The 57,671-nt window shown below is 38.4% G+C and carries 46 protein-coding genes and 1 pseudogene (1 of these 47 running past the window's edge); 44 read left to right on the top strand and 3 right to left on the bottom strand.

Translation table 11 applies throughout. The features are described 5' to 3' along the window. Positions 1-462, bottom strand: a pseudogene (locus BM086_RS15120) (transposase); the annotation flags it as partial. Positions 463-623: 161 nt separating this feature from the next. Here BM086_RS15120 and BM086_RS15125 point away from each other — a divergent pair. From BM086_RS15125 to BM086_RS15290, 34 genes are all read left to right on the top strand, one after another. Beyond that, positions 624-3,236, top strand: a complete 2,613-nt coding sequence (locus tag BM086_RS15125) for an O-antigen ligase family protein (protein WP_092328490.1) — start codon at positions 624-626, stop codon at positions 3,234-3,236. After that, positions 3,229-5,178, top strand: a complete 1,950-nt coding sequence (locus BM086_RS15130; RefSeq protein ID WP_092328494.1) for a polysaccharide biosynthesis protein — start codon at positions 3,229-3,231, stop codon at positions 5,176-5,178. The genes BM086_RS15125 and BM086_RS15130 overlap by 8 nt, the downstream gene beginning before the upstream one ends. Before the next feature lie 23 nt (positions 5,179-5,201). Further along, positions 5,202-6,473 carry a DegT/DnrJ/EryC1/StrS family aminotransferase gene (locus BM086_RS15135; protein WP_175560306.1) on the top strand — a complete coding sequence of 424 codons (1,272 nt, stop codon included), beginning with the start codon at positions 5,202-5,204 and terminating at the stop codon, positions 6,471-6,473. A 41-nt stretch (positions 6,474-6,514) separates the two neighbouring features. Beyond that, positions 6,515-7,162: a sugar transferase gene (locus BM086_RS15140; RefSeq protein WP_092328498.1), complete on the top strand. Its 648-nt coding sequence runs from the start codon at positions 6,515-6,517 to the stop codon at positions 7,160-7,162. A gap of 32 nt (positions 7,163-7,194) precedes the next feature. Then, positions 7,195-8,181, top strand: coding sequence for an ATP-grasp domain-containing protein (locus BM086_RS15145; protein WP_092328503.1), 987 nt, complete (start codon positions 7,195-7,197; stop codon positions 8,179-8,181). A 130-nt stretch (positions 8,182-8,311) separates the two neighbouring features. After that, positions 8,312-9,415 carry a glycosyltransferase family 4 protein gene (locus BM086_RS15150; protein WP_092328506.1) on the top strand — a complete coding sequence of 368 codons (1,104 nt, stop codon included), beginning with the start codon at positions 8,312-8,314 and terminating at the stop codon, positions 9,413-9,415. Between the two features lie 169 nt (positions 9,416-9,584). After that, a complete protein-coding gene (locus tag BM086_RS15155) occupies positions 9,585-10,901 on the top strand; it encodes a nucleotide sugar dehydrogenase (RefSeq protein WP_092328510.1) in 1,317 nt (438 codons plus the stop codon). 29 nt (positions 10,902-10,930) lie between these two features. After that, positions 10,931-11,905 (top strand): SDR family oxidoreductase, encoded by a 975-nt coding sequence (locus BM086_RS15160; protein WP_092328515.1) that lies wholly within the window; start codon positions 10,931-10,933, stop codon positions 11,903-11,905. Between the two features lie 46 nt (positions 11,906-11,951). Continuing rightward, a complete protein-coding gene (locus BM086_RS15165; protein ID WP_092328520.1) occupies positions 11,952-12,701 on the top strand; it encodes a DUF2334 domain-containing protein in 750 nt (249 codons plus the stop codon). Positions 12,702-12,704: 3 nt separating this feature from the next. Beyond that, positions 12,705-14,153, top strand: a complete 1,449-nt coding sequence (locus tag BM086_RS15170; RefSeq protein ID WP_092328525.1) for a glycosyltransferase — start codon at positions 12,705-12,707, stop codon at positions 14,151-14,153. Continuing rightward, the gene (locus tag BM086_RS15175) at positions 14,153-15,355 is read left to right on the top strand and encodes a glycosyltransferase (protein ID WP_092328528.1); all 1,203 of its coding nucleotides are present in this window, start codon (positions 14,153-14,155) and stop codon (positions 15,353-15,355) included. The genes BM086_RS15170 and BM086_RS15175 overlap by 1 nt, the downstream gene beginning before the upstream one ends. 3 nt (positions 15,356-15,358) lie before the next feature. Continuing rightward, the gene (locus BM086_RS15180; protein ID WP_092328532.1) at positions 15,359-16,468 is read left to right on the top strand and encodes a glycosyltransferase; all 1,110 of its coding nucleotides are present in this window, start codon (positions 15,359-15,361) and stop codon (positions 16,466-16,468) included. A gap of 90 nt (positions 16,469-16,558) precedes the next feature. Then, positions 16,559-18,502, top strand: coding sequence for an asparagine synthase (glutamine-hydrolyzing) (asnB, locus tag BM086_RS15185; RefSeq protein WP_092328537.1), 1,944 nt, complete (start codon positions 16,559-16,561; stop codon positions 18,500-18,502). A gap of 11 nt (positions 18,503-18,513) precedes the next feature. Then, positions 18,514-19,740 carry a glycosyltransferase gene (locus BM086_RS15190; RefSeq protein ID WP_092328540.1) on the top strand — a complete coding sequence of 409 codons (1,227 nt, stop codon included), beginning with the start codon at positions 18,514-18,516 and terminating at the stop codon, positions 19,738-19,740. Between the two features lie 6 nt (positions 19,741-19,746). After that, positions 19,747-21,267: an MBOAT family O-acyltransferase gene (locus tag BM086_RS15195; protein WP_092328545.1), complete on the top strand. Its 1,521-nt coding sequence runs from the start codon at positions 19,747-19,749 to the stop codon at positions 21,265-21,267. 113 nt (positions 21,268-21,380) lie between these two features. After that, positions 21,381-22,514, top strand: coding sequence for a hypothetical protein (locus BM086_RS15200; protein ID WP_092328549.1), 1,134 nt, complete (start codon positions 21,381-21,383; stop codon positions 22,512-22,514). Between the two features lie 71 nt (positions 22,515-22,585). Continuing rightward, positions 22,586-22,804, top strand: a complete 219-nt coding sequence (locus BM086_RS15205) for a hypothetical protein (RefSeq protein ID WP_092328554.1) — start codon at positions 22,586-22,588, stop codon at positions 22,802-22,804. A 17-nt stretch (positions 22,805-22,821) separates the two neighbouring features. Beyond that, entirely contained in the window at positions 22,822-24,714 is a 1,893-nt protein-coding gene (gene asnB / locus BM086_RS15210; protein WP_092328558.1) for an asparagine synthase (glutamine-hydrolyzing), read from the top strand. A gap of 82 nt (positions 24,715-24,796) precedes the next feature. Next, positions 24,797-25,723 carry a UbiA family prenyltransferase gene (locus tag BM086_RS15215; protein WP_092328561.1) on the top strand — a complete coding sequence of 309 codons (927 nt, stop codon included), beginning with the start codon at positions 24,797-24,799 and terminating at the stop codon, positions 25,721-25,723. Positions 25,724-25,744: 21 nt separating this feature from the next. Continuing rightward, the gene (locus tag BM086_RS15220; protein WP_175560307.1) at positions 25,745-27,007 is read left to right on the top strand and encodes a glycosyltransferase family 87 protein; all 1,263 of its coding nucleotides are present in this window, start codon (positions 25,745-25,747) and stop codon (positions 27,005-27,007) included. A gap of 167 nt (positions 27,008-27,174) precedes the next feature. Further along, entirely contained in the window at positions 27,175-28,047 is an 873-nt protein-coding gene (locus BM086_RS15225) for an alpha-1,2-fucosyltransferase (RefSeq protein WP_092328576.1), read from the top strand. Positions 28,048-28,132: 85 nt separating this feature from the next. Then, on the top strand, positions 28,133-29,959 hold the full coding sequence (locus BM086_RS15230) for an ABC transporter ATP-binding protein (protein ID WP_092328581.1): 1,827 nt from the start codon (positions 28,133-28,135) through the stop codon (positions 29,957-29,959). A 122-nt stretch (positions 29,960-30,081) separates the two neighbouring features. Next, a complete protein-coding gene (locus BM086_RS15235; RefSeq protein WP_092328586.1) occupies positions 30,082-31,125 on the top strand; it encodes a glycosyl transferase in 1,044 nt (347 codons plus the stop codon). 95 nt (positions 31,126-31,220) lie between these two features. Further along, entirely contained in the window at positions 31,221-31,766 is a 546-nt protein-coding gene (locus BM086_RS15240; protein WP_092328591.1) for a helix-turn-helix domain-containing protein, read from the top strand. Positions 31,767-31,883: 117 nt separating this feature from the next. Further along, positions 31,884-32,651 carry a DUF5672 family protein gene (locus BM086_RS15245; RefSeq protein WP_242952234.1) on the top strand — a complete coding sequence of 256 codons (768 nt, stop codon included), beginning with the start codon at positions 31,884-31,886 and terminating at the stop codon, positions 32,649-32,651. Next, positions 32,648-33,712, top strand: a complete 1,065-nt coding sequence (locus BM086_RS15250; protein ID WP_092328596.1) for a glycosyltransferase family 2 protein — start codon at positions 32,648-32,650, stop codon at positions 33,710-33,712. Before BM086_RS15245 ends, BM086_RS15250 begins: the two co-directional genes overlap by 4 nt. A gap of 87 nt (positions 33,713-33,799) precedes the next feature. Then, positions 33,800-34,756 carry a glycosyl transferase GT17 family protein gene (locus BM086_RS15255; protein WP_092328600.1) on the top strand — a complete coding sequence of 319 codons (957 nt, stop codon included), beginning with the start codon at positions 33,800-33,802 and terminating at the stop codon, positions 34,754-34,756. Between the two features lie 23 nt (positions 34,757-34,779). Beyond that, complete coding sequence (locus tag BM086_RS15260; protein WP_092328605.1) at positions 34,780-35,979, top strand: hypothetical protein; 1,200 nt, start codon at positions 34,780-34,782, stop codon at positions 35,977-35,979. Then, positions 35,963-37,321, top strand: coding sequence for a DUF3329 domain-containing protein (locus tag BM086_RS15265; RefSeq protein WP_092328609.1), 1,359 nt, complete (start codon positions 35,963-35,965; stop codon positions 37,319-37,321). The genes BM086_RS15260 and BM086_RS15265 overlap by 17 nt, the downstream gene beginning before the upstream one ends. Then, a complete protein-coding gene (locus BM086_RS15270) occupies positions 37,306-38,286 on the top strand; it encodes a glycosyltransferase family 2 protein (protein WP_092328614.1) in 981 nt (326 codons plus the stop codon). Before BM086_RS15265 ends, BM086_RS15270 begins: the two co-directional genes overlap by 16 nt. Positions 38,287-38,317: 31 nt before the next feature. After that, positions 38,318-39,511, top strand: coding sequence for a polysaccharide pyruvyl transferase family protein (locus BM086_RS15275; protein ID WP_092328619.1), 1,194 nt, complete (start codon positions 38,318-38,320; stop codon positions 39,509-39,511). 45 nt (positions 39,512-39,556) lie between these two features. Further along, complete coding sequence (locus BM086_RS15280) at positions 39,557-40,486, top strand: alpha-1,2-fucosyltransferase (RefSeq protein ID WP_092328623.1); 930 nt, start codon at positions 39,557-39,559, stop codon at positions 40,484-40,486. Next, positions 40,486-42,018, top strand: coding sequence for a lipopolysaccharide biosynthesis protein (locus BM086_RS15285; protein WP_092328628.1), 1,533 nt, complete (start codon positions 40,486-40,488; stop codon positions 42,016-42,018). Before BM086_RS15280 ends, BM086_RS15285 begins: the two co-directional genes overlap by 1 nt. Positions 42,019-42,023: 5 nt before the next feature. Beyond that, positions 42,024-43,220, top strand: a complete 1,197-nt coding sequence (locus tag BM086_RS15290; protein ID WP_141107761.1) for a glycoside hydrolase family 88 protein — start codon at positions 42,024-42,026, stop codon at positions 43,218-43,220. 171 nt (positions 43,221-43,391) lie between these two features. On the opposite strand, the gene BM086_RS15295 is transcribed toward BM086_RS15290, so the two are convergent. Continuing rightward, entirely contained in the window at positions 43,392-43,649 is a 258-nt protein-coding gene (locus BM086_RS15295) for a hypothetical protein (RefSeq protein WP_092328636.1), read from the bottom strand. A gap of 174 nt (positions 43,650-43,823) precedes the next feature. Between BM086_RS15295 and BM086_RS15300 the strand changes: the two genes are divergently transcribed. From BM086_RS15300 to BM086_RS15315, 4 genes are all read left to right on the top strand, one after another. After that, positions 43,824-45,287 (top strand): sugar transferase, encoded by a 1,464-nt coding sequence (locus BM086_RS15300; RefSeq protein ID WP_092328641.1) that lies wholly within the window; start codon positions 43,824-43,826, stop codon positions 45,285-45,287. Continuing rightward, positions 45,287-46,843 (top strand): glycosyltransferase family 39 protein, encoded by a 1,557-nt coding sequence (locus BM086_RS15305; RefSeq protein WP_092328645.1) that lies wholly within the window; start codon positions 45,287-45,289, stop codon positions 46,841-46,843. The genes BM086_RS15300 and BM086_RS15305 overlap by 1 nt, the downstream gene beginning before the upstream one ends. Before the next feature lie 2 nt (positions 46,844-46,845). Then, positions 46,846-47,865 (top strand): radical SAM/SPASM domain-containing protein, encoded by a 1,020-nt coding sequence (locus BM086_RS15310; RefSeq protein WP_092328650.1) that lies wholly within the window; start codon positions 46,846-46,848, stop codon positions 47,863-47,865. Positions 47,866-47,950: 85 nt separating this feature from the next. Further along, positions 47,951-48,895, top strand: a complete 945-nt coding sequence (locus tag BM086_RS15315) for a glycosyltransferase family 2 protein (RefSeq protein ID WP_092328654.1) — start codon at positions 47,951-47,953, stop codon at positions 48,893-48,895. 59 nt (positions 48,896-48,954) lie between these two features. Here the strand turns inward: BM086_RS15315 and BM086_RS15320 are convergent, their stop codons facing one another. Then, positions 48,955-50,163, bottom strand: a complete 1,209-nt coding sequence (locus BM086_RS15320) for an SGNH/GDSL hydrolase family protein (RefSeq protein WP_092328658.1) — start codon at positions 50,161-50,163, stop codon at positions 48,955-48,957. A gap of 114 nt (positions 50,164-50,277) precedes the next feature. Here BM086_RS15320 and BM086_RS15325 point away from each other — a divergent pair, with 114 nt between their 5' ends. The 6 genes from BM086_RS15325 to BM086_RS15350 all read left to right on the top strand — a co-directional run. Further along, positions 50,278-51,867, top strand: coding sequence for an NAD(P)/FAD-dependent oxidoreductase (locus BM086_RS15325; protein WP_092328662.1), 1,590 nt, complete (start codon positions 50,278-50,280; stop codon positions 51,865-51,867). Positions 51,868-52,069: 202 nt separating this feature from the next. Further along, on the top strand, positions 52,070-53,563 hold the full coding sequence (locus tag BM086_RS15330) for an MBOAT family O-acyltransferase (RefSeq protein WP_092328666.1): 1,494 nt from the start codon (positions 52,070-52,072) through the stop codon (positions 53,561-53,563). A gap of 12 nt (positions 53,564-53,575) precedes the next feature. After that, positions 53,576-55,069: a hypothetical protein gene (locus tag BM086_RS15335; RefSeq protein ID WP_092328671.1), complete on the top strand. Its 1,494-nt coding sequence runs from the start codon at positions 53,576-53,578 to the stop codon at positions 55,067-55,069. A 29-nt stretch (positions 55,070-55,098) separates the two neighbouring features. Continuing rightward, the gene (gene udk / locus BM086_RS15340; protein ID WP_092328676.1) at positions 55,099-55,728 is read left to right on the top strand and encodes a uridine kinase; all 630 of its coding nucleotides are present in this window, start codon (positions 55,099-55,101) and stop codon (positions 55,726-55,728) included. A gap of 1 nt (position 55,729) precedes the next feature. Next, on the top strand, positions 55,730-56,935 hold the full coding sequence (locus BM086_RS15345; RefSeq protein ID WP_092328680.1) for a DUF6077 domain-containing protein: 1,206 nt from the start codon (positions 55,730-55,732) through the stop codon (positions 56,933-56,935). Between the two features lie 12 nt (positions 56,936-56,947). Continuing rightward, positions 56,948-57,671 carry the 5' portion of a hypothetical protein gene (locus BM086_RS15350; protein ID WP_092328685.1) on the top strand. It continues 59 nt past the right edge of the window, so 724 of the gene's 783 nt are visible here — the first part of the coding sequence; the start codon lies at positions 56,948-56,950; the stop codon falls past the right edge of the window.

Genomic DNA, 57,671 nt, shown 5'->3' on the forward strand with positions numbered 1-57,671 from the left:
CTTACGGTCTTTCTTACGAACGAGGGTATGCTGGCAGTGAGGGCACTTTAGAGACATCTGATTATCAAAGCGGTTATCTCCGGGAGTGAAAGCAGTCTGGCAGATCTTACACATGAGCTGTCCTGCCTTACCATTGTTCTTGTAAAGATAAGGCTGTGGGGCATGGCATGAAGGACAGGTACAGTCCTCTGGAATATCGCATTCAGTGCGACGCTTGATCGGTTTGATGGCCTTACCATAGCGCTGGGCATAGTAGTTATTGAGATCTTTCCAGTTCCAATCCTGATGGTAATAGACAATCTTAGGGAGTTCATCGACTTTGAACTTTTGATATTTGGGAGAATGAGAATCATCGAAAGCCCACTGCTTTAGAGGTATATATCTGCAGATGAAATTAATCAGCCAGCAGTTTTGCTGATAGAGTTGTTGAATGATTTGAAGTAAATAAAGTATAATGTTCACGAGCATTGTCTCCTGGTTATTTTGTGAGTTTGGTCGCTGACATTATACCAAAAAGGGAGGTCAATGCTCTTTTTATTTTGAACTCCCGATAAATCAAGGTTTTAGAACTAAAAAACGGGTAGTTAATTTGACACTACCGCTTAAAATTGGGAATATTATAAATGAGAAGAGTAATAAATAAATTAGCAGCAATAAGGATAATAGTACTGCTTCTTACTCTTGTGGCTGTTCTTAGTATATGGCCATTCAGAGTTTGGACAGCCGTTAGTAAGTTTCATACAGGTGGGGCACCTGCAGAGAATTCTGAGCTTATTAGAAGCGATGACAGGCTTCTTCAGAAATTTGTAATTCAGTATGACAAACTAAGCAGTATCGATCTTTATGTGTCTGAAATGAGTAAGGGAAGATATATTACAGTTTCAATTCTTGACGAAAATGCATCGGAACTGTTTAGAACATATGTGGATACTGCAGGCTTTGAGATTCCCGGATATGTTAATGTACCTGTTGAGTTAACTACTACAGTGGGAAAAGAGTACTATTTATCAGTATCGGCTTGTCGTTCACAGTTCACCGTGGGATATGAGGATATTCCTTATGCTTCCGGATATGTTGGAAGCCTTTACTTAAACTATGTTGAAATACCTGCAAGGCATCTTAATGCGATTTATTCCTATAGATTGCCTGTATCAAAGAGCATATCGCTTATCGCAATAATGGGATTTGTGGTATTTGCTATCACATTTTTGATAGTTGCAGATATATACTACAAGAAAAGACCTGAGAAAAATACCATTTCGACAGTTGAAAGAGCATGCAGATTTGTTGCAAATCCGCTCGCAGCAGTTTTCTTCACAGCACTGATGATAATGGTATTTCCTTTGCGGTTGTTTGACTTAAGAGTTGGGGATATAGTTTTTTATGAAATAGGGCTTTTGATAGCTGCAGCCATTGTTTTTTACGGAATCAATCACCGTGTTGTGAAATATAGTTTTGGAATATCATTTTGGAACGGTGTTTTAGCAAAAGAGAGAAAGACTTATATTTTTATGATGGCTTCCATAGCTATGGCTATATGGTATGCCAGCGCATATATGAATGACCTTTATGACATATATCATACCATTTCAGAGAGAAGGATGATCATATGTCTTCTTGTGCTAATAATACTTACTTTTTCAGTTAAGCAGGCTTTAAGCCTTATTAATTTATTCTGGGTAATTCTTTCAATTATAGTTGGCGTTAACTACTACAAATTACATGCGCTTGCCATCACTGAAAAAGAATATGATCTCCATAACATCGCGCTTAAGCTTGCTATAGCCATCTGTATTCTCTCAGGACTGGTGGTGATAAATCTCATTAGTGAGATTTATGCCAGAATTCGCGATATAAAGAAAAATGATAATAAACTTAAGCTTTCTCTTAGTCGTTTTGGTGCTGTGTTAATATTGTTTTTTGCTTCAATAATAGTATTTCGCAATACCAGAGTATGGGGAATATCCCTTGTACTCACTTTCTCGGCATTATATTTAAGGCTCTATTTCTGGAAGGGAACCAAGAACTGGTATAAGATTCTGTCCGGTGGACTTATGCTTAATTTCATGATTTCACTGCTGTTTTCTTTGTGCCACAGATATTTTGCCGGTTTTGTGAGCGGAAGATTTGCTTTTATATTTCATACAGTTACGGTTACTGCAGAGTATCTTACTTTTATGGCAGCGGCAGCCACAGTTATGCTGACGATTAAAATTGTTGCATTTCCTGGAACAATAAAAGTTGTGGAATTGTTTAAATCAGCCTGGAAAGAGATGGTGCTTTTTGGCTTTATCATGGCATACGCTATATTTACGGTGTCAAGAACAGCTTATCTTGCAATTGCAGTCAGCGTTATTGCGGTTATGGCCGTTGCAGTTTCAGGTCAGGCTAAAAAGATACTTAGAATTATAGCAGCAATGGCACTTTCAGTTATCATTTGCTTCCCTGCAGCATTTACCATGCAGAGAATAGTTCCGGTTATTGCTGCGAATCCGGTATTTTATGCAATTGATGACACGGATCCAAGCATAAGAGGCGGCGCTTCTTGGGATAGCACGAACTTTATGTGTGTTGAGAGATTCATTTCTCTTTTCTCTTCAAAGATATTCGGGCTTGATACAGGCAGTTATGAATATCCTATTGACGTAAATAATTATAATGATGACGGAACACCGATTTATGATGAAAATGGTGATATAATAGCTGATTATGAGGATAGTGGCAGACTTCCGTTTGAGACTGAACCCGTGTCTTCTGATTTGCTTCTTGCAGCAAACGGATTTACAAGAGCTGAGTACCATATGCTTCTTAGCGAGATGAATGGGTACGTGGATGAGAACAATAAGCTTGATGTTGTTTCAAATGGTAGAATAACTATATTCAGGTCTTATTTAAAGGAGTTAAATCTTACAGGACATGAGACAATGGGCGCACTTCTTCCCAATGGAGAGATTGCAGTTCATGCCCATAATACATATATTCAGGTCGCTTACGATAATGGGCTTATTTCGGGAGGTTTATTTGTACTTCTTCTTGTGAGCGCATTGATAGGCGGAATCAGACTTTATAAAAAGAATGAAAAGAAGGAACCCCTTACACTTATTGCCTTTGCTATGACAATAGGCTTTATGGTTGCGGGAATGACCGAATGGGTATTCCACTTCTGTAATCCTATGACTGTGGCGCTTTTGTTGTCTTTTGCAGGAATGGTGTACAGGGAAAGAAAATATGAGTAAAAACAATAAAAAAGAGCCGTTTAATTTTCAAAAATTGTATAGAAGAACAGGTCTTATCATTTATGATGTGATATCTGTTATATTTGCAAGCTATTTTGCAATTTTGATAAGGTACGAATTCAGTGTTGGGAGCATACCTGACCATTTCATGACACCTGTCAGTGAATTCTTGGTAATAGACATCATTTTGACATTAGCTGTTTTTTATATTTTCAAGCTGTATGACAGCTTGTGGGCATATGCGGGAGAGAGAGAACTTCAGAATCTTGTTATGGCATGTGTCTTTTCAGGTGTAATTGACGCGATTGGACTTCAGTTCTTTAAAATTGAGTCAAGACCTGTACCTCAGAGTTATTATTTTCTGTATACATTTTTGCTTATAACTTTGATATTTATAAGCAGATTTTCATATAGGTTTTTTAGAAGTCAGAAGCACCGCGTTGAGAATCGTAATAACAGCAAGGCAGTCATGGTCATTGGCGCAGGAGAAGCCGGTAATATCATTATAAAAGAGATAATTACCAGCAACTATTCCACAATGTCAATCAAATGTATTATTGACGATGATCCTAACAAATGGGGCAAATACATACAGGGAATCCGTGTTGTGGGAGGAAGAGACAGGATTGTTGAGTGCGCAGATCTTTATGATGTTGACGAGATAATTGTTGCCATCCCTTCAGTTTCAAGAACAGAGCTTAAAAAGATACTTGAAATATGTAAAAACACCAACTGTAAACTCCGTTCACTGCCGGGAATGTATCAGCTTGTTAATGGTGAGGTCAATGTATCTAGACTTCGCGATGTAGAAGTTGAAGACCTTCTTGGAAGAGAACCTATCGCTGTCGATATGGATCAGATAGCAGGATATGTCAGCGGTAAGACAGTAATGGTGACAGGTGGTGGCGGTTCAATCGGTTCTGAGCTTTGCAGACAGATTGCAGGCCATAAGCCAAAACGACTTATCATAGTTGATATTTATGAGAATAATGCCTACGACATTCAGCAGGAGCTTAAGAGTAAGCACCCGGAACTTGATCTGGTCGTTCTTATAGCTTCAGTTAGAAATACGCTTAGGATCAATTCTATCTTTGAAGAGTATAAGCCTGATATTGTATATCATGCTGCGGCTCATAAGCATGTTCCGCTTATGGAAGACAGCCCCGGCGAAGCAATCAAGAATAATGTTTTTGGTACATGGAAGACTGCTATGGCAGCCGCAATGAACGGAACAAAGAAGTTTGTAATGATATCCACAGATAAGGCAGTTAATCCAACTAACGTTATGGGAGCAAGTAAACGAATCTGTGAGATGATTGTTCAGACCTTTAACAAGCACTATGACACTGAGTTTGTTGCTGTAAGATTTGGAAATGTACTTGGTTCAAACGGCTCAGTAATACCACTTTTTAAGAAGCAGATTGCTGCAGGTGGTCCTGTTACGGTAACAGATCCTGAGATCATCAGATATTTTATGACCATTACAGAGGCAGTTTCCCTTGTGCTTCAGGCAGGCGCATATGCCAAGGGGGGAGAAATCTTTGTCCTTGATATGGGAGAGCCGGTAAAGATCCTGGATCTTGCGGAGAATCTTATCAAGCTCTCAGGCTATAAAGTCGGAGAGGATATCAGAATCGAGTTTACAGGACTTCGTCCCGGTGAAAAGCTCTACGAAGAGATGCTCATGGATGAAGAGGGACTTCAGGATACCTCTAACAGGATGATCCATATCGGAAAGCCTATTGAACTTGATGAGATGCGTTTCTTTGGGCAGCTTGAGAGACTTAAGATTGCGGCTAACGAAGAATCTGCTGAAGTAAAGAGCCTTGTGCAGGAAATAGTTACAACCTATCATCCTACAGACAATGAGGCTGATCACACCAGGGAACATAAAGAAGCACTCAAAAAAGTTGCTGAAAAGATAAACGAAGAGAATTTTTAAGAGCAGTTAAAAGAGGAAAAATTATGGAAATTAAGCCATTTGAAAAGAAAATCTATCTTGCTTCGCCTACAATGCACGGAGAAGAACTTAAATTTATGCAGGAAGCATATGAGACAAACTGGATGTCTACTGTTGGAGCAAATATAAATGAGTCAGAGAAGCTTATAGCAGAAAAGATAGGTTGTAAAGACGCTGTGGCATTATCTTCCGGAACTGCTGCTCTTCATCTTGCTATCAAGCTTGCGGGTGAGAGATTATACGGTCAGCCAAAGGTGGGACATGGATCTCTTGAAGGCAAAAAAGTTTTCTGCTCCGATATGACTTTTGATGCTACTGTAAATCCGGTGGCTTATGAGGGCGGAGAGGCTGTATTTATCGATACAGAGTATGACACCTGGAATATGGATCCTAACGCTCTTAGGAAGGCTTTTGATATATATCCTGAGGTTAAGCTTGTAGTAGTTGCTCATCTTTATGGAACACCCGGTAAAATTGATGAGATACGAGCAATCTGTGATGAAAACGGGGCGCTTATAGTTGAGGATGCTGCGGAATCTTTCGGTGCCTCATATAAGGGGAAACAGACAGGTATTTTTGGAGATTACGGAATTATTTCTTTTAACGGAAATAAGATAATAACAGGTTCTTCAGGTGGAATGTTTATTACTGATTCAGTTGAGGATGCTCACAAGGTAAGAAAGTGGTCAACACAGGCCAGAGAAGATGCGCCATGGTATCAGCATGAAGAATTGGGATATAATTATCGTATGAGCAACGTGATAGCAGGAGTCGTCAGAGGACAGATTCCTCATCTTGAAGAGCATATTGATCAGAAAAAAGCTATCTATGAACGCTACAAGGAAGGATTTAAGAATCTTCCAGTAAGCATGAATCCTTATGACAGCGCAAATTCAGAACCAAACTTCTGGCTCTCTTGCCTGATTATTGACAGGGAAGCTATGTGCAAACAGGTCAGAGGGGAAAAAGACGTATTGTATGTTTCTGAGTCCGGAAAGAGCTGCCCAACAGAAATACTGGAAAAAATAGCGAGCATAAATGCGGAAGGAAGACCAATCTGGAAGCCTATGCATATGCAGCCTATTTATAGAATGAATCCGTTTGTTACAGCTACAGGAAACGGCAGAGGCAGAAGTAATGCCTATATCGCAGAGACAGGATTTGTAGATGTTGGAAGCGATATTTTCGAAAGAGGCCTTTGTCTTCCAAGCGATAATAAAATGACAAAAGAACAGCAGGATGTGATCATTGAAGTGGTTAAGGAATGCTTTGCATAAGCTATTACTGCTTTGAGCTGCGGGGATGTTGAGGAAAAATAATGTATAAAAGATACATAAAAAGGCTATTGGACATAGTAATTTCGCTTCTTGTTATAGTTCTTTTTTGCTGGTTGTTCCTGATTTTGGCGCTGTTTGTAAGAGTAAAACTTGGAAGCCCTATTCTTTTTAAGCAGGCACGTCCCGGTAAAGATGAAAAGATATTCAATCTCTATAAATTCAGGACTATGACGGATAAGAAGGATGCAAATGGAAAACTTCTTCCGGATAAAGACAGACTTACTTCATTTGGTAATTTCCTCAGAAAAACAAGTCTCGACGAGCTTCCGGAGTTTTTCAACATCTTAAAGGGTGATATGAGCTTTATTGGTCCCAGACCGCTTTTGGTCGAATATCTTCCCTACTACACAGAGAGAGAAAAGCTAAGACACACTGTAAGACCGGGACTTACGGGACTTGCACAGGTAAGTGGAAGAAATACAGTTGACTGGGATAAGAGATTTGAAATAGATGCTACCTATGTTGAGAATTTAAACTTCATGATGGATCTTAAGGTGATAGGACTTACCTTTAATACAGTATTTGGGCATTCCGAGCAGGTGGCAGAAGATACTAATGCGGTGGAAGGAAATTTTGCCCAGATCAGAAAAGAACGACTTGAAAGAACCGGCAAATTAACTTTGGAATGATGATTCTACAGGTTGACTTATGGAGGCAGATAATGGAAATCAATATTCTTATTTTGAGCGCAGGAACAAGAAATAAAGTTGTGCAGGCTTTTAAAAAAGAAATTGCGAATAATGGCAAAGTATTTGCAACTGACTGTTCAAATATTGGCCCAGCAATATACGATGCTGACAAGGCTTTTATAGTGCCGCCGATTACCGATCCTTTTTATATTGATACAATCCTTGGAATCTGCAGAAAAGAAAAGATAAACGGAATTTTCAGTCTTATAGATCCTGAACTGTCACTACTTGCCAAGAATGCAGACAGATTTAACGAGATTGGGACTGTTCCCATTGTTTCATCTTATGAGCTTTGTGAGACAAGTCTGGATAAATACATGATGTATGAGATGCTGATAAAGCTGGGAATCCCTACTGCAAGATGCTATCTCTCTGTTGAGGATTTTGAAAATGCAAGACAGGAAGGCATCATTGATTTTCCTGTTTTTGTAAAGCCGAGAAAGGGAAGCGCATCTATCAATATCAATTCAGTAAAATCCATGGAAATGCTCACAGCTCTTTTCCATGATTATGATGATCTGATGATACAGGAATATATGTCCGGACAGGAATATGGTGCAGATGTATATGTTGACCTTGTTTCGGGCAAATGCACATCTATTTTCCTTAAGAAAAAGATAAAGATGAGAGCAGGTGAGACGGATAAGTCAGTTTCTGTGATAGATGAGAATATCTTTAAGCAGATTATTTACTTTGTCGAGACAATTGGTTACAGGGGAATGATTGATATTGACCTTTTCCATGATGAAAAGAATGATATCTGGTATCTCTCGGAAGTTAACCCTCGATTTGGTGGAGGTTACCCCCATGCCTACGAGTGCGGAGTCAATATCCCAAGACAGGTCATCCGAAACCTTAAAGGCGATGAAAATCCAATAAGAATCGGAGATTATAAGGAAGGCGTATACATGATGAAATACAATGAACTCTGTATAAAGCCTGAGGATATGCTGGTTTAATATAGGATTGTGGGAGCGTATTGCGCAGAGCAATCTGTGACATCATTTTTGATATTTACATCATATTATATTTAAGGAATAAAAGGCTGTTGTTGAAACATTGGCAGCAGCCTTTATTAGGTGAAAAGAAATGGCAAAGGCACTAATTTTGGCGAATTCATCCAGCGGCTTGTATGATTTTAGAAATGAGCTGCTTTTAGGGCTTATGGATAAAGGGTTTGACGTTGTTATCAGTCTTCCGGATGAATTAAAGGTAAAAGAACTTAAAGATGAAGGCTGTAAAGTAATCCATACAGATATTAACAGGCGAGGAGTCAATCCGATTCAGGATATGGCTCTTTTTGGCGCTTATAAGAAACTATTAAACGAAGAGAAACCAGATATTGTAATTACATATACGATAAAGCCAAATATCTACGGCGGTTTTGCCTGCAGCTTGCTGAAAATCCCATATATTTCCACAATAACAGGACTTGGAAGCACTTTTGAGCGAGGTGGAGTGCTTTTGAAAATGATAGTTGCAATGTACAGGATTTCACTAAAGAAATGCAGATGTCTTTTCTTCCAGAATGATACAAACCGTAAAGTTTTTGAGCGGAATGGCATTTTTGCCAGGAAACATGTTACCGTAAGCGGTTCAGGCGTCAATCTCTCAAAACATAAATTTGAAGAATATCCCGGTCACAAGGATGATGTTACGAGATTTCTTTATATAGGGCGACTTATGAAGGAGAAAGGCACAGATGAGTATCTTTATGCTGCCAGAAAACTTCATGATAAGTATGGAGATAAGATATCTTTTTCCGCAATAGGATATTCTGATGATGATTACGACGATAAGGTAAAAGAAGCTGTTGAAAAAGGGTATTTCAAGAGTATTCCTTATAGTAAAGATATTCATCCGTACATCAGAGAAGCCGATGCTATAGTTCACCCTTCCTATCATGAGGGAATGTCCAATGTTTTAATGGAGGCAGCGGCAACAGGAAGACCTGTGATAGCATCAGACATAAGCGGCTGCAAGGAAATTGTTGATAATAACGTATCCGGGCTTTTATTTAAGCCGAGGGATGAAGAAAGCCTTACCGAGGCAATTGACAGATTTATGCAGCTCTCCATGGAAGAGAGAAAGACCATGGGTAAAATGGGCCGCAAATGGGTGGAGGAGCACTTTGACAGACACAAAGTAATTGGAGCGTACCTGAATGCCATTGGCGATATTGTTGGTTCATGACGGTAGCTGATTAGTGGATACTGTTCACTTAAGTGCATCTTTGCTGGCGGAACTGTAACGTATCAACACTATATTTGACATACGTAGTATAATAGTGTAGTGTGCAAAATAATAAAATTTAGTAAAATAAGTATGAAAAAAGTGAATACTTTATTTCGGAGGAAATATTATGAGTTTATATGAGAAGCTTCTTTCAGGAGAAGAAAAGCTTTCTTTAGTAGGTCTTGGCTATGTTGGAATGCCTATTGCTGTTGCCTATGCAAAGAAAATCAAGGTAGTTGGTTATGATTTTAACGCAGCAAAGGTTGAACTATATAAAAAAGGAATTGATCCAACAAGAGAAGTTGGTAATGATGCAATAAAAGAAACCTCAGTAGAGTTTACAGCAGATCCGGAAAAGCTCCGTGAATGCAAGTTCCATATTGTTGCTGTTCCCACACCTGTAAATGATGATCATACACCTGACCTTTCACCGGTTGAGGGCGCAAGCCATACCCTTGGAAAATATCTTACCAAGGGAAGTATTGTAGTTTATGAGTCTACAGTATATCCGGGAGTTACAGAGGATATCTGTGTTCCTATCCTTGAAAAGGAATCTGGTCTTAAGTGCGGTGTTGATTTTAAGGTTGGATATTCTCCTGAGCGTATCAACCCAGGTGACAAAGTTCACAGACTTGATACCATTACCAAGATCGTTTCCGGTATGGATGAAGAGACCTTGGAGGAAGTGGCAAATGTTTACAGCCTTGTTGCTCTTGCAGGTGTGTATAGAGCTCAGTCAATAAAGGTTGCAGAAGCTGCAAAGGTTATCGAAAATTCACAGCGTGATATCAATATTGCGTTCATGAATGAATTATCAATGATCTTCCACAGAATGGGAATCGACACAAAGAGCGTTCTTGAGGCAGCAGGCACAAAGTGGAACTTCCTTAAATTCTTCCCTGGACTTGTTGGTGGACACTGTATTGGTGTTGACCCTTACTATCTTACATATAAGGCAGAGGAACTTGGATATCATTCACAGATCATTCTTTCAGGAAGACGTATCAATGACGACATGGGCAAATACATTGCTGAGTCCTGCGTAAAGAGACTTATTGCAAATGACGTTCCTGTTAAGAATGCCAAGGTTGCTATCTTGGGATTTACATTTAAGGAAAACTGTCCTGATACACGTAATACAAAGGTAATTGATATATATAACGAACTTGGCGAATACGGGATTACACCTGTAGTTGTAGATCCACAGGCAGATTCTGATGAAGCTAAGAGACTTTATGGAATTGAATTTGACAAGCTTTCTTCTGTAAAAGATATGGATGCTGTTATCGTTGCAGTTGCACATGAAGACTTCAAGGAATACAAGCCTTCAGATATAGCTGCCTTCTTTAATGCAGCTCATAAGACTAAGATATTTATGGATCTTAAGGGAATCTACAACATGGATGATTATAAGGCTCCTGAATTTGATTACTGGAGACTGTAATAAGTTTTGTATAAAGAAAGAGAAAAGATATGGGTTTTAAAGAATTAAAGTTTGACAAGGATTCAGTTTTTTTGGTAACAGGCGGAGCAGGCTTTATCGGGTCTAATATCTGTGAAGCACTCCTTGATATGGGATATACAGTAAGATGCATGGATAATCTTTCCACCGGTCATATTGAAAATATACAGCCATTTATGGCAAATCCAAAGTTTACTTTTTTACAGGAAGATATCAGAGATCTTGATGCCTGCATGAAGGCAACTGAAGGTGTTACCTATGTTCTTAATGAAGCAGCATGGGGAAGTGTGCCAAGAAGTATCGAGATGCCTCTTTTGTATGAGGAGATCAACATCAGAGGAACACTTAACATGATGGAAGCTTCAAGACAGAACGGAGTTAAGAAGTTTGTTTATGCTTCAAGTTCTTCTGTTTACGGAGATTCAACAGTGCTTCCCAAGAAAGAAGGACAGGAAGGAAATGTCCTTTCACCTTATGCGCTCACCAAGAAGACTGATGAAGAGTACGGAAAGCTCTACAAAAAGCTTTATAATCTCGATACATATGGTCTTAGATACTTTAACGTTTTTGGAAGACGCCAGGATCCAAACGGCGCGTATGCAGCTGTTATTCCTAAGTTCTTAAGACAGCTTATGAACGGTGAGACACCTACTATTAATGGTGATGGCAAACAATCCAGAGACTTTACTTACGTGGACAACGTAATCGAGGGAAATTTAAGAGCATGTCTTGCTTCTTCTGATGTTGCGGGCGAAGCTTATAATATCGGCGCAGGAGGAAGAGAATTCCTTATTGATGTTTATCATCATCTCACAGATGCGCTTGGACTTGATGTTGAACCTATTTTCGGACCACCAAGAGCAGGAGATATCCGCGATTCAAATGCTGATATTTCCAAGGCAAGAAAGAATCTTGGCTATGATCCTTCATATGACTTTAAAGCAGGAATTGAGCTTGCTATTGAATGGTATAAAGCAAACCTGTAATAGAATATTTTAGGAAACACAATTTAGATTATCGAGGATACATTTTATGCATATAACGATCAGGATGGATGATATCACTCCGGATATGGATTTTGACAAGTTTGAACGTTTCAAAGCTATTCTGGATAAAAATGGTATAAGACCGCTAATAGGTATTGTTCCTGATAATAAAGATTCAAAGCTTGGCATACAGACTCCGAGAGAAGATTTTTGGGAATATGTCAGAAATCTGCAGCAAAATGGATGGGTTATCGCAATGCATGGATTTAATCATGTATACAAAACTGATGATCCGGGAGTGTTTCCTATCGGCAATAAATCCGAATTTGCAGGATTATCCTATGAAAAGCAGGATGAAATGATCAGGGAAGGCAAGAGATTATTAAAGCAAAGAGGAATTGCGACTGATATATTTATGGCTCCTTCCCATTCATACGATAAAAACACACTAAAAGCCTTGAAAAAGAATGGCTTTTACAGAATTACAGATGGCTTTGGAGTAAGACCTTATGAACTCGATGGAATGGTTTTTTATCCTATTTCAATCAGCAGGTCAAGGTCTATAGCCAGCAAAAAAGAGGGGATTGTATCTTTTGTTTATCACATAAACACTATGACAGACAGTGATTTCAAGGCATTTGAGAAGCTGTTTGATAAAGCGGATGTGGTATCCTATGAAGAATTTCTTCATTATGGTTCTGAAGTGAGAGGTATCAGGGATGAGGCATATGAATATATAGTTGCCAAATCCAAGTATCTTGCGGTGAAACTAAAGAGTAACTTGTCAAAGAGGTAAAGTATGGAAGAAAGTAATGGACAAATTCGAGTTCTTCATGTGTTGGGGGTATTAGGACTTGGCGGAGCTGAATGCCGCATTATGGATCTTTATCGCAATATGGATAGGGATAAGATTCAGTTTGACTTTTTGGTCCATTGCTCTCCGGAGAAAACAGGTAAAAAATGTCCGACTTCTGATGAACTGATGGCAGTAAGGGAGCCGGATTATTTTGATGCCACGGTAAAAAAACTGGGAGGTAGAATATACTGTCTCCCTCGTTTTGTTGGAACCAATACTGTGGATTACAAAGCGGCACTCAGACGCTTTTTTAACGAACATTTAGGAGAGTGGAAAGTAGTACAGGGACATATGACCAGTACTGCAGCCATTTATCTTCCAATCGCCAGAAAATATGGTGTTCCTATATGTATCGCACATGCCAGAAGCGCTGGGGTTGATAACGGAGTGAAGGGACTTGCTACCAAGTTTTTGAGAGCGCCGCTTCATAAGGAAGGCGTGACTAATTATAATTTTGCCTGCTCAAAGGAGGCTGCTGTAGCGGTCTTTGGCGAAGATATGTTTAATGCAGGAAATGTCAAGATCATACCTAATGCCATTGATCTGAAGAAATTTGCATACAATGAAGAAGTAAGAAACAGAATAAGGGAAGAACTTGGTGTCAGCAATGCACTCGTAATAGGCCATGTTGGGAGCTTTAGATATGCCAAGAATCATGAATTTCTTTTAAATGTTTTTGCTAATGTGTGCAGGATGCTTGATAATGATGACCTCAACCAGTACAGCATGCTTCACGGGATGAGGGTCAGACTTCTGATGCTTGGAAAAGGCCCTCTTATGGATGAGATGAAAAATCTTGCGGAGAAGCTTCATGTTTATGACAGATGCATCTTTGCGGGAAATAAGAGTAATGCGTGCGAGTATTATCAGGCAATGGATTATTTCTGCTTCCCTTCAAGATATGAGGGACTTCCGGGAAGCGTTGTGGAGGCGCAGGCAGCAGGACTTCAGTGCCTTGTTTCTGATTCTGTTACCAGTGAAGTTAACGTGACGGAACTGGTATCCATGCGAAGTATTAATTCAGAACCCAGAGACTGGGCAAGAAAAATATTGGATGATCTTATGCTTCGTGAGGATTATCATGCAGAGGATACTCTTGATGAAGAACTTAAGCTCAACGAGACCTTTGATGCCATAACAGGCGGAAGGAACGAGCGAATATTCGGAGCAGGACAGGTTCCTAACATGGATCTTATAGATAAGGCTACAGAACAAGATCTTGGTCAGATATCCGAGCAATACAAAAAGCAACTTCGCAGATCTATTGAATATTCTATAGGAGACAGACAGCAGTCTTCAGAGTATATTCTGGCTAAATTAAAGGCGGCAGGCTTTGATGTTAAATCGCAGGCTAAGCTTATGGGCTATTTCTACGAACGAGGACATTTTTAATGAACAATAACAAAAAGAATCTGATGCTGATAGTTCCAATGCTGCATCAGGGAGGCTTTGAGAGGGTATGCGTAGCTACCGCAAAGCTTATGCAGGAATATTATAATGTTTATGTCCTTATTTTTAGTTCTAAGGATATCAATTATGATATTACAGGACTTAATATTGTAGATATCGATATTCCGGCTAAATCCGGAATTGTCAACAAGGTAATAAATGTATTTAAGCGGGTTTCCACAGTCAGGAAGAAAAAGAAAGAACTGGGAATTCATATTTCTTACAGCTTTGGAAGCTCAGCTAATTATGTAAATGTCTTATCAAAGGGCAAAGAAAAAGTTCTGACTGGAATAAGATGTCAGACAGATTTAGAGAATCAGAATGAAGTGAAGCTGTTTTGCAAACGTTCTGATCAGGTGCTATCCTGCTCTAAAGAAATTGTAAGGCAATTGTCCAATGATTTTGATTATCACAAGAATACTTATATCTATAATCCATTAGATGTTAATGATGTCCGGAAAATGGGAGCAGAAGAGATATCAGATTATCCTTTTGACAAAGATGATATAGTGATTTCATGCATGGGAAGGAATGACTATATTAAAGGTATCTGGCATCTGGTAAAGGCTTTTTCCATTGTCTGTAAGAAACATCCAAAGGCAAGGCTTGTAGTAGTGGGTGCAGGGGACTTCAGCGGATACGAGGAACTTGCGGATAAACTTGGAGTTGGTGATAAAGTATTTTTCCCCGGAGTTAGAAAAAATCCTTTTGCCTATGTGTCAAAATCAGATATTTATGTCTGCAGTTCTAACCATGAGGGATTTCCAAATGCAGTTCTTGAGGCAATGGCGCTTAAAAAGCCTGTTATTTCAGCTGACTGTAAAACCGGACCAAGAGAGATTCTTTTATCAGAGGATGAATACGAAAACCTGATAAAAGAAAAGCCTGATGGAAGAAGCGTAGATACAAAGATCATGGGAACGTACGGAATTCTTGTACCTGATATGGGGCAGGAAGTAAATATGGAACCGGAAACAATTACAGATGGTGAGAAGATGCTTGCAGATGCAATCTGTAATATGATCGAAGGTGAAGACTTAAGAGCGCATTATGGTGAAAAGTCGCTTGAAAGAGCCTTTATGTACACTCCGGACAGATACAAAGAAAGCATTCATGAAATATTCAAAGGGTATGAACAAAACTAATATATGAAGAAAATCGCATTTCATTTAAATTGTCTTTGCCAGGGCGGCGCAGAGCGCGTGGTCTCAAATCTTGCAAATCGCTTTGCACAGGAAGATGTAAAGGTATATGTTGCAACTGAGTGGTACGATGAAAATGAGTTTGAACTTGACGAGCGTGTCACCAGAGTTCATGTGGGTCTAAGAGATGAAGACCAAAACAAATCACGTGTTACTAAATTTTTGCTCAGGGTAAAGTATTTAAAAGAATTTGTAAAAGAATATAAGCCGGATGTCCTGGTTGCATTTGCTCACAGAGCCAACTACAGAGCACTTATGGCAGCAGGTAACAGCAATATCCCTGTTGTTATTTCAGTCAGGATCAATCCAATCGGATATTATGACGCATTTTCTGACAAAATCCAGATAAAGTGGTTGTTTCCAAAGGCTGCAGGCTGTGTTTTTCAGACACAGGAGCAAAAAGATTTTTTTAAGCCATATCTTCAGGATAATTCAGAGATAATAATGAATCCGATAAATTCCAAGTATTTTGAGGTACAAAGAAGCTCTGAACCTGAGAAATGCGTGGTAAATCATGCAAGATTAGTTGATTTCAAAAATCATCCAATGCTTGTCAGGGCATTCTTAAAAGTTCATGCAAAGCACCCTGATTATCAGCTAAAAATATACGGTCCTGATTCTTTTGACGGGACCAAAGAAATACTAGAGAAGCTCATTAGTGATAATAAGGCAGAAGCTTATATTCATCTTATGGGCGGATGTGACAAACTTGAGGTAGAGATACCAAAAGCAGAGGTATACGCATACTCTTCGGACTACGAGGGTATGCCTAATTCGCTTCTTGAAGCCATGGCTATGGGTATGCCTGTAGTAGCTACAGATTGTCCATGTGGCGGCCCCAAGGCTGTAATAAGAGATGGTGAGAATGGATTTCTCATTCCGGTTAGAGATGAGGAAGCTCTTGCAGATAGGATATGCAGACTGATAGAGGATAAGCACCTTGCATCCAGGATGGGAAGAGAAGCTTCCAAGATAAAAGAACTTGCAAGCACCGAAGCTATTTTTATTAAATGGCGTGATTATCTTGAGAAGATTACAGATAAAAACAATAGATGACAGAGACACGCATTTACTGCGGGAATTTGTAAGAATATAGAACATTGCAACTGTTGTAAACACAAATGAATTTGGAGTAATTATTGCTTAATGTGCGGAATCTGCGGATACATATCTAGAAAAACAATTACAGAAGAAGAACTTAGGATCATGAATGATACAATGTATCATCGTGGTCCTAATGACAGTGGAGTCGCAATATACGAGGGAGCTGACGGATATAGCATAGGACTTGCACAGAGAAGACTTTCCATATTGGATCTTTCGCCTCTTGGGCATCAGCCGATGCATTCAGCAAACGGCCGTATTACAATTGTTTTTAATGGAGAAATCTACAATTTTCTTGAACTCAAGGAAGAACTCAAGGATTATCCCTACAAATCAACCTGTGATACAGAGGTTATAATTGCTGCATATCTGCGATGGGGCATCAACATGGTAGACCATATTCATGGAATGTTTGCAATTGCACTCTATGACAGAGAAACTGAGGATGTTTATCTTATAAGGGACAGAATCGGTAAGAAACCGCTGTTTTACTGGCTTGATGGGGACAATATAATCTTTGCTTCCGAACTTAAACCAATCATGAAATGTCCGGGATTCAGAGGAAGAATAAGAAAGCAGATCATTCCGAGATATCTTTTCCAGCAGTATATAACAGCGCCGGATACGGTTTTTGAAGATGTATATAAACTTGAACCGGGAACTATACTGAAATTCAGAAATGGCAACATAAAGAAGTGGAAATACTGGGATATTAAAGAGGTTTATAAGAGAGAGAGTCAGAATCCGGTTACAGACTATGAGGAGGCTAAGGAAGGCTTAAAGCAGCGCCTTAGACATTCTGTTGCAGGAAGAATGATTGCAGATGTGCCGCTTGGAACATTTTTGTCAGGTGGCTACGATTCTTCACTTGTAACTGCCATCGCGCAGGAATTGTCAGATAAGCCTGTTAAGACTTTCTGTATAGGCTTTGATGTTCCTGAATACAATGAAGCCAGGTACGCTAAGGAAGTTGCAAAGCATCTTGGAACTGAGCACACAGAGCTCTATATTTCTGAAAAAGAGATGTTTGATCTTGTGAGCAGCATTCCTCAATACTATGACGAACCATTTGCAGATAATTCTGAAATTCCATCAATGCTTGTAAGTAAGCTGGCCAGAAAAGATGTTACTGTGGCACTTTCAGGTGATGGCGGAGATGAATTTTTCTGCGGATACAATATATATGATAATGTAAGACAGGCACAGCTTTTGGATATTCCCGGAGCAATTGCCCATGGACTTGGGCAGATTCCTTTAAGTGGCGGAAAATTGTTTGACAAATATCCTTTCAGAGTTAAGGTTGTTGCCAATAACAGAGATCCTGAGACTAAGACACAGCTTGTTTCTGAGAGTTATGTGAGAGCGGCTAATGCTTTTTTGTCAGGCGAAGAGCGGCTTGATCATAAAATGACTGCAGAAGAGTATTTTGCCACGGATTATAAAAATAGCGGAAATATCGCGCCTGTACTTTATCCGATTGAGAGCAGCTATGATGTAAATGATTTTCAGATAAGACGAATGCTCCTTGATATGGATACTTATCTTCCTGAAGATATTCTGGTTAAGATGGACAGAGCTTCAATGAAGTATTCGATGGAAGCAAGATGTCCCATCATGGATACTGATGTTATGGAGTATTCATTCAGGCTTCCGCACAAATTTAAGTATTATAAAGGCGATAAAAAGCATATCCTTAAAGATATCGCATATGATTATATACCAAAAGAACTGCTTGACCGTCCTAAGACCGGTTTTGGCGTTCCCATGGATCAGTGGCTGCGCGGACCTTTAAGAGAGCAGCTTATGGAATACAGCAGCACGGCATTCCTTAAAAAACAGGATATCTTTGATGCTGCATATGTCTCAAAGTTTATCAATGACTATATAGTTAAAGGCGATGGTGGTCCTGCAACAGGAGCAAACTATAGTAAGATTGCCTGGTCGTTTTATATTTTCCAGCAGTGGTATAACTACTATTGCTGCTAAAGTCAAAGCATATGAATGTAGATAAAAACAATAAGAAAATGCATATAGCGATGTATATTGGCTCTCTTCAAAAAGGCGGCGCCGAGAGAGTCATGGTCAATCTTGCCCAGTTTTTTCACAGTCAGGGGCATAAAATAACGCTTGTTACTACATATCTTGCCTCTGAAGAGTATCAGGTGGAACACGCAGCATGGAAGGTTGTCCCCGCAGGAAAAGAAGGTGGAATCCTTGCCTGTGATACAGATGAGAATCCTGTATGGGTTGACCCAAACGGTGGTGAAAAAGGTGGAATTGACAGAGTCTTTTCTGCGCTTCTTAAGGAAGAACAAAAGTCCAGAGCTCAGAATTTAAAGCTTCGAAGTGACAAGCTTAAGAAAATCTGGAAAGATATAAATCCTGATATTATTCTTAGTTTCATTGGAAAAAATAATATCATGGCGCTTTCTACAGCCACCAAAGAAGGATATAAGGTGGTGGTGTCGGTGCGTGCAGACCCGCACATGGAATATGATACTGTTGCCTTAAAATCGGGAATGCTTGCTACTTTCGGGAAAGCAGCCGGAGTTGTTGTACAGACAACAGATGCGGCTAAGTTTTTTCCACCTTTTATCAGAAAGAAATGCTTTATATTGCCAAATTCCATAAATCCGTCTTTTATAAGGCCAAGATATGTCGGAGACAGGGAAAAGAGCATTGTTATGGTGGGGCGTCTTGATAGCAATAAAAATCAGGCACTTGTCATAAAAGCTTTTTCGGATATAATAAAGAGCGGAAAATTCAAAGATTACAAACTGAAATTATTCGGCGATGGTCCTGATAAAGCAATGCTCAGGGAGATTACAGTCACCGAGGGAATTGAGAAGTATGTTGAATTTGCCGGGACAGTAGAACATGTGGCAGAGCATATAGAGAAAACTTCGCTGTTTATTCTGGCTTCATATCAGGAGGGCATGCCCAATGCTCTTTTGGAAGCAATGAGTCTGGGACTTCCATGTATTTCGACTGATTGTCCCTGTGGAGGCCCTAAGGATATCATTAATAACAATGAGAATGGAATTCTTGTGCCCGTGGGAGATAGAACAGCGATGAAGAAAGCTATCCTCAAAGTTATTCAGGATAGTCAGTTTGCAGAGCGTATCGGAAGAAATGCTACTTATGTCCAGAATAAATTCAGTCCCGATGCTGTTAACAGGCAGTGGGAAAGATATTTTGAAAAAATAGTTAAAAACAACAGGTAAGGGTAGATGTTATTTAATTCTTATATTTTTATTTTGTTTTTTTTGCCAATAACCCTTATATTTTACTTTCTTTTTAATCATTTAGGAAAAGACAGGATTGCTAAGGCATACCTTTTAGGTATGTCTCTTTGGTTTTATGGCTACTTTAATCCATCATATCTGGCAATTATCTGTGTCAGTATTTGCGTCAACTATTGCTTTTCCAAGAAAATGGCTAAAGCCAAAGCAAATCTCAGGAAATGCTTATTGGTCCTTGGAATTGTTTTTAATGTAGGATTGATATTTTACTTTAAATACTATGATTTTTTCATAAGTAATATAAATACGGCTTTTGGAACTGATTTTGTGCTAAAAAATATAATGCTTCCTTTGGGAATCAGTTTCTTTACCTTTCAGCAGATTTCATTTATCGTGGATTCATATAAGGGTGAGACAAAGGATTATTCTTTTCTTGAATATGCATTGTTTGTAGCATTCTTTCCACAATTGGTAGCAGGTCCGATAGTTCTGCATTCTGAACTTATCCCACAGTTTAAGGATAAAAATAGATTAAAGCCCGATTATGACAATCTTTCAAAAGGGCTTATGATGTTTACAAGAGGACTTTCCAAGAAAATCCTTATAGCAGATACTTTTGGAAACGCAGTGGATTATGGCTTTTCAAGAGCAGCACTGTATGTTACCGGTGAAAATGCCCTTTCGCCGAGGGAAATCATGATTGTGATGCTTGCGTACACTTTTCAGATTTATTTCGACTTTAGTGGGTATAGTGACATGGCAACAGGAATAGGAGCTATGTTTAATTTAAAGATTCCGATGAACTTTAATTCGCCCTACAAAGCTCTTTCTGTTGCAGATTTCTGGAAACGCTGGCACATGACACTTACCAGGTTTTTGACAACTTATATTTATATACCTCTTGGAGGAAATAGAAAAGGTAAGCTTAGGACTTATATAAATATTATGATTGTCTTTCTTGTGAGCGGCTTGTGGCACGGAGCAAATTGGACTTTTATTCTATGGGGAATAATCCATGGATTGGGGCAGTGCTTTAATAAGCTTACACATAGCATTTATCTAAGAATTTATAATGGGCTTGAAAGGATGCGTCTTGGTAAAGCGTGGACTACTATTCTTAAAGTTGTACAATGGGGAGTGACTTTTATCTTTATAAATGTTACCTGGCTTTTATTCAGGGCAGACAGTGTCAAGCAGTTTACTGATCTTTTAAAAAGGCTGTTTGTTCCCTATTACTATGTTGGAACAGAAGTTTTGGAATATTTCAGGATACCTAAGATACGATATGTCTTTAATTTGATCGGAGTTGAAATGACTGATATGCAGACATTGGTGTTTTCAACCTTTGTGATAATGGCAGCTGCGCTTGGACTTGTTTTATGGGCTCCGAATAATTATGAATGTAAATACAAGAAAAACGTGTCAAACCTTATAGTTACAGCACTTTTGCTTGTGATTTGCATTGTTTCCATGGGAAAAGTATCAGCGTTTTTGTATTTCAACTTTTAGCATACGGACTCATTTATAATTAATCAGATTGTTTGTATATAAAATAATATCCTGCATTTTTTTGATAAAAGATTCTAGTTGGTTAATAAGATATTTAATTGGAAATTGTTTTTATGACTGGAAAGAAATTTTTTAAACTTAGTTTAATAGTGATTATTTGCTCTATTATTCTCATTTCGGGAATAGTTTATGGGACTGATCCGTTTTTTCACTACAGAGCACCGAGCAAGAGTTTTTTTTATCGAATATATGACCAGAGATCGCAAAATGATGGAATAACCCGCTTTTTTGATTATGATTCGATAATAACAGGAACTTCAATGGCTGAAAACTTCAGAACATCGCTTTTTGATGAACTTATGGGAACAAAATCAGTAAAGCTGCCATATTCAGGTGCTACTTATAAAGAGCTTAATGATAATCTAAAGGTATCTTATAAGTCAGGACATGAGCTGAAGTATGTGCTTAGACCACTGGATTATTCTCAGCTTGTGATGGATAAGGATATATTGAGAGAGGATATGGGTGAGTATCCTACCTGGCTTACTAACAATAATCCTTTTGATGATGTAAAATATCTTTTAAACAGAGATGTGCTTATAAACTATACTTTTCCTATGATTGCAAAGTTCTTTCTTGGAAAAGAGGGCGGATATACAGATTTTGACGACTACAGCTATACAGGAGACAGTAACTCATACAGTAAGGCAGCAGCGCTTAGCTTTTTGCAGGGCAGCAGTTCTTTTCCGGAAGCAGATATTGTCTATGGACCTTCAGATGAAGATGCTAAGAAGGTTACGGGAAATGTGGTACAGAATGTTGTTTCTCTTGCAAAAGAACATCCGGAGACTACATTCCTTTACTTTTTTCCACCATATTCAATGGCTTATTGGGGAAGTCTTAAAAGCGAAGGAACTTTGGATCAGATGCTTGCATACAAGAAGATTGCCATAGACCAGATGCTTGAGTGTGATAACATTCATATTTACAGCTTCAGTCTTTTTACAGATATTACAGAAAATCTTGATAATTACAGGGATGTAGCGCATTATAGTCCTAAGATAAATGAGTGGATTATGGTTAAGATTGCTGAGTGCGAGCATTCAGCAGGAATTGATAATGCTTTTACCAGTGATAATGCAGTAAATGAGCAGTATGGCCGTATTACCAAGGAAAATGCCTCAGAATATTTAAGGCTTGAAAAAGAATTGCTTGATAATTATGAGTATAATTCACTTTTAGAATAGCAATTGATGAATGTATCAATGAAAATATTCTCAGGGATTTTTTTAACGCCAACAGGCAGGAGGCAATTGATATGAGTACTTTAGAATGCACAGCAGAGGAACAATATCAGGTTATTGCAGAGGAAAATTTTGAAAAGGGAGTTTCACAAGGAATTGATTCAATTACAGCTTTAAATAGCTGGCTCTATGAGAATGGTAGGGATGATGATGTGAAAAAAGCAACATTGAATCCCAAATATCGGAATAAGTTATTTGAGGAATACAACCAAGCATTAAAGCAGAATAAGTGACTAAAGGGGATTGGCATATGTGCGGAATAGCAGGTCTTTTGGGCTATAAAAGAAACACAAAAGAGAATATACATAAAATGAATGAGCGAATGCTTCATCGCGGACCAGATGCTGGTGGGATTTATTTAAGTGATGATGGCAAAGTGGCTTTGGGACATAGAAGACTCTCTATTTTGGATCTTTCTGCTAATGGTGCACAGCCAATGACTTCTCATAGCGGACGACTTGTTATGGTTTATAACGGAGAAATCTATAACAATAGTTTATTGAAAAATCGTCTTTTGGAAGAAGGAAAGGTATCTGAGTTTAGAGGAAGCTCCGATACAGAGGTTTTACTTGAGGCTATAGAATTTTATGGCATTGAGGAAACACTTAAACTAAGCAAGGGGATGTTTAGTATAGCTGTTTATGATAAGGAGAAAAATACTGTCACGCTTGCCAGAGACAGAGTTGGGGAAAAACCGCTCTACTACGGCATAGTTGATGGAGCTTTTTCTTTTGCTTCAGATATTGGATGTCTTAGAGTTATAGATGGCTTTGATAATGAGATAAATACTGATGTACTAGATATTTATTTTACCGAAGGATATATTCCTGCTCCATATTCCATCTACAAGGGAATAAAAAAACTTGAAGCAGGCACAATAATGACAGTAGATGTCGACAGTTTTGAGACGAAAACTACTACCTACTGGTCAATGAAGGAAGTAGCAAGAAAAGGGCAGGATAATCTTTTCAAGGGCAGCAGGGCAGAGGCAGCAGACGAACTTGAGAGATTATTAAAAGAATCAATCAGTGAGCAGATGGTTGCGGATGTTCCTGTTGGAGCATTTCTATCTGCGGGCATCGACAGTAGCACGATAGTTTCCCTTATGCAGCAGATCGCGCCGGGAAAGGTCAAGACCTTTACAATCGGTATGGAGGATAAAGCCTTTAACGAAGCCGATATCGCGGCAGAGATTGCTAAGCACCTGGGAACGACACATACAGAGAAATACATTACTGAAGAGGATGCAAAAGCCGTTATTCCAAAGCTTTCTACAATGTTTGGTGAACCTTTTGCTGATTCTTCCCAGATTCCGACTTATCTTGTTAGCAAGATGACAAGAGAACATGTTACAGTTTCTCTTTCAGGTGATGCGGGAGATGAGCTTTTTTGCGGATATACCTCTTATGATTCCATTAGCAGGATTTGGGGCAAGATGAGAGGCATTCCATATTGGCTCAGGAAACCTGTAAGCTCAATTGTTCTTCACAGTCCTCTTGCCCAAAAAGAGATATACAGGATAAAAGGAACTTTACTCGGAGCAAAAGGACCTTGTGACCTACACAGAATGGAGCATGAAACTGATCCAATAATATGGGATATTGCGCTTAAAGATGGAACACTTCCCTACAAATACACAGAACTTCCTAATGATTACATGAGCGAAGTAAATCATGAATGTATGCTCATGGATATGCTTGTTTACCATCCTGATGATATTCTAGTTAAGGTTGACAGAACTGCCATGGCAGTTTCTCTTGAGACAAGAGTTCCGATGCTTGACAGAGATGTTGTTGAATTTGCATGGACACTTCCTACTGAATATCTCAGGGAGAATGGTAAGGGAAAACTTGTATTAAGAGGTATACTATACAAGTATGTGCCTAAGGAACTGATGGACCGGCCTAAAAAAGGTTTCTCAATTCCTATAGAAAAGTGGCTTCTGGAGCCGAAACTCCGTGCCTGGGCAGAGAGCCTTCTTGATTACAACAAGGTGAAGTCTCAGGGTATCCTTAATCCTGATATTGTAAAAAGGATTTGGGAGGATTATACACAGCGGGGAATATACCGAATACAGATATGGTATATTCTGATGTTCCAGCAGTGGTATGAAAGTGAGTATAAGAAATCAACTATATATTAAGATGCATTGATGATTATCAAAAAGAGCACTTTCTTTTCTGGGGGTGAAATATTGTGTGTTCTTTTGGAGTGTTTGTTTAGTTATGAAAAAATATATAAGAATAATGAGAATTGATCATTGGGTTAAACAGCTTTTCATTTTGCCCGGTGTTGCTTTTGCTGAGCTTTTGATAAAAAGCTACCCACATGATTTTGTCTTTCGACTTATTTTTGTATTTTTGTCCACTTGTTTTATTGCTTCAGCAAATTATGTTATAAACGAGTGGCTGGACGCGGAATTTGACAGATTCCATCCTATAAAAAAGCATAGAAGCGTAGTGGAAAATGATGTAAAAAAGAGTGTGGTCTACGCCATGTACGCAGCTTTGACCATAGCAGGAATTGTCTGCGCCTGGGTGAGCGGGGCAAAGAATGCTGTATGGATGGAGATATTTCTTTGGGTTATGGGAATCTTATATAATGTGAAGCCTATAAGAACCAAGGATATTCCTGTAGTTGATGTATTGTCAGAATCAGTTAATAATGCGATCAGACTTCTTATTGGATGGTTTATTGTCACAGATGTGTTCTTTCCTCCTGTGAGTATAGTCCTAGGTTATTGGTTTGGCGGCGCATTTCTTATGGATGTTAAGAGATTTTCTGAGTATAAGATGATTTCTGATAAGTCCACAGCTTCCTTATATAGAAAATCTTTTAAGTTTTATGACGAAAGAGTTTTACTTTGCATGGCGTGCTTTTATGCTATGATCTCATCACTATTTACCGGAATATTTCTTATAAAATATCGAGTGGAATTTATTATTCTTATGCCTGTGATGATAGGATTGTTCTGCTATTATCTTTTCATTAGTTTTAAAGAGGACTCGGCTGCGCAGGCTCCGGAAAAACTCTATAAAGAAAAAGGGCTTATGCTGTTTGTACTGATAGTCATCATATTGTTTTTGATTCTTTTATACACAGATATTCCTCACTTACAGGAATTATTGAGCAACGATCTTCTAAGACTATGATGTGATATGAAGGCGATAGAAATGCAAAGATTTAAAAATATTCTCAATCCATTTAATATTTTTGTTGGAATAAATATAATAGGGTTTTCCTTATATTTGATATATGGACTTTTGATTGGAGGAAAGGCATCAGACTGGCTTCTTATGGAAAATACCGATCTTAAGTTCTGCGATTTTTCAATGCATCTTGCTTTTGTTGCAGACAGGGCAAATTTGTATTTTAGAGCGCCCGCATTCGCCGGATGTTTTCCACCTTTGGTCTATGTGATGTACTCGTTCTTTTACCATCTGATAGCCAGAGAAGGAATATTGCCACAGCAGCTTGAAGATATTGAGCAGCTTCCATATTTTAATCTTATTGTACTTTATTACAGTATTATAGTGATCTTGGCTCTTTTATACGGCATCTACATCTACGGCAATAATTCTAAGAAAAAGAATATAGTGCTCTTTCTTACACTTCTTTTCTCTGTTCCGTTTATGGCAGGAGGAATGTTTGTTGCAAATTCCACACTTTTGGTCATGGCGCTCCTTGTAATAGCTATTAAACTAAGAAAAAGTGATAATGCCGCAAGCAGAGAGTTTGCACTTTTGCTGATAGCAATATGCGCCGGCTTTAAGATATATCCGGCAGTTTTCGGAATACTATATCTTTTGGAAAAGAGATGGAAAGAGGCTGCAAGGCTCACTGGTTATGGGATAGTGCTTTTCTTTGCGCCATTTTCATTGTTTGGAGGAATGACCGGCTTTAAACAGTGGCTTTTTAATGTCAGAAGCACAACTGGCGTTGATAAATATGGAAGAATTCAGAGCATAAGAGGACTTGCATATACAACTCTTGAGCATTTTGGACTGGGTGGAAACAGACCGACATTACTTCGCCTGGTTCCGATTCTGTTTTTTGTTTTTATGCTTGTTATGATCTGTATAGTAAAAAGCGAGTACAGGAGAATGTTTTTTATCTGTTGCATTATGACATTCTTTTCCAATAATTCCTATAGATACACACTCTGTTACCTTGCAATCCCGCTTATTATCTTTTTCCTTGAGGAAGATGATGATAGTGTTTCAGGAAAAGAAAAAGTTTTAAGATGCATTGAAATGGCGATATATTCCATGGTATTTGCTATACCAATGCTTTGGGGATTTTTAACAAATTTTAAGCTTACTTATCCATATCCTACGCTTACCTACGTGGAAATGATTGTATATGTGTGGGCATATATCCTGATGGCATATGTGACTGTGAGTGAGATATGGAAGCAATTAAAGTATCATAAATGAGTTTGTATAGGAGATGCATAACTACACTGTAAATTGTGTGAGAATATGTTTAGGTAATAGTGCATTTGCATTTATATAGGACACAATACTAATTGTACATAGTCTTTATGTAGGGTATAATGACATTACTACGTGGTTTTTAAGAGTATTTTGAGGGTAGACATTTTATGATAATCATTCAGCTAAAAGGCGGCTTGGGCAATCAGATGTTCCAGTACGCGCTATATTTACAACTTAAGAACCTTGGCAGGGAAGTCAAGATTGACGACGAGACAGGATTTATTGATGACAAGCTTAGAATTCCTGTTCTTGACAGATTTGGAATAGAATATGAGAGAGCAACCAAGGATGAGGTAATTCAGATAACTGATTCAAAGATGGATCTTTGGAGCCGCATCCGTAGGAAGATTACAGGAAGACGGACCTTTAGGATAGACGAAGAGTCAGGAATATTTGATCCAAGGATCCTGGAAAAAGAGAATGCATATCTTGTGGGATATTGGCAGAGTGATAAGTATTTTCCAGATGAGGATGTTATTGCCAGCATAAAGGATGCATTTGAGAAGCGTCCGCAGGAAATCATGAAGGACAGTGTGAGCTGGACAACTCTTCAGCAGATAGAGTGCTGTGAATCTGTAAGTCTTCACGTGAGACGAACAGATTATATTGATGCTGAGCATATCCATATTCACAACATCTGTACTGAGAAATATTATAAGTCTGCAATAGACAAGATAAGAAATCAGTATCCGGGAGCAGTATTCTTTATCTTTACTGATGATAAGGAATGGTGCAAACAGCATTTCAGAGGACCTAATTTCTTTGTGGTAGAGCTTGATGAGAACGCTAATACTGATATTGCAGAAATGACACTGATGAGCAGATGCAAACACCATATTATAGCGAACAGTTCTTTCAGCTGGTGGGCAGCATGGCTTAATGATAATCCAAACAAGATTGTTATTGCTCCTGAGAAATGGATAAATGACAGAGCAATGGATGATATCTATACAGCCAGAATGACCAAGATAGCCATTTGATGCAAAGAGTTTTTTAGAAATGCAGGCTATAGTTGGTTGGGGCTAGAATAAGCGTAAGGAATAAAATTTAGGTAAAGTATTTAATATGAGTAATACAAGTAGTAATAATGAGGCTGCTGGAAATTCAGCGGCTAAGGTAAGTCTTTTTAAGAAAATAAATTATATTTTTGATAAAAAACAGAAAGGACAGCTGGTTATACTAGCTGTCCTTATACTGATTGGAGGTTTATTTGAAACTCTGGGCGTTGGAATGATGGTGCCTGTGGTATCAACAATATTGGACCCGGAAGCTTTGAATGAATTTATAGCCGATCATGAGATTTTGCAGATGATTGTTGATACGCTAGGAATCACTAATGATGTCAAGCTTACAGCGACGCTTCTGATCACCATGATCGTATTATTCGTTGTTAAAAATGCGTATCTTTTATTCCTGATACACAGGCAGAATACCTTTGTGGCCCGCGCCAGAAACGATATGATTAGCCGCGTTATGAGAGAATTCCTTAACAGGCCATATGAGGATTATCTTGGCGCTGATATTCCGACAGTGTTCAGAATTACAGACAGTGATATCCCGAGGGTTTTTACACTTATACTTGCAATGCTCTCACTTGCTACTGAGCTTGTAGTATCTACCTGTCTTGGAATTGTTCTTTTGTTTGTAAACTGGGGAATCACTGTACTTATGATCGTGGTTCTTCTGATAATGACTTACATAAGTGTAAAAGGACTTAAGCCTAAGCTTAATGACATTGGAAGACAGAATCAGGAAACACAGTCCAGGATTGCTAAGTGGAGAATTCAGGCTATATACGGTCTTAAAGATGTTAAGGTTTTAAACAGACAGGATTTCTTTATCAGAAATTATTATGAGTCAGGCAAAGTTGGCGCAAATATAGCAAGGGATTATGCAGTTCTTAACAGCGTTCCGAGACTTATGATAGAGACAGTCTTCATGGTTGTGGTTCTTGGATATATTCTTGTCTATATCTTAAGAGGCGGCGATGTATCTTTGCTTATTCCGCAGATCACAGCATTTGGTGTTGCAGCTGTAAGAATTATGCCATCGGCAAACAGAATCAATACCTATATCACAGAAGTTGCATATAACCAGTATTCTCTGGATTATGTATATGAGAATCTTACAGAGTCCATGAAGACAGACAAGGCTATGAGAGCAGAAAGAGCTGCTATTGCAGGTCCGGCTCTTCATCTTGAAAATAAGATTGAGCTTAAGGATATTACTTTTGCATATCCTGATTCGGATAAAAATATTTTCACCAAGGCTAATATGGTAGTGCCGAAGGGCAAGTCTGTGGGCATTATGGGACCTTCAGGTGCTGGTAAATCTACTATTGTAGACGTTTTGCTCGGACTGCTTCATGTACAGTCAGGAGAAATACTTTGTGATGGCAGCAATATCTTTAGCAATTATGAATCCTGGCTTTCTCAGATAGGATATATTCCTCAGTCAATTTACCTTGTGGATGAATCCATAAGAGATAACATTGCCTTTGGAATCGATGCGGACGAGATAGATGATGATAGAATATGGAAAGTGTGCGAAGAAGCTCAGCTTGCTGATTTTATAAAGACACTTCCTGAAGGACTTGATACTACAATAGGTGACAGAGGCGTCAGACTCTCGGGCGGACAGAGACAGCGTATTGGAATCGCAAGAGCTCTTTATCACAATCCGGAGATTCTTGTTTTTGATGAGGCAACCAGCGCTCTTGATAATGAAACCGAAGCAGCAGTTATGGAGGCAATCAATGGTTTCCACGGTAAAAAGACAATGGTGATAATCGCACACAGACTTAATACCATTGCAAACTGTGACATCATCTATGAAGTTAAGGATGAGAAGGTTGTGGAAACCACACTTGATGGCCGGACAATTATCCAGTGAAATATGTATTCTTGAATGAAAACACGGGAATATGTATATATTGCGGTTTTTAGTATGAAATTATTCAAGAGCAAACGTGGGATGATTTTACTTAATTTACGAAAAGATAGGATATAAGAATTATGATAGGAACTGAGTTTGAACATGGCTTTGGGCTGGGAAATCAGCTTTTTTGGTATGTTTCAATGAGAGCAGTAGCAGAAGAAAAAGGGTTTGATTATGGAATAATTAATCCTAAGGGGCTCGCCAATAATATGCATTCTGATACTGGAATGTATTTTATGGATATAGACCTTGGAAAAGAAATTCCTGAGGAAGATAAATCAAAATATACTATTTTCGAAGATAATGATAATAGATTATATCTTGGAAATTCTAAACATGATATGACACATGGGGCATATGTAAGTGGTATTGATCCTGAATTTAAGAATATACAGGATAATACACTTATGTATGGAAATCTTCAGGCTGAAGCGTATTTTGAGAAATATAGAGACAGGCTTAAGGATTGGCTTAAGATAAAACCTGAATATGATTCGCATGAATATACTAAAGACAATCTTTGTATCATTCATTTAAGATGTGGAGATTATTCCAATTCACCTGAACTTTGGCTCGATAGAAGTTATTGGATTCACGGAATCAGGCAGATGAGAAAGATACGTCCTGATATGGAGTTCCTTGCAGTAACGGATGATGTCTCTGCAGCGTATAAGATTCTACCTGAAGTTAAAGCTGTTAGAAATGATATAGGCAAAGACTATGTTACCATCAAGAATGCCCGATATCTGCTTTTGTCTAATTCTTCATTTGCTGTTTTTCCTGCTCTTACAAGTGATGAATTGCAATATGCCATAGCACCTAAATACTGGGCCAGACATAATGTTTCTGATGGATATTGGGCATCTGAGCAGAATATTTACAGCTGTTTCCATTATATGGACAGAAAGGGCAATATTTTTACACCCGAGGAATGTAGAAAAGAGCTTGATGAATACAAAAAGAAATCATCAACCTATAGGCAATTAAATAAAAGGCCGGGTGAAATCAAGGTTTTCTTTCAAAACTTGCGTGCTAGATACCTTTATACACTTTATATGGGAAGAAAGATATGGCGAAGCATTGAACGCAGAACCGGTTTGATAAAAGTGTTCCACGCATAATAAATAACTATCATAAACCATCAAAATAATGGTAAAAACACCTTTACATACCATCATTTTGATGGTTTAATTGTTTTAAGATGGGGTATTTAATTATGCAGAAACATTATGTTACACCGAATTCAATAACTGCACAGGGAATTAAGGATATTAGGTCAAGACTTGGGATGACTCAGAGGGAATTTTCTGAGTTTATTTGTGTGTCTAAACCGACTGTTGAGAGGTGGGAAATGGGGGATAAGGATATAACCGGCCCCGTAGCATTGCTTCAGCAGATTATAATGCTACACCCGGAGATTGCTCAGGAGCTTTCTCTTCCGGAAAAGAAGCTGCCACTTCGCATGTACTATTACTATAAAGATTCTTTGTGTACAGTTATAGATATTGACGAGGTCAAGAGAATAGTCAGAATAAAGAATTATGCTAAAAATCTGATGTTTAGAGCTTTTGGCGTAAATGAATCACCAACATTTGAGGATTATGAGGAATTTATAGAATCCAGATGTTTTCCCAGATCCAGAGATAAAATGAAAATAATGTTAGAGGCTTTGGAGATACCATTTTATGATCCCATTCTGATCATTGAAAAGACTAATGGCAGAATGGCTGAGGATGATTTTTGGATAAAGATTGAAAGGTGAATACAATAGTAGAATTGTTTGAAGAATATCTAGGTAGAGCATTTGGCTATGATAATGCTATAATAGAGCGGGTGCGAGAAGTGATATATGCACAGATGAGGAAATATAAGTATCTATATGAATAATAAGGAAAAGATAAAGCTTCCCAGGGTGACACTGGTTGCCATGACCAGTGTTGATGTATATGAGACGGTTCAGGCTATGAAGTACAGCATGCAAGGGATTGAGTTTGGTGATGCAGTGCTTATCTCACACAAGAAGCCCTTTTACCTGCCTAAGGATATCAGATTTTCATATACTGACAAGCTTGATAATATTGATAAGTTTAATTATAAAATGACCTATGAACTATACGAGCATATTAAAACTGATTTTGCGCTTATAGTCCATGCAGATGGATTTGTTATTCATCCTGAAAACTGGAGGGATGAATTTTTAGATTATGATTATATTGGGTCGCCATGGCCATTGCCCAAGAATGATTATGCGTACAGAGATAGTAAGGGTCAGATTTGCAGGGTTGGTAATTCTGTATCCATTAGGTCTAAAAGGCTTATGGAGTTTCCTAAGAAACATAATCTTGAGTGGGTTAAAGTTTATGATGGATTTTTCAACGAAGATATCTTCTTGTGCTGCCATTCCAAAAATGTAATGGAAGATGCAGGGCTTAGGTGGGCACCACTTGAAGTTGCAGTCCAATTTGGGCGTGAACATCCGCTTCCTGAGAACAAGGGAGTTGAACCATTTGTTTTCCACAAGTGGTGGGGAGAAAATGAGAATTATCCCAGGTTTTACAGCCCTAAAAAGCGCATAAAAATGGCTATTAGACCATTTCTTTTCTGGAGACATACCGAAAAATGGAAACGGGAGCATAATATACAATGAGATTTTCTATAATTATTCCTGTGTATAATGCTGAAAAATATATAGATAATGCTCTGAGATCATTTATTGAAGCTGCTTCCAAGACTGGAACAGTGGATTTTGAAGTTCTTTTGATAGAAGATGGATCCAGCGATGGAAGCTATGCAAAATGCGATAAATATGCTGAAAAATATAGCTTTATCAAAGCTTTCCATGTGGGCAAGACAGGTCCTTTCAGGGCCAGAAGAGAAGGAATGAAGTATGCCAAGGGCGACTGGCTTATTTTTGCAGATTCTGATGATGAACTGTCTGTTGATGCCATCCCGAGGCTTTCGAAAACTATTGATGAATGGTATGATAAGGGCATAACACCTGATATTATTGTGTATAATGCTGCGGATTTTGTTGATAGGAAAGATAAGCTGTTTAAATTTCCTTTTACAGAGCATAAATTATATGATTCCACGGAAAAAAGAGTTTTTTATGATATTATGAGTTCTTCCGATGCACTCAATGCTATGTGGAATAAATGTGTAAGAAGAGAGCTTGTGCTAGGTACAGATAGTTTTGACGGGATTTCTTTAAATCATGGTGAGGACCTTTTGCAGACTGCGGAATTTATTGATAAGGCAGAGAGTATTGTCTATCTTGATGAGTGTCTGTATTATTATCGTCAGAATTCAAATGGGCTTACCGGAAATTATCACAAAGAGTTCATGCCGGATCAGATAACTGCATGGGGATTTTTTGACAAGTATGTCTCAAAGTGGAGCAGAGAAGCTGTTCCTAATGATTATGAAGATATTTTGAGGCGCAGGAAGACTCTTACCTGTGCAATCGGAGTAAAGAGCCTTATATACTCGGGTATTAAGCTGGGAGATAAAAAGACTTTCTTGAAAGCAATAATGGAATTACCCTTTTATGCTGAATATGCTAAAAAGGAGCTTCCTAAGTGGGCACCGGAGGAAGATGCGTTTGTTCATGAACTTATGCTTTCAGGTAATGCCTATAGTTTGCTGATAAAGTCGGCTATCAAGCATGATATCAAGGTTTGCATAAAAAGATTATTAAAGCGGGTATAAACGCTTTTAACAGATGTGTTTTACAGACAGAATATATGCGTCTTATGAACATGTATTTTGAAAATACAAGAACAAGAGGTTACAATCATGGTTATTGACTGTGTCCCTTTTTTTAATGAGGTTGACATATTAAAGCTAAGGCTTAATATATTGGACCCCTATGTGGATAAATTTATTATAGAAGAAGCAACTATGACTTTTTCCGGCGAGGAGAAAGAGCTTTGTTTTGAGAAAAACAAGGAATTATTCAAGGATTTTCTGGATAAGATCACATATGTTGTCGTCAGAGATACACCGATAAAAGCGGTCACACATGAGAGGGATTATTTCCAAAAAAATTGCCTTATTGACGGACTTAAAGAGGTTGGGGCAACAAGTGATGATGTGATCATATTTGGAGATGTGGATGAAATACCTAATCCGGTTGTTCTTCAGGATATAATCAGGAATTTTGATAAGTCAAAGGTATATCATCTTGCTCAGAGAAATTTCTATGCTTTCTTAAACATGGAGGAGAAGTCAGGTAAGCTTTTATCAATTACAGGAGATTTTCCTAATATTCAGGAAGGTGATAGAAAGTGGCTTGGCACGAAGATTACAAGCATTGACAATATTCCCAAGGAGGGAATTGTAAGGCTTCGTGACCTTGTTAAGACGGATGATTCCAGATCTGTCAGAGTTTCTGACGGGGGATGGCATTTTGGATATATGGGCGGCCAAAATGAGACCAATCCTGCGAAAAGAATTGGAGTTAAGGTCAAGGCAGCAGCTCATCAGGAGTACAACGACAGAGAAATCCTTGCAGAGACAATGGACAGACTTGTTCTTGGACAGGATATATTTGGACGTGATGCCAGATTTGAGCGCACTGAAATAGATGAGAGCTTTCCGGATTATCTGCGTGAACATCTGTCTGATTATGAGTATCTTGTGATGCCTCCAATAACTGCTTTTTCCAGAATTTATCATAAATTTGATATCACAGTCGGAAGATTTATAAGAAAGGCATATCACAAGATTAAGCGCATTCTTTTCAAAAGATAGATCGAATGGCTTAAAGACGGATTATGAAGAATAAGATAAAAGAGTTAATGGATTTTTTTACAATTGAAAAAAGAATACAGAGCGCTAATGTTCTTTTTTATATAGCTCTTGGAATTGAACTTGTGCTGATGATCGTTGAAAAAAGTGCATTATCAGTTCCTTTTGAGAGCTATGTTTTCAGGCTGACTTTTGCTATAACCTTTGCAGCGCTTTTGCTTATTCCTCACGATAAAAAGGAATGGAGCATCATAGCGGTAGTACTGCTCTTTACTTTTATATGTTATAGGATTAACGGCAAAAATGATCTGCTTAGGTTTGCAGTCTTTGTTATGTCTGCTAAGAACATAGATTTAAGAACCACCATGAAAGGTATATTTTATACGACACTGGCAGGTTTTTCGGTGATAGCGCTTCTTTCCGTATTGAATATAATGGGAAGCGTAAGTGTTATTGCTGATTACGGAAGAGAAGAGGGCACTGAGCTTAGATATGCATTTGGCTTTGGCCATCCTAATACTTTGTGGGGAAGTGCTTTTGCACTGATGCTCATTTGGCTGTGGCTTTATGGCAAAAAGGCCAGGATATGGCAGTATCTGATACTTCTTGCAGCTATTGTGGGACTATATAAGATCACTGTATCGAGAACTGCGTTTGCTATAGGTATTTTTACTTTTGTCATAGCATTTTTGGCACGTTTTATTTCAAGGCTTTTTGAAAAAATGTGGACTTTTATAGCTACAGGAATTGTGACGCCAGTTCTCTGCGCGGTTTTTTCAGCATGGGCAGCAGGAGCAAGCTACATCCCAAGGTATTACTGGGATACAGAGTATTATGTTTTTGTATATAAGCTGGATGCAGCTCTTAACAACAGGTTGCACAATCTGTATCGTGCAAATAACAGACATGCAGGCGCGCTTGAAACATGGAAGCTTTTTTCAGACAGACTTAGCGAAGAATATTTTGATATGGGATGGGTACGAATCTTTTACTGGTATGGAATCATACCGGGAGTTTTGATCTGTCTGCTTTTGATCTTTTTTATTTACCTTTGCTATAAGCATATGGATATATGGACACTGATACTTATCCTTGCGATATCGATTTATAGCATTGTTGAGGCAACATTCGTTTCGGTTTATATTGGAAGAAATTTTCTTCTCCCGATTTTAGGAGTTTATCTGGGAGATTTTTGGAAGAGGAAGTATTATGTCAAAAACTGCTAGGAAAAGAATATTCTATGTGATGCTGGTTATATGCTTTATGGCGGTATTTGTCTTTGAGTATCTCACACCGGCGCTATCGGATGACATAGTATATCTTGATGAAGTTCAAAAAGCTGCAGGAATCAAGGACTTATTTGCTCAGGAGGTTGAGCACTATTTACATCACACAGGTAGAAGTGTGGCGCATATCATGCTCAGGTTTTTACTATATGGCAGGAATAAGATAGTTTATGATTTTGTAGCTGCAGCTGTATTTCTTACACTTTCTGTTCTTATTTACCTTAATGTTTATAACAGAAAGGAATATGATGTCAGACTCTATGGCTTTATTCTGGCAATTCTGTGGTTTTGTGATCCGGCTATAGGAGACACTGTCTTCTGGGAAGACGGCGCCTGCAATTATCTTTTTACAGCGACGATCATGACGGGTTTTGTTACAGTTTACAGACTTGGAATGCATGAAAAGATAAAGCTTGGCAAGATTTCTATTGTGGGAATGTTCCTGTGGGGAATAGTCTCAGGATGGTGTAATGAGAATACTTCCGGTGGCGTTATTTTATTCGTTATTATTGAGCTTATTGCCCATAGATTTAAAACAGGCAAAAAATCCTTTAAACCCTGGAGCATTTCAGGATTGGTGGGGTGCCTTATTGGATTTGTAATGCTTATTGCTTCTCCGGGAAATTATGGAAGAGTCGATACTATGACTGAAGAGCATACCGGATTACTTGCCTATGCTGCCAGGTTTCTCAAGATTACGAATGTGATAAGGGATAACTATTTTCTGCTTCTCTTGATAGCAGCAGTTATTGCTGTTGTACTTTTTTATTATGGAGACAGCGTAAAGAGCTTTACTCAAAAATACAGTGCATTTGCTCTGTTTATATTCTTGTTTTTTGCGGTATCGTATGTACTTATTGCTGTTGCATATTCAGAGCTTAGAACATTTTTTGGCGCCTTTATTTTCCTTACAATAGGTGTTGCTAATGGTTTGTCACAGGTAGCTGAAATAAATGATAAGATGATACAGACCATATTAACTTCAGTTGCAGTAGGAATTGGACTATTCTTTGTTTTGAGCTATTTTGAAGATGGGGCAAATATGGCTCGCATAAATCGTGAGTTTAAGGAAAGAGATGCCTATTTTGCGCAGCTGCAGGAACAGGGAGCAAGAGATGTTACAGCGCCGCTTCTTAGACCTGAATGGGAGACAAGGTTTTCCTCAGCCTATAGAATGGATATAGAAAAAGACAGAGATTATTGGATAAATCACTTTTATGCTACACACTATAATCTGGGAACAGTGACAGGTGTGGAAAGGGAAGAATGGACCATTTACTGATAAGTGTTATTATTCCGGTTTATCAGGCAGAGAGTACACTGGAAAGATGCGTACATTCGTGCCTTAACCAAAAAAATATAGATCCCAAGGAGTTTGAAATCATATTGATTGATGATGGCTCAACTGATGGGAGTTCTGAGCTGTGCGACAAGCTTTCTGTGGAAGATGAACTTCACAGGATAAAGGTTAAACATATTTCAAATCATGGAGTTTCTTTTGCCAGAAATGTGGGAATAAATGAGGCTTTGGGAAGATTTGTGGTTTTTGTTGATTCAGATGATCATGTGTCAGAAAACTACTTGAGCAAGCTGGTAAAGCATTCAGATGAGAGCACAGTCTTGGTCGATGAGAACAGAAGCTATGTTTCATCTCAGAAAATAAGCGGATTTAATTATATAGAAAACTCTGTTTTAAATGAGAATACCCATGTTTGGGGGAAACTTTTTGACCGCGTGACGCTTAAAGAGGGCAGAATAAAGTTTCAGGAAAAGCTGACTATAGGTGAGGATCTTCTGTTTCTTATTGACTTTGGTATCTATGTTGGAAAAAAACGAGGAATAAGATGCATTTCAAGCGGCGATTATTATTATAGCGACAACGATAATGGGGCTATGAACAGTGCTTTTAAAGAAAGTTATCTGGATCAGCTAAAGTGCTGGAGAAGCGCTGAAAAGAAGCTTTTATCCGTGAGAAAAAATTTATCGACTTATTCGATGGTAAGTGTTTCTGTTTCACAGATTTTGACAGCTCTTTTGGTAATAGGTAAAGTTGCTGTGCAAAAGGGAGACAGGAATAAGGAGCTTGACGAACTGGCGATAAAGAAGTCAAGGGAACAGATTGAACATGCGCTTAAAAGGCGCGGCGTTTTTGCAGCACTATCTACAGGACATAAGATTAAGGTGCTGCTTCTTAAGATAAATCCCGATGCTTATGTGAGGCTATATGCAAAGCATAAGGGTGTATAATTTGATGAAAAAATTTTTTTGAGGGAAAGACATGGATCTGAACAGACCAATTATTTTATATATGCATGCAGGTTCCGGCAATCATGGCTGTGAAGCTATTGCCAACAGTACCATCAAGATGATTGAGAGAAAGAGAAAAGATGCCGGTGTAGATACTCATATTCCGGTAATTGTGGTCACAAACAGCGTGGCAGAAGATAGAAAATATTCTCTTTCTGCGCTGGAAAAGAAAGGACTGTGTCGTCTTGTTGAGGACAGGCATATAGACAGGGAGTTCCTTCCGCATGTATTTTATTATGGTTACAGGAAGATAAGCGGTGACAGAGAATCGTTTTTGAGATTTAAATATAAAGATGCCTTTAAGGTATATGAACAGGAACTTAAATCCTATAAGGGAAAGCACCCTGGCTTTAAAGCTGAAAGACCATTGGCTGTCTCCATTGGAGGCGATAATTATTGCTATCCCGAGATGGTTGAAGATCTTATTCTTGCCCACAATGTTTTTAGAGGAAAAGGTTTCGAGACAGTTTTGTGGGGCTGTTCAATTGAACCCGATTCACTTAAATCTAAGGCACTTGTTTCTGACCTTAAGGCATATTCCAGGATATATGCAAGGGAGTCGATTACCTATAATGCTTTGCTTGATGCGGGTATTGCCGGTGAAAAGTTAGTGCTTAGAAATGATCCTGCGTTTGAACTTGTGACGGATAGTGTTAAGCTGCCGGATAATTTTTTACCTGATAACACTGTTGGAATAAACTTAAGTCCCATGGTCCAGGCAAAAGAAAATGTTCCGGGGATAACTTTATTAAACTACAGGAACTTTATAAGCTATATCCTTGATGAAACAGGCCAGAATGTAGCGCTTATTCCACATGTTGTATGGGCTAATAATGATGACAGGATACCGCTTAAGAGCCTTTATGATGAATTTAAGGAGACAGGGCGCGTTACTCTTATTGATGATGCATCTGCTACCACATTAAAGGGCTATATATCAAAGTGCAGCTTTTTTGTGGGAGCAAGAACACATTCGACAATTGCTGCATATAGCTGTAGTGTTCCTACAATTGTGATAGGATATTCTGTAAAAAGCAGGGGAATTGCTACTGATTTATTTGGAACTACTCAAAATTACGTGCTTCCGGTACAGAAATTAAAGACACCAAATGAGCTTATAAAAGCCTATGAGTGGATGATAAAAAGCACCTATAAGAAAATGTGAATTTGAACTGCTTCATGAATGCAGGTGATACAGGGGAGAAAATAGATGATAATCATTAAGATTGCTGGTGGCTTGGGGAACCAGATGCAGCAATATTCTTTATATAGAAAACTGCTTAGCCAGGGGAAGGATGTAAAACTTGACCTGTCCTGGTTTGATCCAAAGGTTCAGGAAAAGATGCTTGCAAAAAGAAGCTTTGAGCTTCCGCTTTTTGTAGATCTCCCTTATGAGGAGTGTTCTGATAAGGATAGAGAATACTTTTTAAAACGAAGCGTATTCCAGAAAATATCCGGAAAAATACTAAAAAAACTTAAGGTTACTGAATCTGACAATGAAAAAGTATTTGTTGAGTCCAAGATGTACCATCCTGAAGTTTTTGAGATGGATGATAAGTATATCGAGGGCTATTTCGCATGCCAGAAATACTATGATGATATCATGGAAGAACTGAGGGATTTATTTAAGTTTCCTGAGCATTCAAATTCTGAGCTTCATCAGCGCAACCAGATATTTGCATCAAAGATGGACAAGGAAACTTCTGTAAGCGTGCATATTAGAAGAGGAGATTACCTTGCTCCGGAAAATATAAATATTCTTGGAAATATTGCTACTGAGGAATATTATAACAGCGCGATGAAGTATTTTATGGACAAGTATCCGGATGTGCATTTTTATATTTTTACCAGTGATCATGAGTATGCAAGACAGAACTATAGTGATGAATCTCTTTATACAATAATTGACTGGAATACAGGAAAAGACAGTGTTCAGGATCTTATGCTCATGAGCCATTGCAAGGGAAATATCTGCGCTAATTCCACGTTTAGCTTTTGGGGCGCAAGACTGAATAAAAGACCGGACAGGGAGATAATCCGTACATTTACTATGAGAAACAATCAGCACTGTGATCCTGATATCATGCATGATTACTGGAAAGGCTGGATTTTGATTGATAAGGATGGAAAGATAGTCTGATGGGAAGAGTTAAGTCAGCAACCAAAAATATTGCTTTTGGATATGTTGGGCAGCTGGGTACGGCATTAATGTCATTTATACTTAGAAAGATTTTTATAATCTATTTAAGTGAAACCCTGCTTGGAATCAACAGTTTATACAGTAATGTTCTTTCAATCCTGAATATGGCTGAACTTGGAATCGGAACTGCGCTTAATTACAGTCTTTATGGACCTGTAGCCAGAGGAGATAAGGAAAAGATAAAGTCCTACATGCAGTTTTACAGAAAGGCTTACCATGTAATTGCACTTGTTGTGGCAATAATTGGATTATGCCTGATTCCTTTCCTTAAGTATTTTGTAAAGAATCCTGAGGGTGTTACTGAAAAAGAGCTTATCTTATTTTATCTGATATTCTTATTCAACACTGTAAGCAGTTATTTTGTGGCATATAAATACAGCCTTATAAATGCAGAGCAAAAGAACTACATTCAGACAAATATCATTACAATAACTAAGATAATAACAGTATTTTTCCAGATAATTGTAGTTGTTGTAACTAAGGATTTTTATCTTTTCCTTTTTACGGATGCGATAATACAGCTAATTCAGAAGATTTTTGTCTCAAGATTTTTGGATAATATGTATCCATATCTCAGGGAAAAGAATGTTCAGAAACTGAGCAAAGAAGAAAATAATGCTGTCTGGGATAAGACCAAAGCTTTAGTTTTCCATAAAGTGGGTGATGTTGCAAGACTTCAGACTGATGCGATAATTATCTCTTCATTTATTGAAGTTGCCATGACTGGTGTGGTGGATAACTACAACATGGTGATCAGTACAGTATCTAACTTTGTTAATATTATTTTTAATTCTGTTATTTCAAGCTTTGGAAATCTGATTGCAACTGAATCAAAAGAAAAGCAGTACAGCATGTTTAAGGTTTACCGCTTTTTTGCTTCATGGGTATATGGATTTTCCTGTGTTGGATTTATGATCCTTCTTACGCCGCTTGTGCAGATATGGCTGGGAGAAGCATGGATACTTGCACCTGCTTCGGTGTACTGCATACTTACCGATTATTACTTTAAGGGTGACCGAATCGTGCTTAGCAATTATAAGACTGCTGCAGGGGTGTTTGAGCCAGACAAGTATCTTGCGTTGATTCAGGGAGCAGTAAATCTTATTATCTCTATCTGGCTTGTTCAGACACCACTGGGACTTACCGGAATATACATTGGAACAATTGTTTCAGGACTTATCGCTAACATAACAAAACCATTTATCATTTACAGGGCATGCTTTGATATGGGAGCGGGAAGCTATTTTGCGGATACCTTCAAATACCTGTGCAGTTTAGTGGCAGTTCTTTTTACATGTTCATACATAAGCAAATTTGTAATGGTAAATGTGAATATTTTCACCTTTGTAGCGATGGCAGTTATCATAACTGTTGTATTTAACGGCACATATTTCCTGATATACGGAAGAACAGAAGAATTCAGATATCTTTTCTATAAGGTGAGAGAAAAAATCTTTAGCAGAAAGAATTGAGAAGAATGGATAGAGTAGAACCCATAGTTTTGGAAACAATACATGAATTAAATGAAATAATGAATGTTTCACCTAAAGAGGCTCTTAAAGATATGGTGAAAAAAGCTATGGGCCGTTCTGTCAGGACGAAAGATCCACTTTTTTGGCCTGCCGGAATGCTGATGCTTGGCATTACGCAGTATATGGAGCAGCACTCGGAAGAAAAGGGAGAGCTCTACAACGAATGTTACAAGGCATTATCTGAACATGCACTCCTGTGGAAAAATAAGTATGGCGGTAAAATAGAGCATGTTGATGATGCATTGGCTGGAGCCTGCTTTATTAAGGGCTTTGAACTTGAAAAGGATGAAAAATTCCTGAGTTATGTCAGGATGATCGATTCATATTTGATGCAGGCAAGGACAGATGTCTGCGGTTCGGTTATTTATAATCCCGGCAGAAACAGCAGCAATATCTTTTCTGACGGTATAGGTCAGGTGACTATGTTCATGGCTTCGTTTTTGAATCTGGCGCTGGGAAATGCTGATAGGCAGCAGGGCACATCTATGTCTTATGGCCTTCCAAAACCGCAAGAAAAGGAATTTACCCAAAGGCTTGAGAAGCTGCGAGTTCAGTTATCCAATTTCTACAAATATGGAAGAGATGAAAAGACTGGTCTTATCTATCATGGTTACAGCCTTCATAAAAATACAAATGCAGATGGTATGGAAGGCTTGATGGAATGTGAAAGAAAAGGCTTATTAGGCTGGGGAAGAGCCTGCGGCTGGCTCATGATGGGACTTTCAGAATGCGCCCTTCTTGAAAAAGAGCTTGAAATGCGTAAGATTTCATGTGGTAAAGCGGCTATCGATATTATGGCCTGGTATTTTGAGATGTGCGAAGTGATGATGGACTATCAGCGAAAAGACGGTGGATGGAGCTGGCAGATTCAGGCTGTGGATGGTCATATCGATCTATCGGCAACCGGCATGATCGCTTATTCTTTAAAACATGGATTGTCAGAAGGAATATTTGATGATAAATCCGAAATGAAAGAAAAGGTCATTTTGAGTATTGAAAGTGCTGAGAAATGCATACTTGCCAATACTAAGGAGGGAATTGTACAAAATGCCCTTAGTTCCTGCGATGACTTCGGAGTACATTACCAGACCTATGGCAGTTTTCCTTGGGGACAGGGCGCAACGCTTGCGGCGTTATCGTAATGAATAATTCTAAGAATTTCGTGCAATGATCAATGAATAAGCAAATAGGTTATCGACGTAGCCTGTTCCAAATTGCTTATTTGAATACATTCATTTATATAATTTCAAGAATAAATGAAACGCTCCGCGAGATTGTTTTTATCGCGGAGCGTTTTAATCATATTATCATATTTATCTGGCAGAAGCCCATGTGACACCGTATAACTGTTCCATCATTTTTCTGAGCTCATCTTTCATCTTATTGCAGGCGGATGCTTCATCTACAAAGTTGATCACGCCAATTCTTTCTTTTTTATCCTGGAAAAAAACAGCCCAGCCATTCTCGGTCTTATCAAGGCAAATCCTGTTCTTATGGTGCCCATCTATTTTGTAAAGCTTTGATGGTACTAAGTGTTCTTTTAAATATTTCTTGAGTTCTTTTCTATTCATATATATTCCCTCCAACAGACGGTTATATTATTTATCTCATGTAGTATTGATTACTACATATAATATACCACGTAACTACAAGTTTAGCAATAGCACTTTGCGTGAGAACTAATGAAAAGCTATATGATTTGTGATACAATAAGACGGATTTACATTTTGTTGAGGTATGGGGAAATGGGTAACAGAAATAAAACGCTACAGACTTATCTTTTATGGGTTATTGACATGGCATGCATAATTGTCACGTATGTATTTGCCAGTTGGCTCAGGTACTACAATAACAATGACTGGGGAAATAAAACACTTCATTATATGGTATGCGTTATATTTCTTTTGTTTTGCGTAGGTTATACATTTCTGGCTGACTGGAACAGGGATTTTGTGACCAGAGGATATATAAAAGAACTGTTTTATGTAGTCAGGTTTGTTGCGATAATGTCTGTGATATCACTTTCTGCAGTATTCTTTTTGAAGTGGACCAACATTCTTTCAAGAACAGTAATTCTTAATTTCCTATGGATGGATGTTTTACTTACCTTTATAGCAAGAAATCTGTTTAAGCTTGGTTTCAGACAATTTATATCCAGTGAAAACAATATGACGAGAGTGGTTGTTGTAGCTGAGAAGCCGCTTGTAGAAGAGACTGTCAGGAGAATCTGTGAATCAGGCAAAAGTGTCGGTTACAAGGTGATAAGAGCGTACTGTGTTGAGACGGACGAACATGGAAGAGCAATCATTTCAGGTAAAAATGAAGGAATAAATGGTGATAAGGACTGGTATATAGGTGATGTTCATATTCATCATGGAATTCAGAACCTTACCAAAAGACTTATCACGGATCCATTTGATGAAGTGTTCATAAATACTCCAAATATTCCACAGAAGGATATTGAAGACATCCTTATAGGATTTGAGGAGATGGGCATAACAACCCATTACAACCTTGAGCTTCCCTATGTTGGAAAAGCAGTTTCAAGTGTTGATGATTTTCTAAATTATACGGTTATCAGCTATTCAATGTTCAGAAGCAGTTACAAGAGACTGTTTATCAAGAGAATTGTAGATGTTATAGGCGGACTGATCGGTCTTGTACTTACAGGAATTATTACACTATTCCTTGCTCCGGCAATAAAACTCGATTCTCCGGGACCGGTGTTCTTTTCACAGGTTCGTATAGGTAAGAACGGAAGAAGATTTAAGATCTATAAGTTCAGATCAATGTATATTGATGCGGAAGAGCGCAAAAAAGAGCTTGAAGCACAGAATGAAATGAACGGTCTGATGTTTAAGATGGAGGATGATCCCAGAGTTACCAAGATAGGCAAGTTTATCAGAAAGACAAGCCTTGATGAGTTTCCACAGTTCTTAAATGTTATTAAGGGCGAAATGAGCCTTGTTGGAACAAGACCACCGACAGAGTCAGAATTTAAACAGTACAATGAGCATTACAGACGCAGACTTTCCATGACACCCGGACTTACAGGTCTGTGGCAGATAAGCGGAAGAAGCGATATTCAGGATTTCGATGAAGTTGTAAAGCTGGACCTTAAATATATTGATAATTGGAGTCTTTCAGAAGACATCAAGATTATCTTTAAAACGGTAGGAGTTGTGCTGTTTGGCAAAGGCGCAAAGTGATGATAAAAAATATATTTACTAAACTGGTCACATTGTTTCTTTTTTTTGCAGCGCTTGCAGTGTTCATTACGAGTTTTTTTACCACTATATATTATGATATGAATGTTGATGTTGATTTTCCACATTATAAAGCGGAATCAATATCACATTTAGCTATTTCTATGGTGGCAGTCTTCTTGTTGGCGTTTTTCTTTTATAAAAAGAAAATGTTTGAAAGCAGCAAAGCGTTCATATTATTTGCCCTGTTTTTTTGCAGCGCATATTGTTTGTTTTTGATAATTTCGATAAAGCCTCTGCCTGTAAGTGATGCTGCGATAATTGATGAGATACTTGAAGAGTTTAAGGCAGGAGATTATAGCGCTCTGACAGCTGCAGGGGGCTATTTGAATATCTGGCCGTTTCAGATGGGATATGTGCTTTTTGCCCAGATCATGGATGCTTTATTTGGCCATGGGAATTATTTTGCATGGAATATAGCGCAGTTATTATCGATACTACTGACAGTGTATTTGCTCTACAATATTACCTGGGAATTGTTTGAAGACAAAGAAATTTGTGGGATTGTGGCACTTCTCAGTATGGGAATGCTCTTTTTCTACAACTATGTTACATTTATTTACGGTGATATCCTCAGTATGGGCCCGCAGACGCTGGCTCTTTATCTTACTGTTTTATATGTAAAAAGAGAAAAGCTTCTTTATGCAATATTAGTTGCACCGGTCATGGCACTTTCAATTCTGATTAAGACTAATTGTGAGATTGCCCTGATTGCAGTTATTATGATCATTATTTTCAGTTCGGGAAAAGAAATTTCCGGAAATAGTAACGGGTACAGAAGTTATGAGCTATTGCGACGGATACTTGTTCATATTGGTTTGTCTTTTCTTATTATAGCAACGGTTCTTATAGCGAAAAATGCTGTTGATAGCCATTATCTTAAAGTTTCAGGGCTTAAAGAAATGCCTGGAGGAAGTCCTTCCGTATCACATATAGCAATGGGACTTCAGGAAAGTGAACTGGAAGATGGCTGGTATAACAGATATAATTATGATGTATTTGCTGAAAATGATTTTAATACAGAAAAAACCAGGCAGGCAGCTATTCAAAATATCAGGGAGCGCCTGATATATTTTAAAGAAAATCCCGGATATGCCATAAAATTTATGGCGAGGAAATTCCTTACCCAATGGGCAGATCCGGTTTGTATTTCAACACATAATCTTGATCTTGTCAGTAGACATGTTGAGAATCCGACAACAATGATGTATTATATAGTCTTTGGACATGGAAGTATTATTATCAGATGGATAATGAATGTTTACATGAGCGTTTGTTATCTATGTGTTTTGGCGTGCCTTGGCAGTCTGTTACTGCGCAAGGAGATTCCATGGTCAGTGATGCTGCTTTTGATATTGATATTTGGAGGAATCTGTTTCCATCAGTTTTGGGAAGGGTCATCTCGATATGCAATGAGATATTATGTTTACTGGACGCCTTACGCAGCATTTGGTATGAAAACGATATTGGAAAAGTTCTGTAAGATAGGAGTGAAATAAATATGCCAATTAGAATTAATAGTTTCATGGGAAAGTTTGGATGGTTCGCAAGAAAGCATTTTCCGATGCTTGCCAGTGATGCATACCTTAAGTTACAGTTTGTTACAAGAAGCAAGTCACAGAAAGCATATTGCGATTATTTCCTTAATTCCAAGGAAGTTCCAATGCCCAATGTTGTAAATATTGAGACAATCAACAGATGTAATTCAACCTGTGCGTTCTGTACTGCTAATGTACATTCTGAGTGCAGACCTCTTGCTAAGATTGATGATGATCTTTATAGAAATATTATCGATCAGCTTGCTGACTGGGGATATAAGGGACATCTGACTTTGTATGGTAACAATGAGCCTCTTCTTGATACGAAGATTGTTGAAAGACACAAATATGCCAGAGAAAAGCTTCCTGACAGTTTTATTTTTATGTCAACTAACGGCCTTATTCTTACAATTGACAAGGTAAAAGAGGTTGCGCCTTATATCAATCAGCTTATCATCAACAACTATTCGATGGAGATGAAGCTTCATAAGAATATTCAGGAGCTTTATGATTATGTAAAGGCACATCCTGATGAATTTAAGGACCTTGATATTCAGATCCAGATGAGATATCTTCAGGAAGTTCTTACAAACAGAGCAGGAAGCGCACCTAATAAAAAGGCTACAGAGAAAGTTATTAAAGAAACCTGTCTTCTTCCGTTTACAGATATGTGGATAATGCCTAATGGAAGAATGGGACTTTGCTGCTGTGATAATTTTGAGACAACTGATTTTGGAGATCTTACCAAGATGAGTCTCAAAGAGGCCTGGGGAAGCGAAAGATTCCAGGCGGTAAGAAGACGAATTGCCGAGGGACGTCAGAATCATGCTTTCTGTAAGCATTGCGATTTTATTGATGCAGGTTTCAGAATGCAGATAGTTAATGCAATCCTTCGCGGTGATCAGGACGCAGCCAATAAGCTTGGCGGTCATGAACGTATGAAGATTGGAAATAAAAATAATTCAGACGATAATATCAAATAATTATGACCATGACATCACTTTTGACCTATATATCATAATTATGGGTAATGGATGACTAGTGTTTGATATTATTCGTGAGGTAACTATGGATAAAATAGCGGTATTGATTCCTTGCTACAATGAGGAAAAAACTATAGGCAAAGTTGTAAGAGATGCCAAAGCGGCTCTGCCTGAAGCTACAGTATATGTGTATAACAATAATTCCAGTGACAGGACTGCAGAAGTTGCATTGGAGGCCGGAGCAGTTGTCAGAAATGAATATATGCAGGGCAAAGGCAATGTTATCAGACGTATGTTTCGCGAAATAGATGCGCTTGTTTACGTTATGGTTGATGGCGATGATACATATTCCATGGATCAGGCACCCAAGATGGTGGACCTTGTTCTTGAGCATAATGCAGACATGGTGGTTGGTGACAGACTATCCTCCACATATTATCAGGAAAACAAAAGACCATTTCACAATTTTGGGAACAATCTTGTGCGCGGAAGCATAAATAAGCTGTTTGACTGTAATATCAGAGACATTATGACGGGCTTTAGAGCTTTTAGCTATGAGTTTGTCAAGACTTTCCCGGTGCTGTCCAAGGGGTTTGAGATAGAAACTGAAATGACAATACACGCTGTTTATAACAACATGCAGATTGAGAATGTGGTAATTGATTATAGAGACAGGCCAACTGGATCAGTAAGTAAGCTCAATACCTATACTGACGGATTTAAAGTTATAAGAACTATTCTCAGGCTTGAGAGAAACTATAAACCATTTTGGTTCTTTTCCGCAATTGCAGCATTTTTATCAGTGTTTGCCATTATTTTCCTTATACCAATTTTGCAGGAATACTGGCTTACACATATGGTTCCAAGATTTCCTACACTTATTGTATGTTGTTTTATACTGCTTTCAGCTGTTCAAAGCTTTTTCGCCGGTGTTATTTTATCAACGATGGCCCTTGGAGAAAGAAGACAGTTTGAGATGCAGCTAAATATGCTGAAAAGACATAAAGTTAATGACTATACTGAAGAATAAAGCAAACAAAAACGGCTCCTGTATGGATTTTTTACAGGAGCCGTTTTTCTATTGCCTGATTATGGTTTTACAAGAAGATATTCGCCGTTAATATATTTCTCATATTCTTCAGGGAAAAGCTCCTGAAGAGATTCATCGCTTATCTTATAGTATTCATCAGGGTTAAAATCAGCTATTCTGATATTTTCAGTCTGACGATAAGCTGAAGGCTCAAAACCTTCGTAGGAATTAGGTACATGAGCAAGAAGCCTTGCAAATATCTGTCTTCCGGTTAAAGTAAGATGGATGTTATCCATAAGATACTGGTCTGCAGTATCCAGGTAAAGGTCACATTTTGATCTGAACATAGTGTCAAGGATATAGAGCTCCTTATCCTCGGCTACATTTATTGCTTTCTTTGCATAATCCGCCAAAGTTCCAATACCATTGCTTACAATGTATGAGTCACCGAGATAAGAGCCGTTTGCGTCTTTATATATGCCATAGAAAGGCGTCAGCATGATAATGTGTGCGTTAGGGCTCATTTTCTGAAGCTTATCGATTCCCTGACAAATGGCGCCATAGTAGGTGAAGATTTCATTGATATCACCTTCGTAGCTGTATTTATCAAGAGGAACTCTGCCAAAAAAGTCGTTTGCACCATATTCGATAAAGTAATAATCGACCTCAGCCGGATTGATCTGGTTCATCGTTTCAAGAGTGGTAGGGTTTGATGCCAGAAGTTTGTTTCTGTCAACAGTACCTTCAAGTGCAAGGACCATTCCAAAGAAACAGTTTGAAGTCCAGTTCTCATAATCCTGCGCATTGGATGTGCTCATCTCAAGCGCTGCAGTGGTTCCGCCTATCGCAAGATTGTATGATTTTGAGTTAGGAACTCTCTGAGAAACTAAAGAAGGAATGTCTGTGCCATCGCTTTTTCCGTTGGCAATCTGGCTGTCCCCAAAGAAAACCATAACAACATTGTCATCGACAGGAGTTTCAGCAGTTTCTTCTGTTGTGCCTTCAGTAGAAGGTTCCTTAGAAGAATTTTCAGTTGAAGATCCTTCAGTGTCATTAGCTGATATATCAAAATCAGGATGCGGGATTTCTTCAAAAACAACTACTTCATCAGTCTGTTGTGAACTGGCTATGGAACTGATGCTTGAAGGATTGTCATCAATTACAGTGGTATCTTTTTTGCCGGAATCCGCTTTATTAAATGAACAGCCCGATAATGCAAGCAGACAGGACAGGGTCATGGCCACAATGGTTTTTGTTCGTTTTTTCATAATTTAGTCATCTCCTATTTTTAAAACTAAATGAAATTCTATCACGTTTTTGCTGAATGTGGTATACTACATATGGTTGAAAAATGATACATGGGAGAATAGGGGATTTTTCTAATGAAAAAAGCGTTGATAATTGGCGCAGGTCCAGCAGGACTTACGGCAGCCTATGAACTTTTGACAAAATCAAAGGATTATCAGGTAATTGTTTTTGAAGAAACAAAACAGTTTGGGGGCATATCCAGAACTGTAAACTATAAAGGGAACAGAATGGATATGGGCGGGCACAGATTCTTTTCTAAGGTGCCTGAAGTTAACGAATGGTGGCAGAAGATGCTTCCTCTTCAGGGAGCGCCAACTTATGATGATATCGTCTTAAAGCGTACAATGAATCTGGCTGAAGGCGGTCCTGATCCACAGAAGATGGACAGGGTTATGCTAAGGCGTAACAGGGTTTCAAGAATTTTCTTCGACCGTAAATTCTACGATTACCCAATTTCATTAAAATTTGAGACTTTCAAGAATATGGGTCTTCTCAAGACCATTGCATGTGGCTTTTCATATATTTTTGCAATGATCTTTAAGAGAAAAGAAAAATCTTTGGAAGATTTTTATGTAAACAGATTCGGTAAGAAATTGTATTCAATGTTCTTCGAATACTATACAGAGAATCTTTGGGGAAGACATCCTTCTGAAATAGATCCAAGCTGGGGAGCGCAGAGAGTTAAGGGCGTTTCCATAATGGAAGTATTAAGAAATGCTTTCCGCAAAAAGACAGGAAAGCAGAGCGAAAAGGTTGAGACTTCACTTATAGAAGAGTTCAGCTATCCTAAGCTTGGACCCGGTCAGCTTTGGGAAGTGACTGCTGAGGAAATTAAGAGACTTGGCGGCACTATTATCATGAATGCCAAGGTTACAGGTATCCGCAAGAAGGGCAATCATATAGTGGGTATAACATATATTCAGGATGGCAAAGGAATGGACCTTGATGGAGATCTTGTGATAAGTTCAATGCCTGTTAAGGATCTTGTTGCAGGCATGAATGACGTTCCTGAGGATCCGGCCAGAATAGCAGCAGGACTTCCATATCGTGATTACATGACACTTGGAGTGCTTGTTCCTAAGCTTAATCTTGAAAATAAGACAAACATCAAGACAATTGGAAATATTGTTCCTGATAACTGGGTTTATGTTCAGGATAGAACAGTAAAAATGGGAAGATTCCAGATTTATAACAACTGGTCGCCTTACCTTGTTAAGGATCTTGAGCATACAGTTTGGATGGGACTTGAATACTTCTGCTTTGAGGGTGATTCCATGTGGAACATGACCGAGGATGAATTTGCTAAGATGGCGATAGATGAGATGGTTACCCTTAAGCTTATAAATAGTCCTGATGAAGTAATGGATTATCACATGGAGCGTGTAAAGAAAGCATATCCTGCTTACTTTGACACCTATGCGGAAATGGACAAGCTTGTTGATTACCTTAATTCAATTGATAATCTGTATTGTGTAGGACGTAACGGACAGCACAGATACAATAATATCGATCACTCAATGTGTACTTCTTTTGAGGCAGTTAAGAATATCCTCAGTGGAAATCCTGATCGCACTAACATCTGGAATGTTAACACAGAGAAGGAATATCATGAGAGTGATGGAACTCAGCCGGAAGAAACCGGTGATGAGGTTGAAGTAGACTGATCATAGTGCTCTTATGTGGGGCAGTGACATAAATGCTTATGACTTTTATAAATAATGCGGTGCAGAATGATAATATTTGCACCGCATTAGTAATGTGTAGCACAATAGCGGCAAGCGAATGGATGCTTGCATACAAATTCATTTGCGGTCGTAAGAACATGGTCAGACCTTTAGTCATATTTTTAGCCATAGGGGATTTTATATGCAGGTAGTTTCATTGGCGTTTTTGGCTTTTTTAGCCATTATTTCAGTAGTCAATATAATAATTCCAAGAAAGTGCAGATATATCCTGCTTTTTCTTGCGAGCATGGGATTTTATATCAGTATTGATATAAAGGGGATGTTTGTTTTAAGTCTTTCAATTCTTTCTACATATCTTTCCGGAATAATTATCGAGAAAACAGCTTTATTATCAAAGGATAGATCCGTTTCTTCAAATGAAAAGAAAGAGGCTGCAGGCAGAAATATTGTTTTTATAGCATGTATAGTAGTAAATGTTTGCTTACTCTTGTTTTTCAAGTATTACGGATTCTTTAGCAGGAATATAAATTCATTACTTGGCACAGATCGGGTTCCAATGCTCAGCATAGTTGCGCCAATAGGAATTTCATTTTATATATTAAAAGCTTTGTCCTATCTTATCGATGTTAAAAGAGGAACATTAAAGGCTGAAAAGAACCTGATAAAATATGCTTTGTATGTTTCATTTTTTACACAGATAGTATCAGGACCGATTGACAGGGCGGGAAATCTTATTTCTCAGTTTAATTTTCCTGTCACAGTAGATTTCGACAGATTCAGAGATGGCTTTTTGCAGATTCTGTGGGGCTACTTCATGAAACTTGTGCTGGCAGACCGCATGGCGATTTTTGTTTCGGCGGTATATTCCGATGTGAAGCCGGGAACAATAACATTCATAGGTACCCTTCTTTACACATTTGAGATTTATTGTGATTTTGGTGGCTACTCCCATATTGTGATAGGAGCTTCAAGACTTCTTGGTATAGATGTAAAAAACAATTTCGAAAGTCCTTATTTAGCTGCTTCCATTTCCGAATTCTGGCGCAGATGGCATATTTCACTTTCAAGCTGGCTTAAAGATTATATCTATATTCCGCTTGGTGGAAACAGAAAGGGAACATTCAGGAAGCATTTAAATATTCTGATAGTTTTTGCTGTGAGCGGTTTGTGGCATGGCGCAAACTGGACTTTTATAATATGGGGACTAATGCACGGTGTTTATCAGATACTAGGCTATATTTTTAAGCCGCTGCGCGATAGGGCTGTCAGAGTGTTTAAGGTTGACAGAAATCAGTTGTCACATAGATGTTTTAAAATTGCTGTTACTTTTTCACTTGTAAACTTTGCATGGATATTTTTTAGAGCTGAGAGTGTTTCTCAGGCAGTTGAGATTGCAAAAAGAAGCTTTGAGTTTACACCCTGGGTTCTGACTAACGGCGATTTATACAAGCAGGGGCTTGATTCGGCAAATCTTTTACTGGTTCTATGGGGACTTATCCTGGTTATCTGCGTGGATATCGCAAATTATAAGGGATACATTATAAGGGAAAAGATTATGGGGCTGTCTTTATGGTTTAGATGGGCTATTATGATCGCAGCTATCATGGTTACGGTTATCTGTGGAATATGGGGGCCCGGCTATGATGCGGCAAGCTTTATATACCAGCAGTTTTAGGGAGTTTGGGTTATGAAAAGCAAGCTTTTAAATGTTTTTAAGGTGGTTGTTTTTTCGTCAATAATTGCAGCCTGTATATTTGGGGCAGCAGCAGTTGTGAGACGCAAAGACAGTAGTTATAAATATGCGGATTTTTTTCAGGAAGCTAAGAAGAATAACATCGACGTTTTGCTTATGGGATCTTCTCATGTGATAAATGGAATAAATCCTTTGACCTTATATGAGGACTATGGTTATACTTCATATAATATGGCGGGTCATGGTTCAGTTATGCAGTCTACATATTGGGAGCTGATTGAGGCTTTAGATTACTGCTCGCCCAAGTGGGTTGTAGTTGATGCGTATATGCTTGAAAAGAATTATCAGTATCTTGATGTGATGGAAGAGAATGCGGGAAAAGAAGATATAAATACTTCTGTTGACCAGCTTCATCTGAATATGGATGCGTGGCCTTTAAACAAACTGAAGATAGCGGCGGTTTCTGATCTTATAAAAGATCCGTCCATAAGAAATGAATTTCTGTTTGATTTTATAGTCTATCATAGCAGGTGGAATGAGCTTACAGAGGCAGATTATAAGGCTTTTTCTAAGGAAACTGACAGAAACAGACTTTTTGGCGCGGAGATGAGGTATGGTGTAGAATTGTCTCCGGTCGTGTATCCGGATCCCGGTCCTGAGAGATGCCTGGATGAGCATACGGTTGGCCAGGAATACCTCATGAAGATAATAGATGAGTGTCAGAGAAGAGGAATAGGAATAGTTGTTACATATCTTCCTTTCTGTGCTACTACTGAGGACAGGATTGCCGCCAATACAGCAGGTGTTGTTGCGGGAATGTATGATGTTCCCTATCTTAATATGCTTGATGCGGGTATAATAAACTTATATACGGATTTAAATGACAGAGGGCATTTAAACGCAGTAGGCGCAAAGAAGGTTACTGAATATCTCGGAAGATGGCTATATGAAAATGCAGACCTTTCTGATCATCGCGGAGAGGCGGGCTATGAGTATTATGACAAATGCGCTATTCAATTTGATGATGAGAATATCAAGCTCAGTGTTAGTGGTGACAGTCTGTACGATCAGCTTGAGATGTTATCGAGAAATTCTGTAAGCTCTGTCATTTATCTTAATCAGAATTCGGCTATTTTTGGCGATGATAATTTAAAAGAACTGATAGCTAATATTTCCGGAACTGATAAGATCTGGAACACAAATGGCCCTTATATTCTGATAAATGATGTCGAATCACAGAGAGTGTATGAAGCATCAGACGGCGAGATGCTTGACGGCGTTGAGACAGGGCTTGGGACTTTGGTATATCAGCCGGTTGAGCAGTTGTTCAGACTGCTATACGCCAAAGAAAATGAAGAGTTTAATTATCTATATGATGATGAACATGCAGCCTTTGATATTCAGATAATCACCTATGACAGAAATACAGGTGAAGTGATATCACATCAGTATTACAGACCATATGGTCATCAGTACAGGACAGATTGATTGTTTTTTGATGTATGAAAGGAAAGATTATGAAGGATAATATTTGTATTGTAGGAATCGCAGGCGGAACAGCATCCGGTAAGACTACCATAGTAAGAAGGATAAAAGAGAAATTCGGAGATGATATTGTAGTAATAAATCATGACTCATATTATAAGGCTCATGATGATCTTTCATACGAAGACAGATCAAGACTTAACTATGACCATCCTGCATCCTTTGATACAGACCTTATGATAGAAGATGTGAAGAAGCTTAAGAATAATCAGGAAATCGATATGCCTGTATATGACTATACTATTCACAACAGATCCGATGCTACAGTTCATGTGGTTCCCAAGAAGGTTATTATTGTTGAGGGAATTTTGATCCTTGAAAACAGAGAACTTAGAGATCTTATGGATATTAAGGTCTTTGTTGAGACTGACGCGGATGAGAGACTTATGCGAAGAATCCGCCGTGATATGGTTGAGAGAGCAAGAAGCATAGAATCTATTCTTACACAGTATTCTGAGACAGTTAAACCTATGCATGAGCAATTTGTTGAACCTAGTAAGAAGTATGCTGATATTATTATTCCAAGAGGTGGAGAGAATCTTACCGGTATCAGTATCCTTCAGGAGCACCTCAACCTTATGCTGAATACAAAGGAAAAATAAGATGATAAAAGGTGCTATCGCTATTTTAATTATAGCCTTATGGATGTTTATCATTCCGTTTTTGATAGGAATACTGGTAAATGGCATGCTTCCTACGGTTCGCAGGACTGTCGGTATAACTTTTATCCTGGGATATATGGTTTATTTTGCCATCTTTGAAGTTATCGCGATTCCATGTATGCTTCATTATGTCTACAACGCCTTTTCGTACTGTACAAAGTATTATATGATCGTATGCCTCATCCTGTCAGCGCTCGGAATTGGCAAAAGCATTTTTGTTTTAAAAAAAGAAGGATGGACCTATTTATCAATATTTCCAGGAGAAACCCATGCAACTTCTCATGATCTTTTAAGTCCAAGGTCAGACCCAAGAATGCTTAGACTTAGTTTTTCTCTGGAGAGCCGCATTTATTGGGGGATATTTGCCGTGCTGCTTCTTATTCAGGTGATTCTGGCAATAGTTATGTCAAGCTTTGATGGAGATGATGCCTATTATGTGGTGGAGTCGCTTCTTGCTCAACAGGCAGATGTGATGAATACAATTCTTCCCTATGTGGGAACTACGACTACACTTGAAATAAGACATGCCCTTGCAGTTATTACAATGTGGATTGCTTTTCTTGCAAGAGTAAGTGGAATACATGCGACGATAGTTTCACATTCTGTTATTCCTGTGTTGGTAATACCATTCGTATATCTTGTATATGTGGAGATTGCACGTATTCTTTTTAGAAGAAGACAGGAGATAATTCCTGTATTTATGCTGATCATTTCCATGCTTATGATGTTTGGCAATATCTCAATTTATACGCCTGCTACATTTTTTCTGACCAGAACATGGCAGGGGAAGGCTATGGTATGTAACCTGGTATTTCCACTGATCGCGTGGGTATTCTTGTGGATGCTTGAGGATAGCAGAAGAACATCGATTTTGGGGAAAAAAGCGGAGAATGAAACTGAGTCTTATGCAGAATACAAGGAAACGAAGCCTTTATACATAATATCTCCATGGATTTTCCTGGCACTTATCAATATGTTTTCCGGAATCTGCAGTTCCATGGGAGTTATATATGGAACCGGGCTTATAGGTGTGCTTGTGCTTGTTCTGTTATTATTTGCAAAAGATATAAAAGTCATTCTTGGAGCAGCTTTGTGCGTTATACCAAATGCTGTATATCTGCTTATATACATGATATTATCGCATTGATATGAGGTTTTTATGTACGGGATTTTTATGGAGTGCTGGGTGGCACTTAAACTATATGGCGGAAATGGCGCATTACTTTTGATGTTTATTGCCTCTGCAATCTATCTGGTTTGCGTCGAGGAGAGCCTTAAAAAGAAAATTATGCTTGGAATCTTGCCGCTTATATTCTTAGTGGGATTTTTATGTCCTGTAACTAAGATAGTCTATGTTGCGGTATTTGATGACGGAAAAGATACTTACTACAGGCTGTTGTGGCTGGTTCCAATGTATATGGTCATTGGCTATGGTGCTTGCAAATTGATTTTTTCTTTAAAAAGATCAATGTACCAGAGAATTGCTATTGTCAGTGCCATTGCCATCATCGCGGTGTCCGGTTCACTGGTCTATGCCAGCGAACATGTGAAACTTGCGGAAAATTTATATCATATTCCGCAGAAAGTAATTGATATCTGCGATGTTATTTCGCCTGATGATGGTGAGCCGAGGGTAAGAGCTGCATTTCCATCTGAACTTGTACATTTTGTCAGACAGTATGATACGGATATACTGATGCCATATGGAAGAGAGATGGTTGTTTCTCAGTGGGATTACTATAATCCTGTCTATGAGGTGATGGAAAAACCTGAAGTGATTAATGCTGAGGCACTTCTTGGCGCTACAAGAGAGACAAAGTGTAAATATATCATTCTTTCGACAGAACGTAAGATTGATACTGATCTTGAGAGTATGGGGCTTA

The organism is Butyrivibrio sp. YAB3001 (assembly GCF_900112195.1).
Taxonomy (GTDB): domain Bacteria; phylum Bacillota; class Clostridia; order Lachnospirales; family Lachnospiraceae; genus Butyrivibrio.

Coding starts and splice junctions, on each gene's coding strand:
- BM086_RS15180 (WP_092328532.1), top strand. CDS start 15,359: ATGAAGAAAATCGCATTTCATTTAAATTGTCTTTGCCAGGGCGGCGCA.
- BM086_RS15265 (WP_092328609.1), top strand. CDS start 35,963: ATGTCAAAAACTGCTAGGAAAAGAATATTCTATGTGATGCTGGTTATA.
- BM086_RS15295 (WP_092328636.1), bottom strand. CDS start 43,649: ATGAATAGAAAAGAACTCAAGAAATATTTAAAAGAACACTTAGTACCA.
- BM086_RS15170 (WP_092328525.1), top strand. CDS start 12,705: ATGGAAGAAAGTAATGGACAAATTCGAGTTCTTCATGTGTTGGGGGTA.
- BM086_RS15290 (WP_141107761.1), top strand. CDS start 42,024: ATGGATAGAGTAGAACCCATAGTTTTGGAAACAATACATGAATTAAAT.
- asnB (WP_092328558.1), top strand. CDS start 22,822: ATGTGCGGAATAGCAGGTCTTTTGGGCTATAAAAGAAACACAAAAGAG.
- BM086_RS15230 (WP_092328581.1), top strand. CDS start 28,133: ATGAGTAATACAAGTAGTAATAATGAGGCTGCTGGAAATTCAGCGGCT.
- BM086_RS15275 (WP_092328619.1), top strand. CDS start 38,318: ATGGATCTGAACAGACCAATTATTTTATATATGCATGCAGGTTCCGGC.
- BM086_RS15195 (WP_092328545.1), top strand. CDS start 19,747: ATGTTATTTAATTCTTATATTTTTATTTTGTTTTTTTTGCCAATAACC.
- BM086_RS15220 (WP_175560307.1), top strand. CDS start 25,745: ATGCAAAGATTTAAAAATATTCTCAATCCATTTAATATTTTTGTTGGA.
- BM086_RS15330 (WP_092328666.1), top strand. CDS start 52,070: ATGCAGGTAGTTTCATTGGCGTTTTTGGCTTTTTTAGCCATTATTTCA.
- BM086_RS15315 (WP_092328654.1), top strand. CDS start 47,951: ATGGATAAAATAGCGGTATTGATTCCTTGCTACAATGAGGAAAAAACT.
- BM086_RS15175 (WP_092328528.1), top strand. CDS start 14,153: ATGAACAATAACAAAAAGAATCTGATGCTGATAGTTCCAATGCTGCAT.
- BM086_RS15200 (WP_092328549.1), top strand. CDS start 21,381: ATGACTGGAAAGAAATTTTTTAAACTTAGTTTAATAGTGATTATTTGC.
- BM086_RS15255 (WP_092328600.1), top strand. CDS start 33,800: ATGGTTATTGACTGTGTCCCTTTTTTTAATGAGGTTGACATATTAAAG.
- BM086_RS15310 (WP_092328650.1), top strand. CDS start 46,846: ATGCCAATTAGAATTAATAGTTTCATGGGAAAGTTTGGATGGTTCGCA.
- BM086_RS15135 (WP_175560306.1), top strand. CDS start 5,202: ATGGAAATTAAGCCATTTGAAAAGAAAATCTATCTTGCTTCGCCTACA.
- BM086_RS15285 (WP_092328628.1), top strand. CDS start 40,486: ATGGGAAGAGTTAAGTCAGCAACCAAAAATATTGCTTTTGGATATGTT.
- BM086_RS15245 (WP_242952234.1), top strand. CDS start 31,884: ATGAATAATAAGGAAAAGATAAAGCTTCCCAGGGTGACACTGGTTGCC.
- BM086_RS15240 (WP_092328591.1), top strand. CDS start 31,221: ATGCAGAAACATTATGTTACACCGAATTCAATAACTGCACAGGGAATT.
- BM086_RS15345 (WP_092328680.1), top strand. CDS start 55,730: ATGATAAAAGGTGCTATCGCTATTTTAATTATAGCCTTATGGATGTTT.
- BM086_RS15335 (WP_092328671.1), top strand. CDS start 53,576: ATGAAAAGCAAGCTTTTAAATGTTTTTAAGGTGGTTGTTTTTTCGTCA.
- BM086_RS15205 (WP_092328554.1), top strand. CDS start 22,586: ATGAGTACTTTAGAATGCACAGCAGAGGAACAATATCAGGTTATTGCA.
- BM086_RS15160 (WP_092328515.1), top strand. CDS start 10,931: ATGGGTTTTAAAGAATTAAAGTTTGACAAGGATTCAGTTTTTTTGGTA.
- udk (WP_092328676.1), top strand. CDS start 55,099: ATGAAGGATAATATTTGTATTGTAGGAATCGCAGGCGGAACAGCATCC.
- BM086_RS15325 (WP_092328662.1), top strand. CDS start 50,278: ATGAAAAAAGCGTTGATAATTGGCGCAGGTCCAGCAGGACTTACGGCA.
- BM086_RS15140 (WP_092328498.1), top strand. CDS start 6,515: ATGTATAAAAGATACATAAAAAGGCTATTGGACATAGTAATTTCGCTT.
- BM086_RS15215 (WP_092328561.1), top strand. CDS start 24,797: ATGAAAAAATATATAAGAATAATGAGAATTGATCATTGGGTTAAACAG.
- BM086_RS15125 (WP_092328490.1), top strand. CDS start 624: ATGAGAAGAGTAATAAATAAATTAGCAGCAATAAGGATAATAGTACTG.
- BM086_RS15190 (WP_092328540.1), top strand. CDS start 18,514: ATGAATGTAGATAAAAACAATAAGAAAATGCATATAGCGATGTATATT.
- BM086_RS15145 (WP_092328503.1), top strand. CDS start 7,195: ATGGAAATCAATATTCTTATTTTGAGCGCAGGAACAAGAAATAAAGTT.
- BM086_RS15305 (WP_092328645.1), top strand. CDS start 45,287: ATGATAAAAAATATATTTACTAAACTGGTCACATTGTTTCTTTTTTTT.
- BM086_RS15225 (WP_092328576.1), top strand. CDS start 27,175: ATGATAATCATTCAGCTAAAAGGCGGCTTGGGCAATCAGATGTTCCAG.
- BM086_RS15130 (WP_092328494.1), top strand. CDS start 3,229: ATGAGTAAAAACAATAAAAAAGAGCCGTTTAATTTTCAAAAATTGTAT.
- BM086_RS15250 (WP_092328596.1), top strand. CDS start 32,648: ATGAGATTTTCTATAATTATTCCTGTGTATAATGCTGAAAAATATATA.
- BM086_RS15165 (WP_092328520.1), top strand. CDS start 11,952: ATGCATATAACGATCAGGATGGATGATATCACTCCGGATATGGATTTT.
- BM086_RS15270 (WP_092328614.1), top strand. CDS start 37,306: ATGGACCATTTACTGATAAGTGTTATTATTCCGGTTTATCAGGCAGAG.
- BM086_RS15155 (WP_092328510.1), top strand. CDS start 9,585: ATGAGTTTATATGAGAAGCTTCTTTCAGGAGAAGAAAAGCTTTCTTTA.
- BM086_RS15260 (WP_092328605.1), top strand. CDS start 34,780: ATGAAGAATAAGATAAAAGAGTTAATGGATTTTTTTACAATTGAAAAA.
- BM086_RS15280 (WP_092328623.1), top strand. CDS start 39,557: ATGATAATCATTAAGATTGCTGGTGGCTTGGGGAACCAGATGCAGCAA.
- BM086_RS15235 (WP_092328586.1), top strand. CDS start 30,082: ATGATAGGAACTGAGTTTGAACATGGCTTTGGGCTGGGAAATCAGCTT.
- BM086_RS15300 (WP_092328641.1), top strand. CDS start 43,824: ATGGGTAACAGAAATAAAACGCTACAGACTTATCTTTTATGGGTTATT.
- BM086_RS15150 (WP_092328506.1), top strand. CDS start 8,312: ATGGCAAAGGCACTAATTTTGGCGAATTCATCCAGCGGCTTGTATGAT.
- BM086_RS15320 (WP_092328658.1), bottom strand. CDS start 50,163: ATGAAAAAACGAACAAAAACCATTGTGGCCATGACCCTGTCCTGTCTG.
- asnB (WP_092328537.1), top strand. CDS start 16,559: ATGTGCGGAATCTGCGGATACATATCTAGAAAAACAATTACAGAAGAA.